Origin of the sequence: Sphaerisporangium sp. NPDC051011 (assembly GCF_040653595.1) — a bacterium.
In the GTDB taxonomy this organism is placed as follows: domain Bacteria; phylum Actinomycetota; class Actinomycetes; order Streptosporangiales; family Streptosporangiaceae; genus Sphaerisporangium.
The window spans coordinates 114,519-171,115 of sequence record NZ_JBFAGG010000015.1; the positions used below are offsets into that span (position 1 = coordinate 114,519).

Here is a 56,597-nt window from a genome sequence, read left to right on the forward strand (position 1 = left end):
CGGCGGGCGGCCGTCCGCGGCCCGCCGGCCGAGGTGTCAGGACGTCCCGGGGGCGGGGGCCGTCGCCGGGCCGTCGCGGCCTGGTTCGTGGGCGAGTTCGTGGGTGAGGTGGTCGAGTTCGGCGCCGCCGGCCATCAGGGACGTCAGCTCCTCTCTGGTGATGTCCGCCTTGGCGAACCGGCCGAGGCTCGTGCCGCGGTTGAGGACCAGGAAGCGGTCACCGACGGGGTAGGCGTGGTGGGGGTTGTGGGTGATGAACACCACGCCGAGGCCGCGGTCCCGCGCGCGGGCGATGTGGCGCAGCACCACGCCGGCCTGCTTGACGCCGAGCGCCGAGGTCGGCTCGTCCAGGATCAGCGCCCTCGCCCCGAAGTGGACCGCCCGGGCGATGGCGACGGACTGGCGCTCGCCGCCGGACAGCGTGCCCACCGGCTGGTCCACGTCGCGGATGTCGATGCCCATGCCACGCAGTTCCTCGCGGGCGACCCGCTTGGCCCGCGCCACGTCGAAGCGGCGCAGCGGGCCGGTGACCGGCTCCGAACCGAGGAAGAAGTTCCGCCACACCGACATCAGCGGGATCATCGCCAGGTCCTGATACACGGTGGCGATGCCGCGGTCCAGCGCCTCGCGCGGCCCGCCCAGTCGCACCGGCGAGCCGTCCACCAGGTACTCCCCGCTGTCGTGGGCGTGCACCCCGGCGAGGATCTTGATGAGGGTCGACTTGCCGGCGCCGTTGTCGCCGAGCACGCAGGTCACCTCGCCCGCGCGCAGCACCATCGACACGCCGCGCAGGGCGATCACGTTGCCGAACACCTTGCCGACCTCGCGCGCCTCCAGAAGGGGCGGGGCGGGGGGCTCCGGGGAGGGAACGGTCATCGTCGCGCCTCCTCGGCGTAGCGGCGCACCAGGCTGTTGGCGAGCGTGGCCAGCAGGAGCATGGCGCCCAGGAAGAACTTGAACCAGTCGGCGTCCCAACCGGCGAACACGATGCCCTTGTCGGCCATCCCGAAGATCAGCGCGCCGATCGAGGCGCCGACCGCCGAGCCGTACCCGCCGGTCAGCAGGCATCCGCCGATCACCGCGGCGATGATGTAGATGAACTCCTGGCCGATGCCCGTGCCGGCCTGCACCGAGCCGAAGCGCAGGGCTGTGATCGAGCCGACCAGCCAGGCGGCGGTGGCCGTGGTCATGAACAGGCCGATCTTCACGCGGGCGGCCGGGACGCCGACGGCCCTCGCCGCCCGCTCGTCGCCGCCGATCGCGAAGATCCAGTTCCCGGCCCTGGTGCGCATGAGCACCCAGGTGGCCAGGGCCGTGACCGCCAGCCACCAGAAGATCGCGACGCGGAAGTCGACCCCGCCGGCCGTGACCGACCCGGCCAGCACCGCGCGGGCCCCCTCGTACCCCTCGGCCCGGCGCAGCCCGCTCACCTGCACGGTGCCGGTGATCGCCTTGGTGAGGCCGAGGTTGAGCCCTTGCAGCATCAGGAACGTGCCGAGCGTGACGATGAAGCTCGGCAGCCTGGTGCGCACGACCAGCAGCCCGTTGAGGAAGCCGATCGCCAGCGCCGGGACCAGGCCGGCGAGCATCGCGAGCCACACGTTCCAGCCGAACCGGGTGGCCAGCGTCACCATGACCAGTCCGGTCGTGCCGGTCAGCACGCCCGCCGACAGGTCGAACTCGCCGCCGATCATCAGCAGGGCGATGGCGACCGCCATGATGCCGAGGGTGGAGGCCGGGTCGAGCCAGTTGGCGACGCCGTCGGCCGAGCGGAAGACCGCCGACTGGGAGGAGAAGAACGCGAACACGGCCAGGGCCCCGACCACCGAGCCGAGCTCGGGGCGGACCAGCAGGCGCCGGAGCACGCCGGCGCCCGCGAGCCGCTCGTCGGCGGGGACGCTGGTCACCGGGTGCCCTCCAGGGCCAGCTCGGCCACCTGGGCGGCGTTGTCCTTGGTGACGAAGCCCGGCCCGGTGTTCACCGGCAGGCCGCCGCCGACGATGTTGAGGTTGTTCTTGTACAGGTAGAGGAAGGTGATCGGCAGCCAGCCCTGCAGGTACTGCTGCTGGTCGACCGCGAAGAGGATCTGCCCGATCTGGATGGAGTCGACGACGTCCGCCGACAGGTCGAAGGTGGCGAGCTTCGCTTTCGACCTGCCGTCGGCGATGGCCTCGCGGGCGGCGACGGCGATCGCGGGGTTCAGCGTCAGCACGCCGTTGACGGAGGTGTCGGCCTGCAACCTGGCCTTGATCTTGGAGGTGGCGTCGGCGAGGTTGCTCACGTCCACCTGCAGGCGCTCGACGGTGCCGCCCAGCGTGGCCGTGGCGCCGTTGCACCGCTGGTCAAGGCCGACGTTGCCGGCCTCGTGGATGACGCACAGCAGCTTGGTCACGCCCTCGGCCTTGAGCTTCTCGCCCGCGCCGCGCCCCGCGACCTCCTCGGACTGGCCGACGTGGGTGATCGCGCCGAACTCCTTGGAGCTGTCGCCGCCGGAGTTGATGGTGATGACGGGGATCTTGGCGGCGACGGCCTTGGTGACGGACTCACGCAGCGCGTCGGGGTTGGCCATCGAGACGACCAGGCCGTCGACCTTCTGGCTGACCGCCTGGTCGATGAGCTGGGCCTGCTTGGCGGGGTCGCCGTCGCCCTGGTAGGTGACCGCGGCGCCGTACCGCTTGCCCGCCCCCTCGGCGCCGTTCTTGACGACGTCCCAGAAGGGGTCGCCGGGCGCGCCGTGCGTGATGACGGCGTAGGTTCCGCCGTCCGTCCCCGCCTGCCCGCCGGTGGACGACGCGGAGGCGCTCGCCTGCCCGCCGCCGTTCTCGCCGGAGCATCCGCCCAGCACCAGCGCTCCCAGCACCGCCGCCGTGATCAGTCGTGTGACACGCGTCATGGGTTACCTCCCGCTCCGTCCTGGGGGGACGGTGATCGGCCGCATATCAGCGTTTGTAACCTCGTGTAACCTCGCTGTCAATTAGTTGTCGTGACATTCGGATGTATTGGGTATGTCACCTAATAATTTGTCAGGACATACTGACATATCGCCACTCCGGCACTCCGGCGGACCACGCCGGGCACGAAGAAAGCCCGGCGAACGATCTCGCCGGGCTGGGGGCATGCCGGGTCTACTTCAACGTGCGCACGATGTCGAGGATCTCGTCGAGCTTCGTGCCTTGCTCCTCCAGAGTTCTCGTGTGCTCGTGGACGGTCGTGGCGAGGCCGTCCAGGATCTTCGAGTGCTGGGCGAGGGTCACCGTGTGCAGGTTCTGCTGCACACGGATTCCCTTCAGATCGTCGACCACGGCCATGTAGAGGCCGCTCGCGGCCTCGGCCCTGCCCGACGCCTGACCGGCCACGTAGGACGCGGCCACGGCCTGATCACGCACGGAGCCGAGCATGGACTCGACCTCGGCAATGCGCAGTTCAAGCTCAGTCGATGACATCTTCATTCCCTCCACACCCGAAGACTAGCGCCACCACATGACGGAGCGCACACGATTGGCGACTGTACGTGAAAACATCTCACTGTGCGGGGTGTGGCATGACTCGCCGGCATCGCGGTCGGTCCGCCCGCACGGCGGCGTTTTTGTCCGGACATCTTGATGTCCGCTACCCTGGTCCCTCAGCGATCTGGAACGGAGCCGGGAGAAGGCATGGGCACTCGACTCGACATCGATCTCGATCGCTCAATTCCCGTTCCGCTGTACTTCCAGGTGGCCGAGCAGATCGCCGAGGCGATCCGGCGCGGCGACCTCGCGCCCGGCGCCCGGCTCGACAACGAGATCCTGCTGGCCGACCGGCTCGGGCTCTCGCGTCCGACGATCCGCCAGGCGATCCAGTACCTGGTGGACAAGGGGCTGCTCGTCCGCAAGCGCGGCGTCGGCACCCAGGTGGTGCACGGCCAGGTCAAGCGCTCGGTCGAGCTCACCAGCCTGTACGACGACCTGCGCCGCGCCGGCCAGGAGCCGACCACCCGCGTGCTGTCGCTGCGGCCGGTGGGCGCGGACGAGGAGATCGCGGGCGTCCTCGGCGTCCCGGCCGGCACCGAGGTGCTGCGCCTGGAGCGGGTGCGCTACGCGGCCGGCGAGCCCCTGGCCCTGCTGCACAACTGGCTGCCGGCCGTGGCGGGCCTGACGTCCGAGGCCCTGGCCGAGCGGGGGCTGTACGAGCTGCTGCGGGCGGCGGGGGTGCGGATGCGGGTGGCCGACCAGCGCATCGGCGCGCGGGCCGCCACCCCGGCCGAGGCGCGGCTGCTGGACGAGCGCCGGGGCGCGCCGCTGCTCACGATGGTGCGCACGACCTACGACGACCAGGGCAGGGCCGTGGAGCACGGCTCGCACGTCTACCGGGCCTCGCACTACTCGCTGGAGGTCACGCTCATCGAGCGCTGATCGGCGTCCCCCGCCGCGGGTTCCGCCAGCCGGGCCGCGCGGCGCTTGAGGAACAGCGTGGTACCGATGCCGAACAGGAGGGCGACGACGAGCGCCACCCAGGAGAAGCCCTTCAGCCAGCGGTCGGCCGCCATGCCGAGGTAGTAGATGACGCCCGTCGTGCCGGCGGCCCAGGTGATGCCGCCCAGCACGTTGGCGACCAGGAAGCGCCAGTACGGCATGTGCAGCGCGCCCGCCAGCGGGCCGGCCAGGATGCGCAGCAGGGCGATGAAGCGGCCGATGAAGACGGCCCACATGCCCCACCGGTCGAACGCCTGCCGGGCCTTGGCGACGTGGGCGGGGCCGAAGTGCTTGGGGAAGCGCCGGGACAGACGGTCGAACAGCGGCTGCCCGCCCTTGCGGCCGATGGCGTAGCCGATGGAGTCGCCGATGATCGCGCCCGCGCTCGCGCACACCGCCACCCACACCGGGCTCACGGCGTGGTGGGCGGCCATCAGGGCGGCGCTGACCAGGACGACCTCCCCGGGCAGCGGGATGCCCAGGCTCTCCAGGCCGATGACGCCGCCCACGATCACGTAGACCCAGAGCGCGGGGATCGCCTGGAGCCACTCCTCGACATGCATGACTCACACCCTATGTCGTGGGATGAAACGGGTTTTACATACTGAAGGAGATCTGACCCACGCGTGACGTAAGAATCGCCGGTCTCCGGGGCATAGGCAGGGCGTGGCGTGGAGGTTGCTCATGGACGGCTGGCGTCGGGCCCGGCTCACCGCGGTGATCTACGACTTCGGCATCGCGCACGAACGGCTCGGCAGGCTCGGCGGCAGGCTGCTGTGGGGCGCGGACATGCGGCGTTTCTACCGTGACCTGGACCGCCCCCGCAAACCGGCGGACGGGGACCGCGTGCTGGACGTCCCGTGCGGCGGGGGCACCGCCTTCAGGAAGCTCGAACCCGGGGTGCGCGGGTACGTGGCCCTGGACCTGTCGCCGCTCATGCTGCGCCGGGCCCGCGACCGGGCACGCCGTGGCGGCCTGCACGGCATCCGGTTCCTCCAGGGCGACGTGGCCGGCCTGCCGTTGCGCGACGGCGAGTTCGACCGGTGCCTGAGCTATTTCGGCCTGCACTGCTTCCCCGACCCGGCGGCGGCCCTCGCCGAGATGGCCCGCGTCCTGCGCCCGCGGGGCCGGTTGCACGGGACGGCCGTCGTGCGCGGGGGCGGGCCGCGGCAGGACGCGCTGATCCGGCTGTTCCAGCGGATCGGGACCTTCGCCGCCGTGGGCACGGCCCGGGACCTGCCCCGCTGGCTGGAGGCGGCGGGCTTCGACCGCGTCGAGGTCGACCGCGACGGCGCGGTCGCCTACTTCTCCGCCCGCCGGGCCCCGTGACCCACCGCCCGGGCGCCCGCTCTAGCCCCCGGCGCGGACGGCCTCGTGGGCGGCGTCGCGCAGCAGCGCGTGGATCCGGGCGTTCTCCTCGCGGTCGGTGCGGGCCTCCACCAGGCGCAGGCCCTCGCCCCGGATCGCCTTGGGCAGGTCGCCGATCGAGGACACCAGGGTGTGCGGCGTGCCCGTGGCGGCGGCGACGTAGGCCAGGTCGACGCCGTGGGGGGTGCCGAAGACGCGTTCGAAGGACTCCGGCAGGCCGGCCTGGGGCAGCAGGGAGAAGATGCCGCCGCCGTCGTTGTTGACGACGACCAGGCACAGGTCGGGGCGGGGCTCGCGGGGGCCGAGGATGAGGCCGTTCTGGTCGTGCAGCAGCGTCAGGTCGCCCAGCAGGGCGTAGGACGGGCCGTTGTGGGCGAGCGCCGCGCCGACCGCGGTGGACACCAGCCCGTCGATGCCGGACGCGCCGCGGTTGGCGAGCAGGCGCAGGCCGCGCCGGGGCCGCATGGCCTGGTCCAGGTCGCGGATCGGCATGGAGGAGCCGCAGAACAGCAGGGAGTTGTTGGGCAGCAGCTCGACGAGGTCCCGGGCCAGGCGGGGCTCGCTGATGCCGGTGTCGTCCAGCACTCCGTCCACCGCGCGCCGCGCGGCCGCGTCGGCGGCGCGCCAGGACTGCAGCCAGCCGTCGTCGCCGGCGGCCGCGGCGATCTCGACGGCCTCGGCGACCTGGGTGGCCGAGCGGGTCGGGTCGGGCCAGCGCGACAGGTCGCGGGCGACCACGACGTGCTCGGGCGCCCGCTTGAGCCAGGACAGCAGCGGGCGCGACAGGCTCGGCCGCCCGAGCGTCACCACGACGTCGGGGATGTGGGCGTCGGCGAACTCCGGGACGCCGAGCAGGAAGTGGTAGGCCGAGATGGCGTTGTCGCCGTAGCGGGCGCCGCCGCTGGGCTCCGACAGCACCGGCCAGCCCGCCATGCCCGCGGCGGCGACGTACCGCCGCACGTTCACCGCGCCGTCCCCGACGACCAGCACGCCCCGCCGGGTGGGGGTGACGTGCAGCCCGGCCGAGGGCGGCGCCACCCGGGCCCGCACCCAGGGCCCGCCCGCGTCGCCGTCCAGCGGCTCGCACCAGGAGGTGTCGCCGTCGGGGATCAGCGGCTCGCGGTAGGCGAGGTTGAGGTGGACGGGGCCGGGGTCGCCCGGGCCGAGGGCGCGCTGGTAGGCGCGGCAGGCCAGCGAGCGCCAGTAGGCGACCTGCCCGGGGCGCTCCTCGGGGACGCCGACCTCGGCGAACCAGCGCACCGACGCCCCGTACAGCTTGAGCTGGTCGATGGTCTGGCTGGCGCCGGTGCCGCGCAGTTCGGGCGGCCGGTCGGCGGTCAGCAGCAGCAGCGGCACCCCCGACTCGCTCGCCTCGATGACCGCCGGGTGGAAGTTGGCGGCGGCGCTGCCGGAGGTGCAGACCAGCGCCACGGGCCGCTCGGACCTGCGGGCCAGGCCGAGGGCGAGGAAGGAGGCCGACCGTTCGTCGATGCGGACGTGCAGCCGGACGCGGGAGTCGGCGTGCGCCGCGATGGCCAGCGGCGCGGAGCGCGAGCCGGGGGCGAGCACGATGTCGGTCAGCCCGCAGCGCACCAGCTCGTCGACCAGGACGTCGCTGAGCGCCGTCGCCGGGTTCACCGGCCCTCCTCTGGCGCGCTCGGCCGGACCGGAGGGATCGCCGCGGCGGGGACGCGCGGGGCCGTCATCGAGCGACGGCGGCGGGGACGGCGCGGTTGCGGTCGACAACGCCCACGATCAGTCTCGCTCCTCACTGCGCCCGGCGCCGGCGCAGCGCGCGGGGAGGCCTCTCATCGGGACTAACCTTACGACCGTGAGTGAGCGACCGGTGCACGCGGTGGTTGCCGGCCCCGGCCCGCTGGTGGTGCGGAAGGTCCGCGAGGCGCTGCTCGGCGGCGGCCCGGCCGTGCTGCCGCTGGATCCGTCCCTGCCCGCCCCGGCGCTGCGGGCCGCGCTGGAGGCGCTGCGCCCGACCCATCTGGTGACCCCCGGTGAGGTCCGGCCCCTTCCGGGCGGGGTCCCCGCGGCGGACGGGGTCGCGGTGGTCATCGCGACCAGCGGGTCCACCGGGGCGCCCAAGGGGGTGGAGCTGACGGCCTCGGCGCTGACGGCCTCGGCGTCGGCCTCGCTGGCGCGGCTCGGCGCCCGGCCCGGCGAGCGCTGGCTGTGCTGCCTTCCCCCCTCCCACGTCTCGGGCCTGCAGGTGCTGGTCCGGGCGCTGCTCGGCGGTTCCGAGCCGCTGGTCCACGAGCGGTTCGTCCCCGAGGCGGTGGCGGCGAGCGGCGCCGACCACGTGTCGCTGGTGCCCACCCAGCTCCGGCGCCTGCTGGAGGCGGGGGCGGACGTGTCGGGGTTCCGCACGATCCTGCTCGGCGGCGCCGCGGCCCCTCCCGGGCTGGTGGAGGCCGCCCGCGAGTCCGGCGCGCGCGTGGTCGGCACGTACGGCATGAGCGAGACGTGCGGGGGGTGCGTGTACGACGGCGTCCCGCTGGAGGGCGTACGGGCCGATGTGGGGCCGGACAGGCGGATCCGGCTCGCCGGGCCGGTGCTGTTCTCGGGGTATCGGCTGCGGCCCGACCTGACGGCGGCGGCGCTGGACGGCGGCTGGTATCTCACCTCCGACCTCGGGGCGCTCCAGGACGGGCGGCTGCGGGTGCTGGGCCGGGTGGACGACGTGATCAACACCGGGGGCCGGAAGGTCGTGGCCGGGACGGTCGCCGGGCTGCTGGCCGGGCATCCGGCGGTCCGGGAGGCCGTCGTGGTGGGCCGTCCTCACCCGGAGTGGGGTCAGGAGGTCGTCGCGGTGGTGGTCGCGGCCGACCCCGCCGCTCCCCCGGCCCTCGCCGAGCTCCGGTCGCTGGTGAAGACGCGCCTGCCGGGGTACGCGGCGCCGCGGGCGCTGGCGGTGGTGGACCGGCTGCCGCTGCTCCCGAACGGCAAACACGATCTCGTCGCCATACGTACGCAGATTTCCGGGTTTGTTGGCATAAGCGATCCTTCTTGACCACAATGTCCCGTCAAGGGAACCGGAAGTGATGTCCAGCGCGTCATACGGACAGGCTGGATCAGGAAGGACGCCTCGATGAACCCAACCCGCAAGATGTGGATCTCGGCCGGAGTGGCCGGTGTGGTCCTCGCCGGGGGCATCTCCGTCGCGGCCGCCGCCGCGTCCGGACGGGTGGACAGGTCCGAGAAGACCGGCCAGGAGTCGTCGCAGGCGACCCCGGGCCCCGGTGAGGCTCCGGGCCAGATCCCCGGCCCCGAGGTGCCCCAGAACGCCGAGCCGACCCGCTCGCCGGAGAAGTTCGTCGTCACCGACCCCGATCTCAACTCGGACCCGGGCAAGGTGGCGGAGTACTGGACCGAGAAGCGGCTGGAGAGCGCCGAACCCATGCCGATGCCCGTGCTGACGCCCGAGAAGACCCCCACGAAGACGCCCGGCAGCTGACGCCGCGCGATCACGCCGGGGAGGCGGGCCACCTCGAGGGGGCCCGCCTCCTTTCATGCCGGGGGCCGGGACGCCCCCGGGCAGGGCGGTGCCGGACACCCGATCGAGGGCAGGGGGCACCGCGACCAGGCAAGACGAGCCGGGAGATCAGGAGTCGCCCGGTCACGATGTGGCGGGTCGCGGGAACAAAAGACGGCGTCGGGCGTTATTGATACTGGTGCGCCGAACGCGAACGCCGCGCCATCCCATCGACTGAATCAGACGACTCCGTGACGGAGGAGGTGTGCTCATGCCCCGAACTGCCGCGGCGGCCTCGACCGAGCGCGAGGCGCCCTCGACGACCCTCGACCGCGTTCTCGACAGAGGCCGAGCTCAGGGGCACCTTTCCCTCGCGGAGCTGCGCGAGGCGTTCTCGTCGGCGCGGATCAGCCCGGCCAAGGGCCGTTCGATCGTGCGCGAGCTCACCGAGGCGGGCGTGAACCTCGCCGCGGAGGACGAGCCCGCCCCCAAGGCCGGCGACCCGCCGCGCGATACTCGTAAGAGCACCACTGTGAAGACTACCGCGAAGAGCGCAATGACCAGCACCACCATCACGCCCGCCGGCGGCTCCGGCGCCTCCGAGACCACCGCCGAGCCGCGCCCCCGGCGATCCGCGCGCAAGACGGCCGCGCCCGCACCCGCCACCGCGCCGGTCGCCCCCGACGACGGGCCCGGCCCCCAGGACAACTGGGAGGAGCCCGACGAGCACGAGCTCCAGAACGAGACGCTCGACCTGGACGACCAGTCCTCGGTCATGGGCGACTCTGTGCACACCTACCTCAAGTCCATCGGCCGCCGCACGCTGCTGACCGCGGCCGAGGAGGTCGAGCTGGCCAAGCGCATCGAGGCAGGCCTGTACGCCGAGCACAAGCTGGAGACCGGGTCGCCGGGCGAGGACGAGCGCACGGAGCTGGAGTGGGTCGTCGAGGACGGCAGGCGCGCCAAGGACCACATGCTCGAGGCCAACCTGCGCCTGGTCGTCTCGGTGGCCAAGAAGTACACCGACCGGGGCATGGCGCTGCTGGACGTCGTCCAGGAGGGCAACCTCGGCCTGATCCGCGCGGTCGAGAAGTTCGACTACTCCAAGGGGTACAAGTTCTCGACGTACGCGATGTGGTGGATCCGCCAGGCGATCCAGCGCGGCTTCGCCGACTCCGCCCGGACGATCCGCCTGCCCGTCCACGTCCTGGAGCTGCTGTCCAAGCTGTCGCGCGTCGAGCGTGACATGCACCAGCGCCTGGGGCGCGAGCCGACCCCCGAGGAGCTGGCGGTCGAGCTGGACAAGACCCCCGACCAGATCGAGGAGCTCCTGCGCACCAGCCGCCAGCCGATCAGCCTCAACGCGACCATCGGCGAGGACGGCGAGACCACCATCGGCGACCTGATCGAGGACGTCGACGCCCCCGAGGCCTCGGAGGTCGTCGACCGGCAGCTCCTCGGCGCCGAGCTGCGCGGCGTGCTGGACAACCTGACGCCGCGCGAGGCCAAGATCATGGCGCTGCGGTTCGGCCTGATCGACGGCAAGCCGCACACGCTGGACGAGATCGGCAAGCACCTGGGGCTGACCCGGGAGCGCATCCGCCAGCTCGAGAAGGAGTCGCTCAGCAAGCTGCGCCACCCGAGCAACACCCGGCCGCTGCTGGACTGGGCGAGCTGACGACGCAGCCCGGCCGGTGAGCCGGCGGCCACGGCCTCCGTCCCGCACGGGATGGAGGCCGTTCGCGTCTCGGGGCGCCCCGCGCGGCTAGTGCGCGGAGGCGCCGCCGGCGGCGGTGGAGACGAACGGGCGCGGCACGCGGACGATGCCGGTGAGCCGGTTCTCTTCGCGCAGGGTGCGCAGCCGGTCGACCTCGGCCACCCAGCGGGCGCCCTCGGGGGTGGCGACCCCCTTGCGGCGCCGGATGCGGTCGTCGTACGCCCGCACGCCCAGGGTCGCCCGCTTGGCGGCCTCGGCGGTGCGCAGCGCGTCGGTCAGCGCCCGGTCGAAGGCCAGGCCCGCGGCGCGCAGCTCGCCCGCGCCCGCTTCCTCGGCCCGCGCCCGGCGCAGCGCGCGCTCGGCGTCACGCGCCTTCTCCAGCACCTGGGCGAAGCCCTTCCCGACCTCCTGGTCGGCGTGGTGCCTGACCTCCGCCTCCCGGCTCACCCTCGGACGGAAAAACGCCATCGCCTGCCCTTTCTCGGCACTTCGCCGGTGATCCGGCGTTCGTCGCTCGCCCTAGCGTACGCCGCCTACGGAGGGGCCGGGCCGCCGGTACGGCGTGGCGCCCTTTACAAAGTAAGCCACTGTGTGGATCATGCCCTGTATGCCGGCGAAACGACCTCCCGTCCCCCTGTCCCGCGAGCGCATCATCGAGGCGGCGCTGCACATCGCCGACGGCCAGGGCCTGCGGCGGCTCACCATGCGCAGGCTCGGCGACGCGCTCCAGGTGGAGGCGATGGCCATCTACCACCACCTGCCCCGCGGCAAGGAGGCGCTGATGGACGCGCTGGCCGAGCACGTCACGACCGTCGCCGTCGATCCCTCAGGTGCGGCGGGCTGGCAGGACGTGGCCCGCGCGTGGGCCCGGGCGAGCCGCGCCGCGCTGCTGGAGCACCCCGGGGTGCTGGCCCTGGCCCTGACCAAACCCCCGCGCGGCACGGCGCTGATGGCGATCCGCGAGCAGGCCGAGCAGCTGGCCGCCTCCGGGCTGGGGGACGCCGCGGCGGCCGTGCGCGCGCTGCGGGCGTACGTGATGGGCAGCGTCGCGGTGGAGATCCAGCGGTCCGGCTGGGCCGCGCCGGCGGGAGACGACGGCGACGGGGACGGCGCGGAGTTCGCGAACGGCGGGAGCGGCGGCCCCGGCGGCGCTAGACTCGGCGGCGCGACGGCGGCCCGTCCCGAGTCCGGGGAGGAGGCCGTGGAGGCCTTCGAGCGGGGGCTGGACGCCCTGCTCAGGGGGCTTGCCGAGGCGTAACCATACGTTTATCCGTTCGGCGGCGAGTCGTATTGAGACCGTTATCTTCTGTCGGGCACGCTTGTGTCGCAGGTCACACGGCACGAGACCGGCCCGGCGGCCCCCTGGACCCCCCTAATCGAAGGATCTAAACCGTCCTAATGGGCTATGTCGCCCGCGTGTGACCCGCAGCACACTTACTCTGTAAGTGTGCGTCAGCACACACGTCGATCACACAGCGTTCGGCCCCGTCCGACGGGGGCGGGGGAATCGGAGCGGGCAGACGCGCCGTCGCCGAGGATCCCGGCCGGACACCAGACCGAGAGAGAAATCCGGAGGCACGCCGATGTGCCCGCATGAGCCGTCCTGTCCGAGCACCACCGCACCGGACCGCGAAGCCGCCCGCACGATCGCGGCGCACCCCGAGCAGGGGTGGAGCCTGCTGTGCAACGGCATCGTGCTTTTCGAGGACACCGGGGAGCTCCTGCCCGACGGCGCGGTCATCGCCCCGCACCGCCCCACCGACCTCGCCATCAGCGCGGCCTGACCGGCCCGCGGTTCACCCGAACCGGGAGCCGAGCCACTCCGCGACCACCTCGCCCACCAGGGCGGGTTTTTTCTTGAGTTCATGTCCTTCTCCGGCGAGCACGACCCGCCGGGCGGCGTCCGCCTCGTCGGGCACGCCGAACGGGTCGCGGTCACCGCTCACCACGAGCACGTCCACGCCCGCCTCGCGTAGTTCACCGGCCCGCGAGCGCTCCGGCCTGCCGGGCGGGTGCAGCGGGAAGGCCAGCGCCACCACCGCGTCGGCCGAGACGGCACGGGCGGTACGGCAGGCGACCCGCGCGCCGTTGCTCCGCCCGCCCTGCACCAGGGCCAGGCCAGGGAACCGGCGCCGCAGCGAGGCCACCAGCGCGGTCCAGGACTCGTCCTGCTTGACCGCCGAGCCCGGGGCCCGGGCGCCCGCGACGCGGAACGGCTGGAGGACCCGCGCGACGGTCCCGCCGATCTCACCGACCGCGTCGCGCACCGCCAGCAGGTCCGGCGCCTCCACTCCCCCGGACGAGCCGTGGGTGAGCACGAACAGGAACCGCGGGTCGCGCGCCTCGTCGACCTCCACGATCGCCGGCCCGTTCGGCGTCACGATGCGCATGGCCCACACCGTACCTGGGAAGGACCCCGCTACTTCTCGCGGGGGATGCCATGACCCGCGCCGCCGTGACAGATTAGGGCGGTGCCGGATAATCCACGTGACGAGCTGCGCGCCACCGTCGAGGCGCGGCGGGACCTCGGGCCCGAGTACGAGAACGTCCTGATCGAGTCGTTCCTGGAGAAGCTCGACCATTCGATCGAGACCAGGGTGCGCGCCGAGATCGCCGCCCAGCGCGGGCCCCAGGGGTACGTCCCGCCGCCCGGCGACGCCTATCCCCCGCCGGGCAAGGGCCCCAAGCAGGTCGACGCGATGATCCCGATCGCGCTCGGCTCGCTCGGCATCGGCGTGCCGCTCACGGCGATCGCCGCCCACCAGGCGGGGCCCGGCGGGCTGTTCCTGGCCTGGGCGGGCATCGTGATCGTCAACGTCGCCGCCGCGCTCGGCCGGCGCCGCCGCTGAGGCCGGTCAGCCCTCGTCCCCGGCCCCCGGCCCCTCCCCCGCGCGCGGGACGGCGGCGTGGGGGCCCTCGTCACGGGCGAGCCGCAGGCGGACCTGCGCGGCCACGGCCTCGTCGGGGTGGCTGAGGCCGTACTCCCACACCGCGTCGGCGTCCTCGTCCCGGCCGCGCAGCGGGAGCGTGCGCGCCAGCAGCTCGATCGCCAGCGCCGTGCCGTCGGCGTCCCCGCCGCCCTCGACCGCGCCCTCAACGGAGGCCGCGAACTCGCCGCAGGCCATGTCCAGGTGGGCCATGCCGAGCAGGACGCGCAGCCGCCCGGCGTCGGCGGCCCCGGGCACCTCCAGCGCCCCCAGGATCACGTCGGCGGCCTCCCCCGGCTCCCCGTCGCCGAGGAGCCGCTCGGCCAGCGCCTGGGCCGCCCGGGAGCCCACCAGGGGGTCGCGGGTGGCGAGCGCCGCCCGCAGCGCGGCCTCGGCCTCCGCGTCGTCCCCCCGCCGCGCGGCGATGCGCGCCAGCGCCATGTGCGCGGCGGGAAGGTAGGCGGGCGTGCCGATGCCGATCACGGCCTGCCAGGCGGCCCGGGCCTGGTCGCCCAGGTCCTCGCGCTCGAACCCGCGCGCCAGGTGGCAGGCCGCCTGCGCGGCGAACTCCGGGTGCCCGGTGGCCAGGGCCGCGCGGGCCGCCGCCCGGGCGCCCGCGACGTCGCCGCGCTGCTCCAGCACCAGAGCGAGGCCGACGGCCGCCTGGGCGCGGTCGGCCTCTCCGTCGTCGGCCACCAGCTCGGCGAAGATCTCGGCCGCGGCCTCCAGCTCGCCGCTCTCGGCGAGCCTTCGCGCGTCGTCGATCCGCCGTCCGGACTCCACCTCGTGCGCCGCCATCGGGACCTCTTCTCCGCGTCGGGGGGAACTGCCGGCCTCGCGACGCGAGCGCGCCGTCGCGCGCGACATATTATGCCGATCGGGACAGGCGGCGGAGGACGGTCGTCAGTCCTCGTATGCCTCCAGCGGGGGGCAGGAGCACACAAGGTTGCGGTCACCGTAGGCCTGGTCGATGCGGCGCACCGGCGACCAGTACTTGCCCTCCCGCAGCGCGGGCACCGGATAGGCCGCCTCGGTACGGGTGTAGGGGTGCTTCCAGTCGTCGGCCACCAGGCAGTCGGCCGTGTGCGGGGCGTTGCGGAGCGGGTTGTCGGCCCGGTCGTAGGCGCCGGAGGCCACCTTGGCGATCTCGCCCCTGATCGCGATCATGGCGTCGCAGAACCGGTCGAGCTCGGCGAGGTCCTCGCTCTCGGTCGGCTCGATCATCAGGGTGCCCGCCACCGGGAACGACATCGTGGGGGCGTGGAAGCCGTAGTCGACCAGCCGCTTGGCGACGTCATCGACGGTGACGCCGGTCTCCTTGGTGATCTGGCGCAGGTCGACGATGCACTCGTGGGCGACCAGGCCCTCGCGGCCGGTGTAGAGCACCGGGTAGTGCGGGGCCAGGCGCCTGGCGAGGTAGTTGGCCGACAGGATCGCCTGCTCGGTGGCCGCCTTGAGCCCCTCGCCGCCCATCATGCGCACATAGGCCCAGGAGATCGGCAGGATGCCCGCCGAGCCGTACGGCGCGGCCGAGACCGGGCCGACCGGCGCGTCGTCCTCCAGCGGGTGGCCGGGCAGGTAGGGCGCCAGGTGGGCGCGGACCGCCACCGGGCCGACACCCGGGCCGCCGCCGCCGTGCGGGATGCAGAAGGTCTTGTGCAGGTTGAGGTGGGAGACGTCCGCGCCGAAGGCCCCGGGCTTGGCCAGGCCCACCAGCGCGTTGAGGTTGGCGCCGTCGACGTAGACCTGGCCGCCGGCCTCGTGCACCCGCTCGCAGATCGCGGTGATCGTCTCCTCGTACACGCCGTGCGTCGAGGGGTAGGTGACCATGATCGCGGCGAGCCGGTCGCGGTGCTTGGCGATCTTGGCGTCGAGGTCGGCGACGTCCACGTTGCCCTGGTCGTCGCAAGCCACCACGACGACCCGCATGCCCGCCATGACCGCGCTCGCGGCGTTGGTGCCGTGGGCGGAGGACGGGATGAGGCAGACGTCGCGCTCGTGCTCGCCGCCCGCGCGGTGGTAGGCGCGGATGGCGAGCAGTCCGGCGAACTCGCCCTGGGAGCCGGCGTTGGGCTGCAGGGAGACCGCGGCGTAGCCGGTGACCTCGGCCAGCCAGCGCTCCAGGTCGGCGATCAGGGAGAGGTAGCCCTCGACCTGGTCGGCCGGCGCGTACGGGTGGATGCCCGCCAGCTCGGGCCAGGTGATCGGCTCCATCTCGGTCGTGGCGTTCAGCTTCATCGTGCAGGAGCCGAGCGGGATCATCGACCGGTCCAGCGCGATGTCCTTGTCCTGCAGCCTGCGCAGGTAGCGCAGCATCGCGGTCTCGGAGCGGTGGGAGTGGAAGACCGGGTGGGTCAGGTAGCCGGTGGTACGCAGCAGCTCTGCCGGCAGCGCGTCGGAGGCGGCGGTGTCCAGGTCGTCCAGCACGACCCCGTCCAGGCCGAACGCCTCCCAGACGGCGGCCAGGTGCTCGCCGGTGGTCTTCTCATCGCAGGTGACGCCCACGTGGTCGGCGTCCACCAGGCGCAGGTTGACGCCCCGGTCGCGGGCCGCGGCGGCGACGCCGGCCGCCCGGCCGGGAACGCGGGCCAGGACGGTGTCGAAGAACGCGTCGTGGACGACCTCGACGCCGCCGCCGCGCAGCCCGGCCGCCAGGATCGCGGCGTGCCGGTGGACGCGCTGGGCGATGCGCCGCAGGCCCTCTGGGCCGTGGTAGACGGCGTACATGCCGGCGATGACGGCCAGCAGGACCTGGGCGGTGCAGATGTTGCTGGTGGCCTTCTCCCGGCGGATGTGCTGCTCGCGGGTCTGCAGGGCCAGCCGGTAGGCGGGGCGCCCGTCGGCGTCCTGCGACACGCCCACCAGGCGGCCGGGCATCTGCCGCTGCAGGCCCTCGCGGACGGACATGTAGGCGGCGTGCGGGCCGCCGAAGCCGAGCGGGACGCCGAAGCGCTGGGAGGAGCCGACCGCGATGTCGGCGCCGAGGAAGCCGGGGGCCTCGGTGAGCGTGAGCGCGAGCAGGTCGGCGGCGACGACGACCAGCGCGCCGCGGGCGTGGGCCTCGTCGGCGAGGGCGCGGAAGTCCTTCAGGCGGCCACTCGCCCCGGGGTACTGGACGAGGACGGCGAACAGCTCGCCCTCGGGCAGGCCCTCGGAGAGGTCGGCCTCGGCCGGCTCGATGCCGAGCGGCTCGGCGCGGGTGGCGAGCACGGCCTTGGTCTGCGGGAGGGTGTCGGCGTCCACGACGAACACCGGGCTCTTGGCGCGGCCGGCGCGGCGGGCCAGCGTCATCGCCTCGGCGGCGGCGGTGGCCTCGTCCAGCAGTGAGGCGCCGGCGACGTCCAGGCCGGTGAGGTCGCTGATCATGGTCTGGAAGTTGAGCAGCGCCTCCAGGCGGCCCTGCGAGATCTCCGGCTGGTAGGGCGTGTAGGCGGTGTACCAGCCGGGGTTCTCCAGCAGGTTGCGCCGGATGACCGCGGGGGTGATCGTGTCGTGGTAGCCGAGCCCGATCATCGAGGTGAGCACCCGGTTGCGGGAGGCCAGCGCGCGCAGTTCGGCGATGGCCTCGGTCTCGCTCGCCGCGCCGGGCAGGTCCAGCGGGCCCTCGGCGCGGATCACCTCGGGGACGGCGACGGCCACCAGGTCGGCGACGGAGGCGTAGCCGACGGCCTCCAGCATGCGCGCCTGCTCGGCGTCGGCCGGGCCGATGTGCCGGGTGGCGAAGGGCGGTGCGGACAGGTCGCGAAGCGGTGACCGATCGGTCATGGATGCCCTCCAGTGGGGTAGAGACCGGCGCGTGGCACGCGCGTTTGCCGTCTCCCCCTCTGTCAGCGCGGTGCGATCACCGCGACCTGAGAGCTTCACCCCCGCAGGGGCTTGCACCGTCGGTGAGGCACGCCTGGCGGGCATGCCTGCTTTCCAGAGTCGCCTCACCCGCGCGGTACGTGAGCCTGAGAGATTCCGGGGAGGTTGCTCCTTCGGCGCCCGGGTCGCTCACCGGTGCCGCGGCCGCGGCACCGGCCCGCTCCCCGGGACTCTCCCGCGCGGGGTCGTAAGCCTTCGGCTCAACTGTACCGTCCCGCCCCTGGTAGGGGGTTACCCCAGTCCCCGCACTCCGTTACTCGGCCCGCCGGCCTGCGGGTTCGCCGTGCGCGGCCCCACACCGCGTACAACTGCGACCCCCTGCCCCGGCCCCCGGTAGGGGTGCGGGCCCGTTCAGCCCGTCTTGCGGGCCTTCCTGCGGCGAGCCAGCTCGTCACCCGGGTGATCCTCCGCGGAATCCGAGGCGGCCGGCTCGACCCGTTCCCCCGGCAGCTCCGCCAGGGACCCCTCGACCTCGCGCCAGACGCCGCCGAGGGCGATGCCGAACACACCCTGGCCGCCCTCGAGCAGGTCGATCACCTCGTCGGCCGAGGTGCACTCGTAGACGCTCACTCCGTCGCTCATCAGCGTGATCTGGGCCAGGTCGTTGACCCCGCGGTCGCGCAGGTGCTGCACCGCGGTGCGGATCTGCTGGAGCGACACCCCGGTGTCGAGCAGGCGCTTGACCACCTTGAGCACGAGGATGTCGCGGAAGCTGTAGAGCCGCTGGGAGCCCGAGCCATGGGCCGCCCGCACCGACGGCTCGACGAGCTGGGTGCGGGCCCAGTAGTCGAGCTGCCGGTAGGTGATGCCGGCCGCCGAGCAGGCCGTCGGGCCGCGGTATCCCACGTCGGCGGGCAGCGACGCCGGCCGCTCGTCGAACAGCAGGCCCTGCTCTCCCGCGCGCTCCCGCGCCGACCGGCGCTGGGCCGGATCGTGCTGGCCGGCCGTCTTTCCCTCGCCGCTGCTGACCGCCACTGCGGACCTCCGGCTTTCTCTCATCCCACGGTCTGATCTGGGGGTTCGTGAATTACAACCGTGGTTTCCCTTGCACCGTAGGACCGGTGCGATGCTCAGTCAACGATCCCGCCCGGCGCGTCGTGAAGCGTAAATGCCCGATATGGCTAACCCGCACGGCCGAAGTCCTCCGGGGTGATCGTGTCCAGGAACTCGCGGAACTTCTCGACCTCGTCCTCCTGGTCGTCGGGAATGATGACACCGGCCTCGCGCACGACGTCCTCGCTGGCGTAGATGCTCGCGCCCGTGCGAAGCGCCAGCGCGATGGAGTCGGAGGGACGCGCGCTCACCTCCACCCCGTTGGAGAACACCAGGTCGGCGAAGAAGATCCCGTCGCGCAGCGCGACGATGTTGACCGCCTGCAACCGCACGCCGAAAGCTTCGATCACGTCCTTGAACAAGTCGTGGGTGAGCGGCCGGGGAGGCGGCTCCTCTGCCTGAGCCAGGGCGATGGCCGTGGCCTCGGTCATGCCTATCCAGATCGGCAGATATCGCTCACCCTTCGCCTCCTTGAGCAGGACGATGGGCTGGTTGGTGGGCATCTCCACGCGAACCCCCACGACCTCCATCTGCAACACACGCGGCTCCGTCCCATTGGGTCACCGGCCCGTTCCAGGCCTGCTCCCTTGCGGCTCTCAGCTCGCGGCGTGACCATCGCCGCAAAATTCAACGTAACATCCCCGCACCCCGAAATGTCCGGGCGGCTCCGTCAGCGGCTCAGAATGCCCCGCAGACCGCCCCTCACCAGGGCGGTACGCACTTCCTGGAGCAGCGCGGAGATCTCGCGCGCGGTCTCCCCCGCCTGGCCGGCCGCGCCCGGGGCGCGCCGGCGCATCAGCGGCGCGACGGCCTGCTCGACGAGCCCGGCCTCGCGCTCGGCGGCGGCCTTGAGCACGCGCAGGTGGCGGGGGTGCAGGCCGAACCTGGCCAGCGCGCCGGTGGCCCTGGCCACGGTGAGGGCCTCGGCGTCGTACCAGCGGGCGACGGGGGTCAGCAGGCCGTAGTCCTCCAGCTCGGCGAGGGTCTCCTCGTCGAGCTCGGCGGCCTCCAGCAGCTCGGCGCGGCTGAGCCGGACCTCGGCGGGCGGGGCCTCGCCCCCGACGGCACGAGGCCGGGCCGCGGTCGCGCCGTCCGGGCCCGCCGTCTCCAGGTGGTCCTTGATCACTCGGAGGGGAAGGTAGCGGTCACGCTGGGCGGTGAGGATGTACCGCAGGCGCTCGACGTCGGCGTGGGTGAACTTGCGGTAGCCCGACGGGGAGCGCTGGGGCTCGATCAGCCCCTCGCCCTCGAGAAAGCGGATCTTGGAGACGGTGACGTCGGGGAAGTCCGCCCGAAGGATCTCGAGGACCTCCCCGATGCTCATGAACGCCCGGGCGGCCTGCGCGCTCATCACCGTTCCTCCTCACCCACGCGTGAGGAACACCAGCCGGAACTTGCCAATCTGGACTTCGTCGCCGCCGGACAGGGGGAGCTCCTCGATGCGCTCCCTGTTGACGTAGGTGCCGTTGAGGCTGCCGACGTCCCTGGCGGTGTAGTAGTCGCCCCGCCGGTAGAACTCGGCGTGCCGGCGCGAGACCGTCACATCGTCCAGGAAGATGTCGCTCTCGGGGTGGCGGCCGGCCGTGGTGAGCTCGCTGTCGAGCAGGAAGCGGCTCCCGGCGTTCGGCCCGCGCATCACCACCAGCAGCGCCGTGCCCGGTGGCAGCTGGTCGACGGCCGCGCGGTCGGGAAGGAGCGTCTGCCCCGTCGCCTCCGAGTCCATCGCCTCGATCCCGCTCAGGGAGATCGTCGAGGTCGTGTCCCCCACCGGCGTGCTCTCGGGTCGGCTCAGCGGCGACCCGCACCGTGAGCAGAAACGGGCGTCTTCAGGGTTGGCATTGCCGCACTGCGTGCAGTAGACGCTCGGCATCGATCGGCTCGGCCTCCTACCGCGAAGTCGCGGCGACGGTGCTCAGGGCGGCGTGCCTCGGTTCTTCGCTTCTCATGTTCCTCAGGCTGCGAATGCCGCAACATACGCTGATGAGTCGCAAAGGTCAAGATGAGGGCGTGCTCGCGGGTTCGGACATGCTTGGTGAGGCTCGCTCGGGCTCTCGCTGCGGGGGCCGGCGAGTGCTCGTGTACGACTTGCTCGCCTTTCCCCTTCCTGCCCGGCTCGCTGCGCCGGTCCAAAACTACCGCCCGCGCGGCCCCGCGGTCCATGCGCCGCGCCGGACGAATGTGACCGGAACCGGTGGGTAACGGTGGTTCAGGGGCAGATCGAACCCGTATCGCGCGGGCGGGCGGCCGCGGGGGGCGGGCGGTCAGGTGCCGACGGCCTGCTCGACCACGCGGGCCCAGCGCTCCAGCAGGGCCTGGGCGACGTCCAGGTCGTCGCCCTCGGCCCACAGGTGGGTGACGGCCTCGGAGGGGTCGGGCAGGATGAGCGCCCAGCCGCCGTCCTCCTCCACCACCCGGACGCCGTCGGTGGTGTCCAGGCGGTAGCCGTCGGCGGCCTCCACCACCGACCGCATGACGGCCCCCTTGGCCGCCCACGGCGTCGGCACGGTGCGTTTGAGCATCTTGGCCTGCGGGATGCGCGCGTCGATCTGGCTGAGCGACAGGCGGGTGCGGGCGACCAGGCCGAGCAGGCGCAGGAAGGCGGCCAGGCCGTCCACCGTGGGCGCGAACTCCGGGACGATGAAGCCGCCGCGCCCGTCCGCGGCGAAGATCAGCTCGGGGTCGGCCGCGGCCGAGGTGAGCGCGTCCAGGGCGGTGGAGGTCCACTGCACCTGGGCCCCGTGGAAGCGGCAGACCTGCTCGGCGACGCGGGTGGTGGTCACCGGCAGGGCCACGCGGCCGCCGCGGCGCTCGGCGGCCACCAGGTCCAGGACGACGAGCTGGGCGCGTTCCTCGCTGATGAGCTGGCCCATCTCGTCGACCAGGGAGATGCGCTCGCCCACCGGGTCGAACCGCACGCCGAACGCGGCCCGGGAGGACCCCACGAGCTCGGCCAGGCGCTGCAGGTCCCTGCGGCGCTCGGCGAGGGTCTCGGTCGGCGAGGAGTCGTCCAGGCGGTTGTTGACGGTCAGGACGTCGACGCCGACCCGGCCGAGCAGGCTCGGCAGCACCAGCGCCGAGGTGCCGCCCGCGCAGTCGATGACGACCTTCATCTCGGCGTCCCGCACGCCGGACATGTCGACCCAGCGCAGCAGCTCGCGGGTGTAGTCCTCCACGGCCCTGGCGGGGAAGCTGAGCTCGGCGATCTCGCCGGGGAACGCGCGCCTGAACTCCTGGCGCGAGAAGACCCGCTCCAGCTTGCGCTGGGCGTTCTGGGACAGGTCGGCGCCGTTCTCGTCCATGAAGACGATGTCGACGCTCTGGGGGTCGCCTGGGGTGGTCCGTAGGGCGATGCCGCCCGAGGCGGTCTCGTTGGAGGTGTGGAAGCGCGCCACGGGCATCGGGGCGGCCTCCAGGTCCAGCACGTTGATGGCGCTGGCGTTGAGCGCGCTGATCACGGCGCGCTTGAGGGCCCGGGCCGCGCGGGAGGAGTCACGCGAGGTGATGACCGAGGCGCCCTTCTTCAGGGTGGTGGCGTAGGCGCTGGCCAGGCGGACGCACAGCTCGGGGGTGATCTCGACGTTGACCAGGCCGGAGACGCCGCGCGGGCCGAACAGGCTGCGCTGGCCGCGCGACTCCCAGATCACGCTGGTGTTGACGACCGCGCCCGCCTCGATCGTCTTGAACGGGTAGATCTTCACCCCGGAGGAGACGTAGGCCTCGGCCTCGATGACGCACTCGTCGCCGACGACGGCGTTCTCCTCGATGCGGGCGCCGGTCATGATGTCGGTGTTCTTGCCGATGACGCATCCGCGCAGGTGGGCGCTCGGCCCGATGTAGACGTTGTCGTGGACGACGGCGCGGTGCAGGAAGGCGCCCTCCTTCACCACGACGTTGTCGCCGAGGACGGTGTACTCGCGCAGCTCGGCGCCGGCCTCGACCTTGGCGTAGCCGCCGATGTACAGGGGGCCCTTGAGGATGGCGTCGGGGTCGACCGAGGCGCCCTCGGCCACCCACACGCCCGGGGACAGCTCGAAGCCGTCGGCGTCCAGCCGCACCCGGCCCGACAGGGCGTCGGCCTGGGCCTTGAGGTAGCTCTCGTGGGTGCCGACGTCCTCCCAGTAGCCGGAGGCGACGTAGCCGTACAGCGGGGCGCCGCGGGCGAGCAGCTTGGGGAAGACGTCGCCCGACCAGTCGACGGCCGTGCCGGGGGCGACCTCGTCCAGGACCTCGGGCTCCATGATGTACACGCCGGTGTTGACCGTGTCGGAGAAGACCTGGCCCCAGGTGGGCTTCTCCAGGAAGCGCTGCACCCGGCCGTGCTCGTCCACGATGATGATGCCGAACTCCAGCGGATTCGGGACGCGCTTGAGCCCGATGGTGACCAGGGCGCCGTTCTCCTCGTGGAACCTGATCATGTCGGTCAGGTCGACGTCGGTCAGCGCGTCCCCGGAGATCACCAGGAAGCGCTCGTCGCGCAGCTTGCCGGCGGCGTTCTTCACGCTGCCGGCGGTGCCGAGCGGGATCTCCTCGGTGGCGTAGTGCAGGCTCATGCCGAGTTCGTCGCCGTCGCCGAAGTAGTTGCGCACGAGCGCGGCGAGGAACTGCACGGTGACGACGGTCTCGGTGAAACCGTGCCGTTTGAGCAGGCGGAGCACGTGCTCCATGATCGGCCGGTTCACCACGGGAAGCAGGGGTTTGGGCTGGTTGGCGGTCATCGGCCGGAGCCGAGTCCCCTCCCCGCCCGCCATCACGACGGCCTTCACAAATCACCCTCCGGAAGTTTCGTCACGGTGGGCACGCGGCCGCGCTTACGCGGGTGATCGCCGTGAGGTGCCGCCGAGGCGGCCCGACGATACGATCATGCCCGGCTCGCCTCTTCGATGAGCCGGCGTCCCTGAACCACGTAAAGCGCCCCCGCCCACCAATAAAGACCTGTTCCCCAGATGGCGAAGGCCCATCCCAGGATCCGGGCGACGTCGGCGTACCAGCCGTCGTGGGACGCCAGGAAGAGCAGCGGGAAGGCGTACAGCAGGCTGGCCGTCGCCGTCTTGCCGAGGAAGTGGACCGGCAGGGCCGGGCCGAAGCCGTACCTGCGCAGCACGGGGACGCCGAGCAGGAGCACCAGGTCCCTGCCGACGAGCAGCGCGGTCAGCCACCACGGGATGACCTCCCGCAGGGTCAGGCCGATCAGCGTCGCCAGGATGTAGAGCCGGTCGGCCAGCGGGTCGAGCAGCCTGCCGAGCCGGCTGGTCTGGTTCCAGGCGCGGGCCAGCTTGCCGTCGAGCCAGTCGGAGAACCCGGCCGCCATGAGCAGCGCCAGGGCCCACCCGTCGGCCCTGGGCCCGAGCACGAGCCACAGGAACACCGGCACGCCGAGCAGTCGCAGCATGCTCAGGACGTTCGGAACCGTCCAGATCCGGTCCTCGGCCGATCTCACCGGCTTGCTCCCCTCATGCCCCCGCGTCGATCTGCTGCCGACCCTACCGGGGCGCGGCGCGCGGCGGCGGGGCGGGCGGCCCGCCGCCCCTCCTTCTGAAGACCGACGCCGAGCCGATCATGAGATCCACCGCATTGGGGAAGCGAGCACGCCCCGCCGTTCTCTAAGGTCGTGGGCATGGCCAATGACACAGCCCTCTTCTTCGGGCAGTTCGTACGATCGCCGGGCAAAACCGGCGCGGTGGCGCCCAGCTCCCTCCGCCTGGCGCGGGTGGTCGCCTCGCCCGTGCCCGAGCGCGGGGAGCCAGTGATCGTCGAACTCGGGCCCGGGACCGGCGTGTTCACCGGCGAGATCCAGCGCCGCCTCGGCGGCCGCGGCCGCCACCTGGCCGTCGAGATCAACCCGGTGCTGGCCGCCCGGCTCTCCGAGCGCCACCCCGGAGCCACGGTCGTCGCCGCCGACGCCTGCGACCTGCCCCGCCTGCTGGAGCGACACGGCCTGACGCGGGCCGACGTCGTGGTCAGCGGGCTGCCGTGGGCGGCGTTCCCGGCCCGGCTGCAGGACCGGCTGCTGGAGGCCATCACGGCGGTGCTCGGCCACGACGGGGCGTTCACGACCTTCGCCTACACCCACGCCCGCACGCTGCCCCCGGCCCTGCGGTTCCGCCGCCGGCTGACGGAGGCCTTCGAGGAGGTCGTGCCGAGCCGCACGGTGTGGGGCAACCTGCCCCCGGCGTTCGTCTACCACGCCCGCCGCCCACGCGCCTGACCCGCCGCGCCGAAGGCGCGGCCATAGACACTGGAGGTCACGGTGGACTTCACGCTCCCGGAGAGCGCCGAGGACGTCCGTCGCGGCGTCGCCGCCATCTGCGCGCGCTACGACATGGACTACTGGCAGCGGTGCGAGGCGGAGAAACGCTGGCCGGAGGAGGTCTGGGCCGAGCTCGCCAAGGGCGGGTGGCTGGGCCTGGCCGTGCCCGAGGAGTACGGCGGCGGCGGCCAGGGCCTGCTGGAGCTGGCCGTGGCGACCGAGACGCTGTCGGCCTCGGGCTCGGCCGGAGGTTCGGCTTTCACGTACGTGCTGACGCCGGGGTTCGGCGCGCTGACCCTGGCGCGGCACGGCTCCCCCGAGCAGAAGGCGGCGCTGCTGCCCAAGCTGGCCACCGGTGAGCTGGAGACGTGCTTCGCGCTCACCGAGCCGGACGCCGGGTCCAACTCGCTGGCGATCTCCACCTTCGCCCGCCGCGACGGCGGCGAGTACGTGATCAACGGGCAGAAGATCTGGATCACCGGGGTCCAGCGGGCCACCTGGATGCTGCTGGTCGCCCGCACGATCCCGGCGGCCGAGGCCAGGCCCCGCACCAACGGGCTCACCGTGTTCCTGGTGGACGTGCCGAAGGCCGTGGCCGAGGGGCGGCTGTCCTACCAGCCGATCCCGAAGATGGGCGCCAACACCACGCCCTCGAACATGGTGTTCTTCGACGACCTGCGGGTCCCCGCCTCCGACGTGCTCGGCCAGGTGGACCAGGGCGCGGTGGTGCTGTGGGACGTCCTCAACCCCGAGCGCATCCTGCTCGGCGCGAGCGCCCTGGGCGGGGCGGAGGTGGCGCTGCGCGTGGCCGTGGCCTACGCCAAGGAGCGGGAGGTCTTCGGACGCCCGATCGGCGCCAACCAGGCCATCGCGTTCCCGCTCGCGCAGGTGAAGGCCAAGATCGAGCTGGCGCGGCTGATGCTGTACAAGGCGGCCTGGCTGTTCGACCGGCACCTGCCCTGCGGGACCGAGGCCAACATCGCCAAGCTCACCGCCTCCCAGGCCGCCTGGGAGGCCGCCGACCACGCCTTCCAGACCCACGGGGGCATGGCGTACTCCCTGGAGTACCCGGTCGCCCGCCTGCTGGCGGACGCGCGGATCGGCAAGGTGGCGCCGGTCACCGAGGAACTTCTGCTGAACTATCTGGCGACCCAGGTGCTGGGACTGCCCCGCAGCTTCTGACGCGCGGCCCGGCGAGGCCGCGCCTCCCCGCGGGTCAGGGGATCGCGGCCTCCACCAGGGCGTCCACCAGACGGTTGTCGTTGCCCCGCTCGGGGTGCCACTGGACGCCCACGCAGAACCGGTGGCCCTGGAGCTCCACGCCCTCGACGATCTGGTCGTCGGCCCAGGCGATGGCCATCAGGCCGGCGCCGAGCCGCCGCAGGCCCTGGTGGTGGGGCGTGGACACCTCGATGTGGTCACCGATGGCCTTGCCCGCCTTGCTGGACACGCTCACCTGGATGGCGTGCGGCGTGCTCGCGGCGTGCCGGTCGTGGTGGACGGCCTCGGGCAGCCACCGGAACAGCGAGCCGCCCAGGGTGACGTTCAGGACGTGCATGCCGCGCGCGACGCCGAGCACCGGCACGTCGGCGTCGATGGCCGCCTTGGCGAGCGCCGTCTCGAACCTGTCGCGCCGCGGCTGGGGCTCCTCGAGCCGCTCGTCCCGCTCCTCACCGTAGACCGCCGGGTCGACCTCCACGCCGCCGGCGAGGATGAGCCCCGACAGGCCGCGGACGTAGCCGTCCACGGCGCCCAGGCTGAGCGGCGGGACCAGCACCGGGGCGCCTCCCGCCTTGTCCACCGCCTTGGCGTACGCGGGCGGCGAGAGGACGGCCTCACGCACCCAGCTGCCCCAGCGGGCGGCGTCGAAATATGTGGTGATACCGATAAGCGGTCGGGACATGCGGTCTCCAGGGGCTCGCGCACGGTCGTGCCGCCCTGTGGCGGCACCCAGCCCAGTAAGCGGTGGCAGACCAATCATGGCGCACAACATTTCCGGGTATGTCACGTATCCGGGTATCAGTCACGTCTCACTGACCCCATGAGTCACATCCGTCCCAGCGCCCCGCTCGCCCGCCGGGCGCGGTCCGCACGGGCTCCCGCGCCCCCTCCGCCGCGCCGGACGCCAGGCGGGCGGGGAAATGAGAGACGGATTCACCATTTCGCCCGCACCGGCGGCGGGCCCATGATTTCGACGATCGAATACGAATAAATCTCTCATTCAGGCCGTTTTCCTGCTGTCCTGATCGGCTATTACGGAGAATCAACCATCAATTACGAACAGTTCGCTTTACCGCCACCTTGTGGTGAAACGGTTGTGAGGGGCATGAGGGAATGGAAGACTCCAATTCGAGCGATCGGTCGCGCCGGGGCCGCCGGACGCTCACCGACCCGGAACCGTCAGGAGGTGGCACGACAAGACCGGACATCGTTTCCGGTCTATTAGGGTGGCGTCGACAAATGTCGTTGAATCCGCGTCTCGTCAAGGAAAGTTTCTCGGACCTCCAGCCCGTCATGGGCAAGGCCGTCGCGTACTTCTACGGGAGGCTGTTCGCTGAGAGCCCACTCCTCCGCGGGCTGTTCCCGCCCGCCATGGACGTCCAGCGGGACCGCCTCTTCGGGGCGCTCACCCGCGTCGTCTGGAGCCTGGACAGCCCGGACAGCCTGCGCAGCTACCTGGGACAACTCGGCCGGGACCATCGCAAGTACGGCGTGTTACCCGAGCACTACACCGCCGTGGGCAACGCGCTCCTGGCCACGATCAAACGCTTCGTCGGCGACGGCTGGACCCCCGAGGTCGAGGCGGCGTGGGCCGCCGCCTACACGGCCGCGGCCAACATGATGATCGAGGCCGCCGAGGCCGACGCCGGGGTCTCCCCGGCCTGGTGGACCGCGGAGGTCGTCGACCACGAGACCCGCGCCCCCGGCCTCGCCGTCATCACGCTGCTCCCGGCCGCGCCCCTGCCCTTCGCCGCCGGCCAGTACGTCAACGTGCAGACCCCCCGCTGGCCCCGGGTCTGGCGCACCTACTCCATCGCCAACGCGCCCCGCCCGGACAACACCATCCGCCTGCACGTGCGCGCCGTCCCCGGCGGATGGGTCAGCACGACGCTGGTCTCCCGGACGCGCGTCGGCGACTCGGTCCTGCTCGGCCCGCCCGTCGGCGCCATGACGCCGCCGGAGGGCGAGCACCCGCGCGACCTGCTGCTGGTGGCCGGCGGCACCGGCCTCGCCCCGCTGAAGGCCATCGCCCAGCACGTCATCGCCTCCGGGGACCGCCCCAACATCCACCTGCTGTTCGGCGCCCGCACGGCCGCCGAACTGTACGACCTCGGCGACCTGATCCGGATGGAGGCGCACTACCCATGGCTACGGGTCGTCCCCGTCGTGTCCGCCGAGCCCGCCTACGACGGGATGCGCGGCACGCTGCCCGACGCGGTGCGCCGGTTCCACTCCTGGACCGAGCACGAGGTGTACGTCTGCGGGCCGCCCGCCATGGTGAGCGAGATCGTGCGGCTGCTGGAGGACGACGGCGTGCCGCCTGGCCGGATCCACCGGGATCCGGTCCGCGAACCATGAGGGCACGCGCCTGCCCGGAAACCGGCCTTCCGCGCAGGGTAACCAGATATCGCAGGACGATCCGGGCGATCTGATCACCAAATCGCGGGGAGTCCGGCGGACGCCCCGCCGACGTGACACGATGATGCCGATCCGCGCGCAGCGGCCGACACGTCGGCCGGGCGGCGCCACGCCGTGACGGGGGGAACGGCGACGCGGCCCGGCCCCGCGAAAGAAAGGGCGACCATGCTGGGCACCCCGCCCGCCGCCGGCCCCCGGCGGCACTCTCCCCCCTTCGCCCGGGCCCGTCAGACCACGCCGGCGGTGCGCTGACTCCCATGGCCAAGCCGGTCACGCTCGTGACATTCGTGCTGCCCAGCGCGCTCGGCCACTGGGGCAGCGGAGCGACCGAGGTGCGGGTCTTCGCCGTGGCGGACTCCGCCGAGAGCCGTCCCACGCTCGGCGCCGCCCTGCACACCCTCCGACGCACCCATCCGATGCTGGAAAAACGCCTCTGCGACGAGTACGGCGGGATCCGCCGTCACATCAGCATGTTCGTCTGCGGCGAGAACGCCCGGCGGCTCGGGGGGCTGGACTGCGCCTTACCCCCCGGAGCCGAGGTGTACGTGCTGCCGGCCCTGTGAGCCGCCGCTGACCGGCGCTGTGACAGGCGCTGTGACCGGCTCCGTGACCGGCGCGGCGGCCGGTACCGTGATCGGCGCCCTGGCCGACGGGGGGGCCAGGCGTCGATCAGGGGGCGACGCGGCCCGCGGCGTTGAAGGCGGCGTGGGTGAGCGGCATCAGCCCGGCCCAGATCGCCTCCATCTTCTCGGCGACCATCTCGATCTCGCGCTGCGGGAACGACGGCACCGTGGCCCGCTCGTCCTTGGTGCGCAGCGACAGGAAGTGCATCAGCGAGCGGGCGTTGCACGTGGCGTACATCGAGGAGAACAGCCCGACGGGCAGCACCGCGCGGGCGACCTCGCGGGCGACTCCGGCCTTCAGCATCTCCTGGTAGGCCTCGTAGGACCGCCGGTAGGAGTCCTCCATGGTCTCGGTCACCAGCTTGTACTGCTCGTCGTCCCCTTCGACGAAGACGTACCGCCCCGGCTTCCCCTCCTGCACGAGCTTGCGCTCCCGCCCGGGCACATAGAAAACCGGACGAAGCTCGCGATACCTCCCACTCTCCTCATTGTATGACCAGCCAACCCTGTGGCGGTGGAATTCGCGGAAGACGAGGATGGGGGCGCTGATGAAGAAGGTCATCGAGTTGTGCTCGAAGGGGCTGCCGTGACGGTCGCGCATGAGGTAGTTGATCAGTCCCTTGGAACGCTCCGGGTCCTGGTCGACGGCCTCCAGTGACTGCTCGCCCGCGGTGGAGACCCGGGCGGCCCACACCACGTCGGAGTCGGCGGCGCTGTGCCTGACCAGCTCCACCGTCACATCGCTCAGGAATTCCACGCTCGGTTCCCCCTCCGTCTGCGGCCGCCGCCATCGTACTGGAGTACGAGTCCGGAACCCCGCCGGCGGCGGACGCGGTGGGCGGGCACGCCCGGGCCGTCTCCGTCCCGGGCGTGCCCGCCGCGTGTCAGCCCGATCCTTGGCTCAACCCCGGCACAGCCGCAGCACGTTGGCGATGATCCGGGCCCCGGCCCCGCCCTCGACGGTGAGGATGGACTCGGGGTGGAACTGGACGGCGAAGCGGCGGTTCTCGACGTCCTCGATGGCCATGACCGCGCCGTCGGGGGTCTCGGCCGTGACGGTGAACCCCTTCACGTCGGGCCGCTTGGCGTGCAGGGAGTGGTAGCGGGCGGCGGTGAACTCCTGCGGCAGGCCGTCCAGCAGCGCGCTCTCGCCCACCCGGGCGACCTGGCCGCGCTTGCCGTGCTCGGGGTGGGACAGCAGCGAGAGGCCGCCGCCCGCCTGCTCGACCATCGCCTGGAGGCCGAGGCAGACGCCGAACACGGGCAGCCCGCGCGCGTACAGGGCGTCCAGCAGGGCCGAGCAGCCGAAGTCGGACGGCCAGCCGGGGCCGGGCGAGAGGACCACCATGCCGGGGTCGACGTCCTCCAGCATGGTCAGGGGGAAGCCGTGGCGCAGGGTGACGACGTCGGCGCCGTACTGGCGGAAGTAGTCGGCGAGGGTGTTGACGAAGGAGTCCTCGTGGTCGACGAGCAGGACCTTCACGCCTTCGCCCGGCCGCTCGGGCGCGGGGGACGGGGCGGCGTGGTCCTGGTCCTGGTCCTGGGGGCGGCCGACGGCGGCCAGGGCGCCGAGCAGGGCGCTGGCCTTGAGCTCGGTCTCGCGTTCCTCGGCCGCGGGGTCGGAGTCGAACAGCAGGGTGGCGCCGGCCCGGACGATGGCCACGCCGTCGCGGATCTGGGCGGTGCGCAGGGTGAGCCCGGTGTTCATGGCCCCGTCGAAGCCGAGGTAGCCGACTGCGCCGCCGTACCAGCGGCGGGCGGTCGCCTCGTGGTCCTCGATGAACTGCATGGCCCAGGTCTTGGGGGCGCCGGTGACGGTGACGGCCCACATGTGGGTGAGGAAGGCGTCCAGGGCGTCGAAGCCGGGGCGCAGGCGTCCCTCGATGTGGTCGACGGTGTGGATGAGGCGGGAGTAGAGCTCGATCTGGCGGCGGCCGATCACCTGGACCGAGCCGGGGACGCAGATCCGCGACTTGTCGTTGCGGTCGACGTCGGTGCACATGGTGAGCTCGGACTCCTCCTTGACGGAGCTGAGCAGGGTGCGGATGGCCTCGGCGTCCTCCACGGGGTCGGCGCCGCGGGCGATCGTGCCGGAGATCGGGCAGGTCTCGACCCGGTCGCCCTGGACGCGGACGTACATCTCGGGCGAGGCGCCGACGAGGTGCTCGCCCTCGCCGAGGTTGAACAGGAACTCGTAGGGGGCGGGGTTGCTCTGGCGCAGGTGGCGGTAGAAGCCCGCCGGGTCGGCGCAGGGGGCGTGGAAGACCTGGCCGGGGACGACCTCGAACAGGTCGCCGCGGCGGAACCTCTGCTTGGCGGCCTCGACCACGCCCGCGTAGTCGCCGCGCACCGGGTCGGCGGGGATCTCGGCGGGCGGGGCGGGCAGCGGGACCGTCTCACCCGCGCGTTCGAGGCCGCGCGTGGAGACGCCGTCGACGGTGAACTCGTAGAGGTACTCGCGGCTGGTCTCGCGCTTGCGGTCGATGACCATGACGCGGTCGGGCAGGTGCAGGACCAGGTCGCGCTGGCCGGCCGCGCGTTCGAGTCGCCGGCGGATCGGCTCGAACTGGAACGCCAGGTCGTAGCCGAAGGCGCCGTACAGGCCGAGGTGCTCGTCCTCGCCGGCGAACGCGGCGATGACCTCGCGGATCGCGGTGAACACGGTGGGACGGCGGCTGCGCATCTCTTCGGGGAGGATGTCCCCGGTCTCGGCGATGTGGACCTCGACGTGGTCGGGGGCCGGTTCGGTGGTGGGCTTGCCCACGGCCAGCAGGCAGCTTGTGACCGCGGGCATGACGACCCGGCCGCGGGCGTTGAGCGCGCGGGCGGAGATGGCGCGGCCGCGGGCGACGATCTCCAGCACCGGGTCGACGTAGGCGAGGTGCCATCGGCTGTAGCGGCCGGGGTACTCCATTCCGGAGGAGAGCACGCCGCCGCGACGCTCGCCGAGCGAGGAGACGACGTCCTCCAGCACCGACTCGGGTACGTCGGCGGTCGTCACCTCGACCTTGATGCCACCAGCGGTGGTATATGCGCTCGTTTCCACCCTTGCCCCGCCCTTCTTGATCTTCGATTTGCCCCGGGCGGGCACGAAAAACGGCCGCCTCCCGGGGCGGCCGTCCGTAGGTATGCGAAAGTCGCGCCGCCTATGCGGGGCGCCACCACTGAGCAGAAGGGGTCTTTCGCATGCTGGCATGCTAGCGGCCCCCGGTGCGCGGCGCCACTTGTCCGCCCCGGCACACCGGCGACGGCGGCACCCCGGGCGGTGAGTGACGTAGGTCACAGCGCCACCCGCAGGATAGCACTAGCATGTTACCGGAGAGTAACGCGCCGCTTACATCGAACGGGGTATGACTCCAAACGAGGAGCGCCCATGACTCGGTTTCCGTACAGGGTCGTCGTGCACAGGGACATGCGGGTCCCCATGCCGGACGGCGTCGTGCTACTGGCCGACCGGTACATCCCGATCGGCGTGAGCGCTCCGCCCACCATCCTCGTCCGCTCCCCCTACGGCAGGCGCGGGCTGTTCGGCCTGGTCTACGGCAGGTCGTTCGCCCGGCAGGGCTTCCAGGTGATCCTGCAGAGCTGCAGGGGCGGGTTCGGGTCCGGCGGCGAGCTCACCCCGCTGGACGAGCAGGACGACGGGCTGGCGACCGTCGAGTGGATGCGCGCCCAGTCCTGGTACGGGGGGACCTTCGCCATGCACGGCCCGAGCTACCTCGGGTACGCCCAGTGGGCGATAGCGCCGTTCGCCGGCCCGGACCTCAAGGCCATGGCCACCCAGGTGACCGCCTCCCAGTTCCGTGACGCCGCCTACGTGGGCGGCTCTTTCGCGCTGGAGGCCGTGCTGAGCTGGAGCACACTGACCGCCATGCTCTCGGGGCCGCTCAGCGGCGCCGCGCCGGTCTTCGCCCCGCGCCGCACCCAGCGGGCCGTGATGTCCGGCCGTCCCGTCGGCGAGTTCGACCAGGTGGCCGCCGGGCGCACGCTGCCGTTCTACCAGGAGGTGCTCAACCACCACGCCGACCCGGCCGTCCCGTTCTGGAAGAAGAGGGACTTCTCGGCCACCGTCGGCGAGGTCGAGGCAGCGGTCACCATGACCGGCGGCTGGTACGACGTCTTCCTGCCGTGGCAGCTCAAGGACTACGCGGCCCTGCGCACGGCCGGGAGGCGTCCCCATCTCACGATCGGGCCCTGGCACCACGCGGACATGCGGCACGGGCGGCTCGCCAACCTGGACGCGCTGAGCTGGTTCCGCGCCCATCTGCTCGGCGACGCCTCGGGCCTGCGGGCGAGCCCCGTGCGGCTGTACGTCACCGGCGCGGGGATGTGGCGCGACTACGACGACTGGCCCGTGCCCGGGATGACGGTGCGGCGCTGGCACCTGCAGCCCGGCTTCGGGCTCGGCCCCGGCGGCCCGGAGGACTCTCCCCCGGACCGCTACCGCTACCACCCCGCCCACCCCACCCCGGTCCTCGGCGGCCCGACGCTGCTCGGCAACTCCGCGCCCCGCGACAACCGGCGCCTGGAGACCCGGGCGGACGTCCTCGTCTACACCGGCGAGGCCCTGCGCGAGGACCTGGACCTGATCGGCCCGGTCACCGCCGAGGTGTTCCTGCGTTCCAGCACCCCCTACACCGACCTGGTCGTCCGCGTCTGCGACGTGCGCCCCGACGGGGCGTCGTTCAACGTGTGCGAGGGCGTGCGCCGGCTGTTCCCCGGGGCGCCGCCCGCCGACGCGGACGACGTGCGCCGCGTCGAGGTCGAGCTGTGGCCGATCGCCCACCGCTTCCTGCGGGGGCACCGGGTGCGGGTCCAGATCGCGAGTGGGGCCTACCCCCGGCTGGCGCGCAACCTCGGCACCGGCGAGCCGCTGGCCACCGGCCGCACGGCGGTCGCGGCCGACCAGGAGGTCTTCCACGATCCCGAGCACCCCTCGTCGATCATGCTTCCCCACGCCCGCGCCTGACGCCGCGCCCCCCGGCACGCGTGCCGTACTCCGGTCACGGCCGTTCACGCGCGTGTCAGACCGCTTGTCAAGAGCCGCGGGGACGATGAACGGCGACCGGGCCGAACCCGTCGCCGAAAGGGCGTCCCCCAGCCACGCCTCCCCCGCGTGACGCCCCTGAGCTGGGAGGATCGGCCGGGCGGGCCCGTTCACCGCGCCAACAGGTCCGTTCACCGATTGGTGAGGGTTCCGCCTCACGCGCGAAATTACGCTTCCGCTCAACCGGACCACCGGCCCCACCAGGGCCGGTGCCGCCTCCCTTTCGCGAGGAGAGTGAGTTGACCACGCCCCCCAGCGATCAGCGCCCGGTCAGGAGCGATCGCAGCCCGTGGAACTGGCTGCTGCTCGTGCCGATCGTCATCCCTCTGATCACCGCCCTCTACAACGCGGACGAGCCCCGCCTGTTCGGGTTCCCGCTGTTCTACTGGCTGCAGCTCGCGTTCATCGTCCTGGGCGTCGCCTCCACCACCATCGTGTACCGGATGGGCAAGAGGAGGGGCGGCCGATGAGCGAGCACATCACCGAGATCCTGGTCTTCGCCGTCCTGTTCCTGCTGGTCAGCGGCATGGGGTTCGTCGCGGCCCGCTGGCGCCGCCCCGACGACCTCGCCAGCCTGGACGAGTGGGGCCTCGGCGGCCGGAAGTTCGGCTCCTGGATCACCTGGTTCCTCGTCGGCGGCGACCTCTACACCGCGTACACCTTCGTGGCGGTCCCCGCCCTGCTGTACGGCGCCGGCGCGACCGGGTTCTTCGCCCTGCCGTACACGATCATCACCTACCCGATGGTGTTCCTGGTGATGATCCGGCTGTGGTCGGTGTCCCACGTGCACGGCCTGGTGACGCCCGCCGACTTCGTCCGCGCCCGGTTCGGCTCGCCCACGCTGGCCCTGCTGATCGCGATCACCGGCCTGGTCGCCACGATGCCGTACATCGCCCTGCAGCTCGTCGGCATCGAGGCGGTGCTGAAGTCGATGGGCGTCAGCGGCGAGCTGCCGCTCGTCATCGCGTTCGCGATCCTCGCCGCCTACACCTACCAGTCGGGCCTGCGCGCCCCCGCGCTGATCGCCTTCGTCAAGGACACGCTGATCTACATCGTGATCCTGGTGGCGGTCATCTACATCCCGGCGCGGCTCGGCGGCATGGGCTCGATCTTCGACGCGGCCCGGGCCAAGTTCGAGGCCACCCCCGCGCCGGGTGACGGGTATCTGCTCAACGCGAACAACCAGCTCCAGTACGTCACACTGGCGTTCGGCTCGGCGATGGCGCTGTTCCTGTACCCGCACAGCGTCACCGGCGTGCTGGCGGCGCGCAGCCGGGGCGTGATCAAGCGGAACATGTCCGCGCTGCCCGCCTACAGCCTGCTCCTCGGCCTCATCGCGCTGCTCGGCTACATGGCGATCGCCGCCGGGGTCAAGCCGATCGTCTCCGGCGGCAAGGCCGACCCCAACACGGTGGTCCCGCAGCTCTTCGACGCGATGTTCCCCGACTGGTTCACCGGGGTCGCCTACGCCGCCATCGGCATCGGCGCGCTGGTGCCCGCGGCGATCATGTCGATCGCGGCGGCCAACCTGTTCACGCGCAACATCTACAGGGAGTACATCAGGCGGGACGCCACCGACGCCCAGGAGGCGGCGGTCAGCAAGATCGCCTCGCTGGTCGTGAAGATCGGCGCGGTGCTGGTCATCCTGCTGATCGACCCGCAGTTCTCCATCGACCTCCAGCTCATCGGCGGCGTGATCATCCTGCAGACGCTGCCCTCGGTCGCGCTCGGCCTGTTCACCCGCTGGTTCCACCGAGCGGGGCTGGTCGCCGGGTGGACGGCGGGCATGGCCGCCGGCCTGCTGATGCTCTACAACATCGCCAACCCGGCCACGAACCACGCCCACTTCGGCGGGTCTGCGTTCCCGCTGGAGAAGCTGGGCCTGGACACCAAGATGACGATCTACGCCGGTTTCCTGGCCCTGGCCGTCAACCTGGTGGTGGCCGTCGCCGGCACGCTGGTCGCCCGCGCCGCCAAGCTCGCCGAGGGCGCCGACGCCACCCGCCCCTCCGACTACTTCGCCGACGAGGGCGACCCCCGCGTCCACGACGTCCAGCTCACCGGCTCCCACTGACCCCGCCCCCGTCCGTTCCCCTGCACCTCCCCGGACGCCTGTAGGCCGCCGCACCGGCACACCCCGGCGCGGCGGGAGCGCCCGGCGGTCCCCGGCGGACCGCCGGGCGTTCGCCTTTTCCGCTCGCCGCGCCCCTCTGCGGTGAGCAGGGCTTTCCTCTCGCCCCGCCGCCGCGACGCCCGACGAGTGTGATCAATGCGGAAATATGAGCGAGAAGCTTCCGGTAGGGTGCCGGTCGCGGGGCGTGAGGGAGGTGGCGGGTGAGCGAGCCTGGGGCGCCCGAGGTGCCGGGGTACGAGGTGCTGGGAATCCTCGGCCAGGGCGGGTTCGGCGTGGTGTACCGCGCGCGGCAGCTCGCCGTACGCCGCGAGGTCGCTCTCAAGATCGACAACCGCGTGCTGGTCTCCGAGCGCGACCGGCGGCGGTTCATGCGCGAGGTCAGCTCGGCCGGGGCGCTGTCGGGGCACCCGCACGTGGCGGACGTGTACGACGCCGGGGTGCTCGGCGACGGGCGTCCGTACATGGTGCTGGAGCTGTGCCCGGGCGGTTCGCTGTCGGACCGGCTGCGCGAGCAGGGCCCGCTGAGCCCCGCCGAGGTGCGCGACATCGGCGTGCGCATCGCCGACGCACTCGCGGCGGCCCACGCGGCGGGCGTGCTGCACCGTGACGTGAAACCGGCCAACATCCTGGTGAACGGGTACGGGATGGTGGCGCTGTCGGACTTCGGGCTGGCCGCCACCGCGCACACCGAGGGCGAGATGTCGGTGACCCGCGAGTCGCTGACCCCGGCGTTCGGCCCTCCGGAGGCGTTCGAGCTCGCCGAGCCGAGCCCGGCGGGCGACGTCTACTCGCTGTCGGCGACGCTGTACGCGCTGCTCAACGGGCGTCCGCCGCGTTTCCCCGAGAGCGGAGTGGTCAACGTCGCGATGATCATGGCGTTGCACCGGCGTCCGATCCCGGAGATCCCCGGGGTGGCGCCGGAGCTGACCGCCGTGCTCCGCGCGGGCATGGCCGCCGACCCGCGCGAGCGCACCCCGTCCGCCGCCGACCTGCGCGACGCCCTCGCCGCGATCCCCGCGGGCCTGCTCTCCGGCCAGGGGATCTCCGGGCCGTCCGCCGTGGGAGGCCCCGGGCGGCAGGGGTATCCGAGCGCCCAGCCGGGGCACTCGGGGCCGCTGTCGCATCCGGCCCCCCTCGGGCATTCGGCGCCGCTCCCCCACGCGGGCTCCCCCGGGCTCTCGGGGCCGTACGAGCGCCCGCCGCAGTACGCCCGGCCCGCCCCGTCCGTGCCCGTCGCCCATTCCCGGCATTCGGCTCCGACCGGGCCGTCGCGGCAGCACGTGGACGTGCCGGAGCGGCCTGAGCGCCTCTCCCCGCGGGAGGCCGTGACCGGTCCGGGCGGGCGGGCGATGTCGAGCACCATCGCCCCGCACACGCCGAAGCAGAACGCGCACACCGGCGTGTACGTCGCCGTGGCCGGGGTGTTCGCCCTGCTGCTGACGATCGGGACGGCCCTCGCCCTGCACGAGGGCGCGATCCCCGACGTCACCGCGTCCACGCCGGCGAGCGCGCCGGCGACGGCGGCGGGCGGAACGTCCGGGGGCACGGCCGTCACGGACCCGGACGCCGGGACCGTGAAGACCGTCACGGCGAACTGCCCCGCGACGTCGGTGGCCGGGGCCCAGGCCGCCTGCAGCCAGGAGGCGGAGTGCTGGGGCGGCATCGTCTCCATCGCGGGGTCGGTGACGGTCAAGCGCCGCGGCTGCGAGGAGGCCCACTCGTGGGAGACGTTCGCCGTGGCCCCGATGCCGGTGGACGGCGTCACCTATGACCTGCAGGACCTCGAGGCGCACCCCGTGGTGAAGAAGCTGTGCTCGATGCCGGTGCTGCTCCAGTCGAGGTCGGAGGCCGCCAGGAAGATCTCCCCGTCCAAGTGGATGGTCTCGGCGCTGCCCCCGAGCCCGGACGCGTTCAAGTCGGGCGTGCGCGTCTACCGCTGCGTCGGCGGCGTGATGGGCAGCGAGCGCCCCGGGACCTACTTCCGGCCCCTGAGCTGAGGGCCGCGTCGCCGCCCATGGCGACGCGCGGTGAATATGGGAATTGCCTGGAACTCCTGGGAACTCTTGGTACGCTCCGGGCGTGAGTGAAAGGCTGGACGCCCTGGAGGAGCGGATCAACGCGCTCCGGGCGGAGGTCCGGCGAGCCGTGCGGGGCCGTGACGGCGCCCTCGCCAGGGTGCTGCGGGCCGAACTGCGCACGGCCGAGCGAGCCTGGGACCGGGCGCTGGCCCCCCAGGACCCCGCCGAGGGGTCCCTGGAGGACTCCCCGGAGCCCGCCGGTAAGGGGGCCAGGGGTGGTGACGGGCCTGGTTCGGATGGGCCCGGCTCGCTGGTGCCGGTGCGGGAGCAGGTGCACGAGGCGCTGACGCTGCTCGGAGTGCCGGCCTCGGCCCGGGTGATCGTCGCGGTGCACGGCGCCCTGCGCGCGGGGTCCCTCAGGGGCACCCAGCTCGCGAGCCTGCGCCGGGACGAGGAGCGCTCCTTCCGGTCCTCGCCGTTCGCCCGTCCGTACTACCTGTGCGCCGCGCTCACCGACCGCCTGTCGGCCTCGCGCGGCCTGCTGACGATCAGCACGTGGCCGCTGGAGCGCCGGGCGATCGGCCCGCTCAGCCCCCGCGTCGACTTCCTCACCACCGCGATCCGCGTGGGCGAGCACATCCTGCGGCTGGAGGAGACGGGCGAGCCGGCGCCGGACTCCGCGCGGAGGCTGCTGGCGCGGCTCGCGCACAACGTCCCCGGCGTCCCCGTGCCGTCCGCCGCCGAAGACGCCCCGCCCGACCCGGCCGTGGTGGTCAGGGCGGCCCGCGCCGAGCTGGACGTCCACGCCGGCGCGGACGCGGACGCCCGCGCGCGGATCGCCGAGCGCGCCCGCGCCCGCCTCGGCGACGCCGAGCGCCTGTTCGGCGGCAGGCTCCTGAGCCTGGCCCGCGAGGAGGCGTCGTGAGGCCCCTCGCGGCGGTGCGGTCCGGTGTTCACTCGCATGGCGAAGAGCGGCAGAGAGAGGTGTGAGGTGGAGCGGTTCGACCGGTTGCGCGGCGCCGTGCCCGCGCGGCCGCACGACGCGCGGGCGATCGCCGCGCTGGCGGCCAACCCAGGGTGCGCGCGGCGCGCGGTGATGGACGCCGCGGGGATCGACAAGGACGCGACCGCGACCCATCTGGGGTTCCCCGCCCCGTTCGGCCGGTCGCCGTTCGCGATCACCCGGGGCAACGCGTTCGAGGCCCTGGTGAAGGACTCCGGCTGCGCCGAGCTGCTGCGGCTGCTGCGCGAGCTGCTGGGCCTGCCGATCCCCCTCGCCGCCTACACCGACCTCGGCGACATCGGCGGCAACCCGTCGGCGCACCTGCGCCACGCCCACACGCTCAAGCTCATCGACCGGGCCGCCCGTGACGACGACGAGGCGGGCACGCTGTACGACCACCCGCTGCTGCGGCTGGAGATCGCCGGGCACACCTCCTACCTGGAGCCGGACGTCGTCGCGTTCCGGCTCGCGGGCCGGTTCCACATCGTGGAGATCAAGTCGTTCGCGATCGTGGACGGCCAGGCCGAGCCGGACAAGGTGGCCGCGGCGGCGCGCCAGGCCGCGGTGTACGTGCTGGCGCTGCGGAACATGCTGGCGGAGCTCGGGCATGACCCGGCCCGCGTGTCGCACGAGGTCGTGCTGGTGTGCCCGGAGAACTTCGCGAACCGCCCGGCGGGCACGCTGCTGGACGTGCGCAGGGAGCTGGCGGTGCTGCGCAGGCAGCTCTCGCGCATGGCCAAGGTCGGCGCCATCGCCGACACGCTGCCCGAGGACCTGACCTTCGACCTGGCGCCGGACGCCGACGGCGTGCCGACGCGCCCGGTGAGCGAGCTGCGCGAGGCGGTGCGCGCGGTCGGCGCGCGGTACGCGCCCGAGTGCCTGTCCACGTGCGACCTGTGCTTCTTCTGCCGGGACGAGGCCGCGGCCGAGGGGTCGACCGAGCTGCTGGGACGCCAGGTCCGCGACGCGCTCGGCGGGGTGGCGACGGTGTCGGAGGCGCTCGGCCTCGCCGACGGCACCCTGACACCCGGTGAGGGCCAGGAGGAGATCGCCCGCCTGCTGCGCCTGGCCGACGGCATCTACGGCGTCTACGCGGAGGCGGGATGAGCACGCTGGCCGCCCTCGCCCGCCTGCGCGCCGTGCGCACCGGGTCGGCCCAGCGGCTCGCCACCGTGCGCCACTGCCACCTGTCGGAGCGGCCCATGGTGTTCATCCCGCTGCGGCTGGCCGGCGAGGCCGCCGCGCCGCTGGCCGCCATGGCGGGCACCGACCCGGGCCATCCCCACCTGCTGGTGGTGCCGCAGCCGCGCGACCGGGATCTGCGGTTCGCGTTCGCGGCCGAGCTGGCGCAGATCGTCCTGCCGTACGTCGAGGGCTTCCTGAAGGAGACCGAGACGGTGGAGCGGCGCGGCGCCGAGCCGTACGAGCGGTGCGCCGACGCGCCGCAACTGCTGGTCCCGAACCGCGCCGCGCTGGCGTTCACGCTGCTGCTCGGCCGCTCGACGCGGTTCCGCCGCGCGGAGGGCCCGCACGCCGTCCACCCGTCGGTGCCGGTCCTCGGCCGGTGGCTCACGTTCTTCGCCCAGCGGGCGCGCCACCCCGGCTCGGCGCTGCTGCCGGCGGTCACCGAGGCGCTGTCGCTGCACTGGGCCACGGGCCAGAGCGCGCTGGAGGACGCCAACCTCGCGTCGCTGGTCGGCTGGATCGACCCGCCGCCGGGCACGACCGGGGCGGAGGCGGCCAGGGAGGCCGAGGACCCGCTGGTCTGGCCGCCCGCGGGCCCGGCCACCGACCCCGGTTTCGACGCCGAGGTGCTGGCGCCGGCGATCCGGGCGTACGAGGAGGCGCCGGGCGAGCGCGCGGCCGCGCGGGTCGCCGAGGCGGTGCGCACGCAGCTCGACCCGACGTGGCGGCTGATGTGGCGCGCCGTGGACCTGCTGCGCGGGCTGCCCGAGGGCAGGGGCGCGTCGGCGCGGTGGGAGCTCGACCGCGGGTCGTTCACCGCTTTCGCCGAGCAGGTCGCCGAGGGCGGGCCGCCGCAGCCCAAGCACGACGGCGCGGTGGCGGCGGCGTCCCGGCTGGCCCGCATGGAGCGCGCGCAGGCGTCCTACGACGCCCAGCGCGCCTACGACGACCCGCTGGTGATGGCCGCCTACCGGCTGACCGGCGAGGCGTTCACCGGCACGGTCGTCGCGTCCGACCCCGCCAACGCCGAGGGCGAGGGCCGGGGGCGCAAGCTGCGGCCGCTGGTCACCGTGCGGACGGGCGACCCGGTGCGGCTGGCGGCCGGCGCGAAGCTGGGCACCCCGGAGCGGCGCGGCCAGCAGGCCGAGGTCGTGGAGGTCGACGGCGAGCTGGTCACCCTGAAGATCGTCAAGGGCATGGGCCGCGGCAAGGTCGCGACCCCGGGCGCGGTCCCGGAGTCCGGCGACCAGGTCTGCTACGCCGCGCTCAGCGACGAGTACCAGCCGCCCGCGAGCCTGCCCGCCTCCGAGGAGACCCCCTGGACGCACGGCGGCCCGCCGCCGGAGTACGTCCCGAGCCCTGAGGACGATCAGGAGGAATGGTCGTGAACCAGAGCGATCGCCTCCTGGTGACACGCGTGACACGAGCGGCGGCCCTGCGCGGCGGCCGGGAGGAGTGGCCGTGATCGGCGGGATGCTCTCCCCCGCGGCGGAGGCGGCGGCCGTGGTCGACGCCGTGCTGGACGACCTGCCCCGGAACCGGGGCGTGGTCGTCGACTCGCCGCCGGGCGCGGGGAAGTCGACGCTGGTGGTGCGCGCGGCCGGGCATCTGGCCGCGACCGGCGAGCCGCTGATGATCGTCGCGCAGACCAACGAGCAGGTGGACGACCTGATCGTCCGCCTGGCCGAGGAGCACCCGGACCTGCCGCTCGGCCGGCTGTCGGCGTCCGACTACGTCATGCCCGAGCGGGTGCTGGGCAAGGCGTCCGTGGGCACCAAGCTGCCCGACCTCGGCGACCCCGCCGTGGTGGTGGCCACCGCGGACAAGTGGGCGTGGGCGGGCGACCGCACCTGGCCGTGGGCGATCGTGGACGAGGCGTACCAGATGCGCTCGGACAAGCTGCTGCGCGTCGCGGGCATGTTCGAGCGGGCGCTGTTCGTGGGCGACCCGGGCCAGCTCGACCCGTTCTCGGTCGTGGACGGCGACCGCTGGGCCGGTCTGTCGTGGGATCCGCTGCAGAGCGCGGTGGCCGTGCTGCTGCGCCACAACCCCGACCTGCCCGTGCACCGGCTGCCGGTGTCCTGGCGGCTGCCCGCCTCGGCCGCGCCGGTGGTCTCGGAGGCGTTCTACCCGTTCACGGGCTTCCGCGCGGGCACCGAGCCCGGCGAGCGGCGCTTGGAGTTCCAGGCCGGCGGCATGCGCACCGCCTACGACCGCGCGCTGGAGGAGGCCGCCTCCTACGGCTGGGCGCTGTACGAGCTGCCGAGCCGACACACCCTGCGCACGGACGCCGAGGCGGTCCAGGCCGTCGCCCTGCTGGCCACGAGGCTCGTGCAGCGCGCGCCGGTGGCGATCTCCGAGCGCGGCGAGCGGCCGGTGACGGCCGAGCGCATCGCGATCGGGGCGGCGCACCGCGACCAGGTGGCCGCGATCCTGGCCGCCGGGCCCCCGCCGGGGGTGACCGTCGACACCGCCAACCGGCTGCAGGGCCGCGAGTACGACGTCACGATCGTCCTGCACCCGCTGTCGGGGCGCAGGGACGCGACGGCCTTCCACCTGGAGTCCGGTCGGCTGTGCGTGCTGACCTCGCGGCATCGGCACGCGTGCGTGGTCGTCGCCCGCGCCGGGATCCCCGAACTGCTCGACGCGCATCCCTCGGCCGAGCCGGTCCGCTTGAACGTCCCGGTGAAGTTCCCCGACGGGTGGGAGGCCAACCAGGCCGTTCTGGCCCATCTGTCCGCGCACCGTGTCGAGGCGGCGCCGCTTCGCTGACCGCGGCGCGGGCGTGCGATCCACCTCACGGGACTCCCGGGTGGCCCTCCCTCCGGATGACGACGCCCCTGGCCGGGCCCGCCTTCACGCGGCCGTCCCTGCGCTCCTGAACCGGCCGGGGGGCCGGCGAGGCCGCCGGGAACGTTCCCGGCGGCTCCGGACGCGGGGCGGGCGTGAGGTCGGGCTCGGGGCTGGTGGCCGAGGCCATCAGCGCCAGAAGGATCAGCGTCACCACGGCGATGAGTATCAGGGCGAGTCCCGCGAGCATCAGGACGGCCAGAACTGTCAAGGCCGCGCCGATGACCTCCATCATCGCCCCCTTCTCTTGTGTTGTGGCGTGGGACTCGTGCCCGCGCCGGGCACGCTCACACTTCGTCCCCCGCTGGTGAACGTACTGATTCCGCCGGGCCGGCGCGCCGTTCGCGGTGTTTGCGTTACGGAAGCGACGCCGGGCGTCTCACGTGCCGGGCATGCGGTCCAGACGGCGCAGGATCACGCCCTCGCGCAGGGCCCACGGGCAGATCTCCAGCTCGCCGAGCCCGAACAGGTCCATGGTGGCGTCGGCGACGATCGCGCCGGCCAGGAGTTGCGGCGCGCGGCCGGCGGAGACGCCGGGGAGCCCGGCGCGCTGGACGTTGGTCATCCCGGCGAGCCGCTCGGTCCAGCCGGCCAGGCTCTTGTGGCTCAGCGTCCGCTTGACGTAGGTGCCCTCGCCGGAGGGCGCGGCGCCGGCGATGCGGGCGAGCTGCTTGAACGTCTTGGACGTCGCAACCGCGTGGTCGGCCCTGCCGTACTTGACGACGTCGCCGACCACCCTGCCGATCTGGGCGCGCACCTGCCGGCGCATGGCGCGGATCTCCCCGGCGGGCGGCGGGTCGGCGGTGAACCAGCGGCGCGTCAGCCGTCCCGCGCCGAGTGGCAGCGAGACGGCGACGTCCGGCGCCTCCTCGACACCGGAGGCGATCTCCAGGGACCCGCCGCCGATGTCCACCACCAGCAGCCTGCCGGAGGACCAGCCGAACCAGCGCCGCACCGCCAGGAACGTCAGCCGGGCCTCGTCCTGCCCGGACAGGACCTGCAGGTCGACGCCGGTGGTGTCGCGCAGGCGGCCGAGCACGTCCTCGCCGTTGGACGCCTCGCGCACCGCCGAGGTGGCGAAGGCCATGATGTCCTCCACGCCCTTGTCCTCGGCGATGCGCAGCGACTCCTCGATGAACCGGCGCAGCTCGCGCTCCCCCTGCGAGGACAGCGTTTCGCCGTCGTGGAGGTGCTCGGCCAGCCGCATCTCGGCCTTGTGCGAGTACGCGGGCAGCGGCTGCGCGCCCCTGTGGGCGTCCACCACCAGAAGATGCACCGTGTTCGAACCGATGTCGAGGACGCCTAGTCGCATGATCCGACGCTACTACCTGGGGGGAATCATGAAGAAAATCACCCTTGCGATCACAGCGCGGCCAGCGACTCCAACGCGGGCAGAGCGGCGGCGAGCGCGGCGCGCTGGCCGGGCGGCAACGCGGCGACCCGGGCGGTGAAGAACGCCGAGCGGTCGTCGCGGAGCTGGGCCAACCGCGCGCGTCCCTCCTCGGTGAGGGTGAGGAGGGACGCGCGGCGGTCGGCGCGGTCGGGCGCGCGGGTCAGCAGGTTCAGGGTCTCCAGGCTGCCGACCAGCCTGCTCTGTGTGGGGGCGCTGACGCCCTCGTGGGCGGCGAGGTCGACCAGGCGGACCGGGCCCAGAGCGTCCACGGCCGACAGCGTGGAGACCTGGCTCACCGTGAGCGCCTGCGGGACCTGCTGGCGGGCCCGCCGCGACAGGCGGGCCAGGGCCTTCCGCAGACGGTCGGCGAGTTCGGCGTCGGTGACGGTGACGCCGGGGGATTCTTCGATCATGAGGCCTTCCACTGCGCGCGGTCATGACTCGCCCACGGCGACCACCTTCCGGGGCGTGGGCTCATCCTCGTGCACATAACGGCCTCCGCGCAGCAGCGAGGCGAGGGCGGCGAGCAGCGAGATGGCGATCGCGAGCGTGAACACGATGACCAGGCCGTGGTGGAACGGGCCGGAGATGAGGTTCGGGAAGTAGGACCCGCCGGTGAGCGTCCCGGCGTCGGCGGGGGCGAGCGAGGCGAGCGTGCCGGTGGGGGCGAGCAGGCTCTCGATCGGGTTGTAGCCGAGGAACGCCGCGAACAGCGTGCCGACCGGCGGCAGGTTCCCGATCTGGGCGGCGATCGCGGACGGCACGCCATGCTCGGCGAGGCCGGCGGTGAGCGTGCGGGGCAGGGTGTCGGCCAGGCCCGCGATCATCAGCGAGAAGAACACGCCGATGGACAGGACCATGCCGGCGTTGGTGAACGTCGCGCCCATGCCGGAGGCCACGCCGCGCTGCCCCGCGGGGACGGCGTTCATGATCGCGGTGGAGTTGGGCGCGGCGAACAGGCCCGACCCCACACCGTTCACGAAGATCAGCACGCCGAACAGCCAGTACGGGAAGTCGGTGGGGATGAGCAGAAGCCCGGTGAAGGCCAGCGCGGACAGCACCAGCCCGCCGGAGGACAGCGCCCGCGCACCGTGCCGGTCCGACAGGTGGCCCGACAGCGGACCGGCCACCAGGAAGCCGACCGTCAGCGGCAGCAGGTAGATGCCCGCCCACAGCGGGGTTTCCTCGAAGCGGTAGCCGTGCAGCGGCAGCCAGATGCCCTGCAGCCAGATGATCAGCATGAACTGCATGCCGCCGCGGGCGATGGCGGTGAGCAGCCCCGCCGAGTTGCCGGCCACGAAGGCACGGATGCGGAACAACTCCAGGTGGAACATCGGCTGGGCGACCCGGGTCTCGATCACGCAGAACGCGCCGAGCACGGCGGTGCCGCCGACGACACCGGCGAGCACCCACGGGTTCGTCCAGCCCATGGGGTGACCGCCGTACGGCTGGATGCCGTAGGTGACCCCGGCCAGCAGCGCCGTGAGGCCGACGGCGAAGGTCGCGTTGCCCAGCCAGTCGACGCGGGCGCCGGAGGTGCGGCGGACGGTCTCGCGCAGGGACCTGTAGGCCCAGACCGTCCCGGCGATGCCGATGGGCGCGGAGGCGAAGAAGACCAGCCGCCAGTTGATCTCGCTGAGCAGCCCGCCCGCGACCAGGCCGAAGAAGCTGCCCGCGATGGCGGCGACCTGGTTGACGCCGATGGCCATGCCGCGCCGGTCGGGCGGGAAGGCGTCGGTGAGGATGGCGGCGGAGTTGGCCATGAGCAGCGCGCCGCCGATCCCCTGGAAGACCCGCCAGCCGATCAGCCACATCGCGCCGGCGTCGGCCTGGAACGGGTCGAGGGCGAGCACGAGGGTGCCGACGGTGAAGACGGCGAACCCCGCGTTGTACATGCGTACACGGCCGAACATGTCCCCGAGGCGGCCGAGCGTCACGACCAGGACGGCCGAGACGAGCATGTACCCCATCAGGATCCACAGCAGGTAGCTGACGTTGCCGGGTTTGAGTGGATCCAGGTGGATGCCACGGAAGATGGCCGGCAGCGAGATGATCACGATCGAGGAGTTGACGGTGGCGAGCAGCATTCCCAGCGTGGTGTTGCTCAGCGCCACCCAGTGATAGTGCTTCGTCCGCACGGGCGACCTTTCAGCGGGTTAGTTGCTTACGCTAACTAACCATATCTTCGCCCGAGACTTCCGAGAAGTCCCTGCTTATGGCCGAGCCTCCGGCTCGGCGGGTTCGGGGCGCCTTTCAGGCGGACGTTGCGGATCGGCGGGTTCGGGGTGGGTCAGGGGCTGAAGGCGGCTATGGCCGCCGCGACCACCAGGAACACGAGGCCCAGGGACGCGAACAGGACGCCGATGAGCTTGCCGCCGGCCCAGAAGCCCTCCAGGCGGATGCGGTCCGGCCTGGCCGGGTCGTAGAGCACGGTCACCCGGCCGCCGACGCGGGCTGGGGGCGGGTTGCTCCCGAAGTGGGTCTCGGCCTCGACGTACTGCCCGTTCAGCGTCATGAACCGGATGGTCGGATAGTAGACGGATCCTTCGCTGTCGCGGCTCTCGCGCAGCCGCACGACCTCCCCGGGGACGCGCTGCGCGATGCGGCGGAAGTCGCGGGCCGACATCAGCGCGCCGAGGCCGATACCGCCGAAGACCAGGGCGATCACGCCGAATATGAGCACCATCAGGGCTGTGGTGGACACGTCGGGGGCTCCTCGTTCTGGCGGGTCTCCGTGGGTCCCGCCGGGTTCTCGCAGGGGGTACGCCCGACGCTAGAAGGGATCGCTTGCAGGGCGCTTGCCAGGCGCCTGCCGGGAACAGCGATGACGTGTCCGCCTATATCCAGCTTTGGCGGGAAAGGCGACGGCCGTGACCACGAAGATGGTCACGGCCGCGGCGAAGCGGGGGCGGGAGACGGCGTCTCAGCGCGTCTCAGCGGCGTCTCATTCGAAGGCCGCGACGGGCATCGCGTCCTTGGCGACGTCGCCCGTGCCGTCCTTCGGCGCCGAACCCGGGGCGGCGGGGCCGGAGCGCAGCGGGATCTGCTTGATGAAGGCCGCGAACACCGGCACCAGGATCGAGATGAAGATGGCCCAGAAGAACACGCTGGAGATGGAGTCGGCCAACGACGAGAGGAAGCCCTCGCGGACCTGCGCGGGGAGCGCGGCCAGCGCGGTGGGGTCCAGGCGAGCGCTGTTGCCCCCCTGCGCCATCTGCGCCGACTGCGGCCCGAGCCTGTCGGTCAGGTTGGACGTCAGGTGGTGGTTGAAGATGGCCCCGAAGAGCGAGACGCCGAACGAGCCGCCGATGGAGCGGAAGAAGGTGGCGGCGCTGCTGGCCACGCCGAGGTCCTTCTGCTCGACGCTGTTCTGCGCGATCAGCATCGTGGTCTGCATCAGGCCGCCCATGCCGAGGCCGAGCACGGCGATGAACAGGCCGGTCTGCCAGGTCGTGGTGTTGACGTCCTGCAGCGACAGCAGCCACATGCCGACGACCATGACCACGCCGCCGGCCAAGGGCCACACCTTGTACTTGCCCGTCCGGGTGATGGCCTGCCCGGCGACCAGTGAGACCGCCATCATGCCGGCCATCATCGGCAGGAGCAGCAGACCGGAGTTGGTGGCCGAGGCGCCCTGGACGGTCTGCTGGAAGAGCGGCAGGAAGTTGATCGCGCCGAACATGGCGAATCCGAGCAGGAAGCCCACCAGCGAGACCAGCGTGAAGTTCCGGTCGCGGAAGACGTGCAGGGGCATGATCGGCTCGGCGACCCGGCGCTGGACCGGGATGAAGATCGCCAGGCTCACCACGGCCACGGCGACGAGCCCGAGGATCTGCCAGGAGCCCCAGGCGTACTCCGTGCCACCCCAGGTGGTGATGAGGACCAGAGCCGTGATGCCCACGCCGAGCAGCGCGGCGCCGAGCCAGTCGATGCGATGCTCGGTGCGGTACTTCGGCAGGTGGAGACGCAGGAGCAGCCAGACGAACGCGACGGCGCCGATGGGCAGGTTCACGTAGAAGGCCCAGCGCCAGTTCAGGTTGTCGGTGATGAAGCCGCCGACGAGCGGCCCGGCGACCATCGCCAGCGCCATGATCGCGGCCATGATGCCCTGGTAGCGGCCACGCTCGCGGGGCGGGACCAGGTCGCCGATGATGGCCATGGCGTTGACCATGAGGCCGCCGGCGCCGAGGCCCTGGATCGCGCGGAAGGCGATGAGCTCGCCCATGCCGCCCGAGGTGCCGCCGAAGATGTCCGAGCCGGCCATGCCGCACAGGGCGGAGCCGACCATGAATATGGCGATGGACGCCAGGAATATGGTCTTGCGTCCGTACAGGTCACCGATCTTTCCCCAGATCGGCGTCGAGACGCTGGTCCCAAGGACGTACGCCGTCACCACCCAGGAGAGATGGGCCAGGCCGCCGAGCTCGCCCACGATGCGCGGCATCGCGGTACCGACGATCATGTTGTCGAGCATGGCCAGCATGATGGCGAGCATCAAGCCGGGCAGGACGACCATGACCTCCCGCCGACGGCCGGGAACTATCTCGGCCTCGGTCTCCGACATTCCTTTGAGCCCCCTTGGTAGTTGGTTGCTTACTTGCCGACCGGCTAGTGACTATACTGCCAAAGGTAGATAACTTACTTGTCGGCCGTCAAGTTAATTCAAAGGGAAGGAGTGCTCCAAAACAGACATGAGGGAGCATACCGACACGCGGGCTCGCATTCAGGAGATCGCCCTGAAGCTCTTCACCGAGCAGGGCTACGAAGCGACGTCGCTGCGGCAGATCGCCGAGGAGCTCGGCGTCACCAAGGCGGCCCTTTACTACCACTTCAAGACCAAGGACGACATCGTGGCCAGCCTCGGCAAGGACCGGCAGGCCGAGATGGAGCGTCTGATCAAGTGGGCCCAGGACCAGCCGCGCACCCTCGAGACGCGGCGCGAGTTCGTCCAGCGGTACGCCGAATCCCTCTACAGCGGCAACCACCACGCGTTCATGAGGTTCATGGAGCGCAACCAGACCGCGCTGCGCGATCATCCCAAGGTCGGGAGGATGCGCGACCTCATGAAGAACGTGCACGGCGTCCTCTGCGAGGAGCACGACTCGGCGGCGCTCCGCCTCAGGAGCTCGATGGCGATCCTCACGTTGCACGCCGCCTGGTTCGTCCTGCCGGACGAGGGGCTCAGCGATGAGGACCGCAAGAAGGCGGCCATCGAGGTCGCCCTGGAGCTCATCGAGCCCCTCCCCCGCGCGGCCTGACCGTCCCCCGGCACCCGCCGCAGCACGCGGCGGCTCCGGCTCGACGGGCCGGGGAACTCGTGCTCGTCCAGCAGCGCGGCGACGGTGGCGGCGTCCCGTACGGCGCGGTCGGTCTCGGCGGGCGTCAGCGGCCGCTCACCCTCGGTGATCCACAGGTAGCCGAGCCGCCGCCCCCGGTGCAGGAGCGACACGCACCGCCGCGCGGCGTCCCCGGCGTCCCCTAAAATCTGAGCCATGTATCGGGGGAGCGTTCACGGCCTGTACCGCTGGCCGGTGAAGTCGTTGCGCGGCGAGCGCGTGTCCTCGGCGCTGCTGGACCACCGCGGCATGGCGGGCGACCGCGCGTACGCGCTGATCGACGAGCGTCCCGACCGGGCCGGTAAGCGGCTGACCGTCCGCCAGAACGCCGCCATGCTGACGTGGGAGGCCGCCTACCCGGCGACGTGCGACGGCGCGCCCGAGCCTCCGGGCCCTCCCGTCCTGTACCGCGGCGGCGAGGCCTGGGCCTGGGACGACCCGGACCTGCCCGCCGCGCTGTCGGAGTCGTACGGCGTCCCGCTGTCCCTGCGCGCGGCCGACGGCCAGCAGGATCGCGGGCCGACGGTGCACGTCACCTTCGAGGCGTCGCGCCGCGCGCTGGAGGAGGAGATGGGCGCCGAGGTCGACGTCACGCGCTTCCGCCCGAACGTCCACCTCGACCTGGACGCCCCCGCGTTCGCCGAGAAGGCGTTCGACGGCGGGACGACGATCTCCGCGGGCGAGGTCACGCTCGGCATCGTGGGCGAGAACGCCGGGCTGTGCGTCCGCTGCGCGGTCCCGAGCTGGGATCCTCACGGGCGCGCGCGCTGGCCCGAGCTGCAGAGCCATCTGATCGCCGAGCACGGCAACACGTTCGGCCTGATCATGCGGGTGCTCGTGCCGGGGGTCACGCGCGTCGGCGAGGCCGCGTCGGTCGCGAACGTCCCGGCGCCGTCCGCCCTGCCCGCCCCCTGACGACGCCAGGCCCAGGTCAGGACCAGGGGCAGAGTCAGGGCAGGAAGGGCGGCCGGCCGCCGGCTCCGAAGCGGGACTCGTGGTCCCACAGGTGGGCGCACCCGGGGCACTGCACGTGCAGGACGCTGCCGGTGTTGCTCAGCAGGTAGCGCCAGTGGTCGCGGCAGTTGCGGCCCGAGCCGCAGTCGTCGCAGCCGCGGTCGTCACGGCAGCGGGGGCAGGGGATCCAGGCACGACGGGCGATGTCGGCGTGCGGGTCAATCGGTAGCACGGCCCGCCTCTCGCCGGGGCAGGACACCGGCCGCCACGAGCATGTCGTAGGTCTCGCGCTGCCGCGCGTCCAGGCCGGAGTAGAGCAGGTCGAAGGCCTCCTCCTCGGCCCGCATGACCGCGAGGGGATCCCAGCCGGGGCCGAGCGCGGAGATCACCTCGGCGCGGCGGCGGGACTCGTGCGGGGTGAGGTCCATCTCGAAGACCGCATGCTCGGGGACTGCGTGCTCGGGCGGGGTGTGACCGCTGCCGTGGCTCATGACGCGACTTTCCGTGGGTTTTTCCGGTGGGCGATGTCGGGGGACGACGTGTCCGGGGGCGGGCGGCAGGATGCCGGTTTACACGTCTTTTGTCCGATTTCACACCTTATGCATAGCCCCAACGGATTGCCAAGAAGGGTGACACGGCTCACTCGCCCGGCGAAGGCGGGTCGCGCCGGCGGGCGGCCCGCTCCACCCCGGCCCCGGCCCAGGGCCCGCCCGCGACTTGAGTAGCCGCGCCCGAAGACTCTCGTCTCGGCGCCACACCTCAAGGTCAAGATCGGTACCGGATATTTCAACGCCCCAACCCCCATGCGACCACCGCCCCAGGACGGGGATCGCGGCGTCCGGGAGGCGACACCGGAACGGACGGTGGATGACAATCCGGATCCGGGGCGCAGGAGGATACTTGGACGTCCTACAATTTAATAGGACGTCCAAGTATCTCAGGATGAGGAGCGCCGGTGCACGTACCTGCCAACCCCGTGCGAGTGGTCACCGCGGCGGCCCTGTTCGACGGGCACGACGCCGCGATCAACATCATGCGGCGCATCCTGCAGGCCCAGGGCGCCGAGGTGATCCACCTGGGCCACGACCGCTCGGTCGAGGAGGTCGTCACCGCGGCCGTCCAGGAGGACGCGCAGGCCGTGGCGATCAGCTCCTACCAGGGCGGCCACGTCGAGTACTTCACCTACCTGGTCGACCTGCTGCGCGAGCGCGGCGCCGGGCACGTCAAGGTGTACGGCGGGGGCGGCGGCGTGATCGTCCCGGAGGAGATCGCCCGGCTGGAGGGGCACGGCGTCGCCAAGATCTTCTCCCCCGAGGACGGCCACCGCCTGGGCCTCGCCGGGATGATCAACACGATGATCGAGGCATGCGACGTCGACCTCACCGAGGGCGCCGAGCCCCCCGCCGTGGAGGCCGGCGACGAGCGGGCGGTGGCCCGGGCGATCACCTTCGTGGAGTCGGGACGGGCCGGCGAGGCCTATCTCGGCGCGCTGCGGGCGGCGGCGGCGGAGCGCCGCACGCCGGTGCTCGGCATCACCGGCACGGGCGGATCGGGCAAATCCTCCCTCACCGACGAGCTGATCCGCCGACTGCGCGTCGACTACGAGGACAAGCCGCGCGTCGCGGTGATCGCGGTCGACCCGACCCGGCGCAGGGGCGGCGGCGCCCTGCTCGGCGACCGCATCCGCATGAACAGCCTCGGTGGCGGCCGGGTGTTCTTCCGCTCGCTCGCCACGCGCGGCTCCCGCGAACTGCCCGAGCACCTCGGGGACGTGATCGCCGTGTGCCGGGCCGCCGGGTACGACCTGGTGATCGTCGAGACCCCGGGCATCGGGCAGGGCGACGCCGCGATCGTCCCGTTCAGCGACGTCTCGCTGTACGTGATGACCCCGGAGTTCGGCGCGAGCTCCCAGCTCGAGAAGATCGACATGCTGGACTTCGCCGACGTCGTCGCGATCAACAAGTACGACCGGCGCGGCGCCGAGGACGCGCTACGCGACGTACGGCGCCAGATGGTGCGCAACCGCGAGGCTTTCGGGACCGCGGCCGACCAGATGCCCGTCTACGGCACGGTCGCCTCGCGCTTCAACGACGACGGGGTCACCGCCCTGTACCAGACGCTGCTCGGGCCGCTGCGGGACAAGGGCCTGCCGGACGGGCCGGGGCTGCTGACGGCGACCGAGGTGAAGACCTCCAGCATCGGCGCCGCGATCGTCCCGCCGGCCCGGGTGCGCTACCTCTCCGACATCGCCGAGACCGTCCACGCCTACCACCGGCGCACCGCGGAGTTGGCCGAGGCGGCCCGCCGGCGCCAGCGGCTGGCCGAGGTGCGCCGCCTGCTGGCCGAGGAGGGCGCCGCCACCGCCGACGTGGACGCGCTGCACGAGCGCGCCGACCGGGAGCTGCCCGCCGAAGCCCGCGCCCTGCTGGAGGACTGGCCGAAGACGGTGGAGGCGTACTCCGCCGACGAGCTGGTGGTCACCGTGCGGGGCAAGGAGCTGCACACGCCGCTGTGGCGCACGTCCCTGTCGGGCAGCCGCGTCCCGCGCGTGGCCCTCCCCCGGTTCGCCGACCACGGCGAGCTGCTGCGGTTCCTGCGCGCCGAGAACCTGCCCGGCCGCTTCCCGTTCACCGCCGGGGTGTTCCCCTTCAAGCGCGCCGACGAGGACCCGACCCGCATGTTCGCCGGTGAGGGCGACCCGTTCCGCACCAATCGGCGCTTCAAGATGCTGTCGGACGGCCAGCCCGCCGTGCGCCTGTCCACGGCGTTCGACTCGGTCACCCTGTACGGCCACGACCCGGACGAGCGGCCCGACGTGTACGGCAAGGTCGGCACCTCGGGCGTCTCGATCGCCACGCTGGACGACATGAAGGCGCTGTACGACGGCTTCGACCTGGCCTCGCCGAGCACCTCGGTGTCGATGACCATCAACGGCCCGGCCCCGACGATCCTCGCGTACTTCCTGCACACCGCGATCGACCAGGCGCTGGACCGCTTCCGCGAGGACGCCGGCCGCGAGCCCACCGCCGAGGAGGCGCGGGAGGTGCGGGCGCGGACGCTGTCCACCGTGCGCGGCACCGTGCAGGCCGACATCCTCAAGGAGGACCAGGGGCAGAACACCTGCATCTTCTCGACCGACTTCAGCCTGCGCATGATGGCCGACGTGCAGGAGTGGTTCATCGCCAACGAGGTGCGCAACTTCTACTCGGTGTCGATCTCCGGCTACCACATCGCCGAGGCGGGGGCCAACCCGATCACGCAGCTCGCGTTCACGCTGGCCAACGGCTTCACCTACGTCGAGGCGTACCTGGCGCGCGGCATGGCGATCGACGACTTCGCGCCCAACCTGTCGTTCTTCTTCTCCAACGGCATGGACCCGGAGTACAGCGTGCTCGGCCGGGTGGCGCGCCGGATCTGGGCGGTCGCCATGCGCGACCGGTACGGCGCGGGCGAGCGCTCGCAGAAGCTGAAGTACCACATCCAGACCTCCGGGCGGTCGCTGCACGCGCAGGAGATGAACTTCAACGACATCCGCACGACGCTGCAGGCGCTGATCGCGATCTACGACAACTGCAACAGCCTGCACACCAACGCCTTCGACGAGGCGGTGACCACGCCCAGCGCCGACTCGGTGCGCCGCGCGATGGCCATCCAGATGATCATCAACCGGGAGTGGGGCCTGGCGTACAACGAGAACCCGCTCCAGGGCTCGTTCATCATCGACGACCTCACCGACCTGGTGGAGGAGGCCGTGCTGGCCGAGTTCGAGCGGTTGTCGGACCGCGGCGGCGTGCTCGGGGCCATGGAGACCGGCTACCAGCGCGGGCGCATCCAGGACGAGTCGATGCTGTACGAGACGCGCAAGCACGACGGGTCGCTGCCGATCATCGGGGTCAACACCTTCCGCAACCCCTCCGGGACCACCGAGCACGGCACGCTCGAACTGGCCCGCGGGACCGAGGAGGAGAAGCACGGCCAGCTCACCCGCGTGCGGGAGTTCCAGGAGCGGCACGCCGCCGAGGCCCCCGGGGCGCTGCGGCGGCTCAGGGAGGCCGCGATGTCCCAGGAGAACGCGTTCGGCGCGCTGATGGAGGCGGCCCGGGTCTGCTCCCTCGGCCAGATCACCGAGGCGCTGTTCGAGGCCGGAGGCCAGTACCGCCGCAACGTCTGAACCCGCCTCGCACGCGAACGGACTCGGGCGCGCGGCCCGGGTCCGTGACGAGGGGGTGTCAGGTGCGACGCCTTCGGGCCTCACAGAAGCAGTAGGCGGCAAACTTCCCCCGCCTCCGAAGGCGATCTGCGCCGCGAGGATTCCGATGAGCGCGTACACGCGTTGCGAGGCTCCGGCGAAGGGCGGCCGGCGGCGCTCGCGTGGCGCGGCGCGATGAGGGGGATTCATGCGACATGAAGGCATCAAGCACGCTCGCGGTGGTATCCGTGCTCAAGGGCAGGCGGCGAAGACCCGGGAGCGGTCACGGCGCCACGCGCGGGGTTCCGGCGGCGCTGCTGGTGCCCGCCGCGGTGGCGCTGGCGCTCCTGACGCTGCCGCCGGCCGGGACGCTGGCCCGGGCCCCGTGGGCGTCCCTCGCCGGAGCGCACGTCTTGGAGTCGCTGCGGTTCCCGCTGGTGACCTCGGTGCTGGCGACGCTGGTCTGCCTGCCACTCGGGGTGCCGCTGGCCTGGGTGCTCGCCCGGGCGCGGACGCGGGGCGAGCGGGTCGTCCGGGCCCTGGTGACGGCGCCGGTGGTCCTGCCGCCCGCGGTTGCCGCCGTGGCCGTGCCGCTGGTGGTGTCGCCGGGCGGTACGTGGCCGGGCACGCGTCCGGGAGCGGCCGCGTTCGTGCTCGTCCAGGTGTTCGTGGCGCTGCCGTTCCTCGTCATCGCCGTCGAGCGCGCGCTGCGGGCCGCGGACCCGCGCCTTGAGGAGACCGCGGCCCTGCTCGGCGGGTCCGCGTGGACGGTGCTGCGCCGCGTGTCCCTCCCCTCGGCCGCGCCGGGCATCGCCGCCGGGACGGTGCTGTGCTGGGCGCGGGCGCTCGGGGAGTCCGGCGCGGTCCTCGCCCTGGCGGGGAGCCCGGTCTGGGGGACGCCGGTCGCGCCGCCGGAGCTCTCCCCTGCCGCCGCGGGCCCAGCCGGCGTCGCGACGAGCCTCGCGCTGGTCACGGTCTCGGTCGCCGTGCTGGCCGGCCTGCGCGACCAGTGGATGGGGACGCCCGGCGCGCCCGCGCGGACGGGGGCCGTGCCATGATCGACGCCCACCTGGTGACCTCCCATCCGCCCTTCCATCTCGACCTGAGACTGCGCG

52 protein-coding genes and 1 riboswitch (1 of these 53 only partly in view) are annotated in these 56,597 nt (G+C 72.6%); of the genes, 25 read left to right on the forward strand and 27 right to left on the reverse strand.

The genetic code is table 11. The features are described 5' to 3' along the window. Positions 1–36: 36 nt before the first annotated feature. The 4 genes from AB0H21_RS30510 to AB0H21_RS30525 all read right to left on the reverse strand — a co-directional run bounded on the left by AB0H21_RS30510 (position 37) and on the right by AB0H21_RS30525 (position 3,443). On the reverse strand, positions 37–876 hold the full coding sequence (locus tag AB0H21_RS30510) for an ATP-binding cassette domain-containing protein (protein ID WP_358523411.1): 840 nt from the start codon (positions 874–876) through the stop codon (positions 37–39). Next, complete coding sequence (locus tag AB0H21_RS30515) at positions 873–1,907, reverse strand: ABC transporter permease (RefSeq protein ID WP_358523413.1); 1,035 nt, start codon at positions 1,905–1,907, stop codon at positions 873–875. Before AB0H21_RS30515 ends, AB0H21_RS30510 begins: the two co-directional genes overlap by 4 nt. Further along, positions 1,904–2,893, reverse strand: a complete 990-nt coding sequence (locus tag AB0H21_RS30520; RefSeq protein WP_358523416.1) for a sugar ABC transporter substrate-binding protein — start codon at positions 2,891–2,893, stop codon at positions 1,904–1,906. Before AB0H21_RS30520 ends, AB0H21_RS30515 begins: the two co-directional genes overlap by 4 nt. 232 nt (positions 2,894–3,125) lie before the next feature. Then, positions 3,126–3,443 (reverse strand): hypothetical protein, encoded by a 318-nt coding sequence (locus AB0H21_RS30525; protein ID WP_358523419.1) that lies wholly within the window; start codon positions 3,441–3,443, stop codon positions 3,126–3,128. A 210-nt stretch (positions 3,444–3,653) separates the two neighbouring features. Between AB0H21_RS30525 and AB0H21_RS30530 the strand changes: the two genes are divergently transcribed. Continuing rightward, a complete protein-coding gene (locus AB0H21_RS30530) occupies positions 3,654–4,391 on the forward strand; it encodes a GntR family transcriptional regulator (protein ID WP_358523421.1) in 738 nt (245 codons plus the stop codon). Here the strand turns inward: AB0H21_RS30530 and AB0H21_RS30535 are convergent. Continuing rightward, entirely contained in the window at positions 4,358–5,014 is a 657-nt protein-coding gene (locus AB0H21_RS30535; RefSeq protein WP_358523424.1) for a DedA family protein, read from the reverse strand. The genes AB0H21_RS30530 and AB0H21_RS30535 overlap by 34 nt on opposite strands. 121 nt (positions 5,015–5,135) lie before the next feature. On the opposite strand from AB0H21_RS30535, the gene AB0H21_RS30540 reads away from it, so the two are divergent. Next, a complete protein-coding gene (locus AB0H21_RS30540; protein ID WP_358523427.1) occupies positions 5,136–5,780 on the forward strand; it encodes a methyltransferase domain-containing protein in 645 nt (214 codons plus the stop codon). A 21-nt stretch (positions 5,781–5,801) separates the two neighbouring features. On the opposite strand, the gene menD is transcribed toward AB0H21_RS30540, so the two are convergent. Next, positions 5,802–7,457: a 2-succinyl-5-enolpyruvyl-6-hydroxy-3-cyclohexene-1-carboxylic-acid synthase gene (gene menD, locus AB0H21_RS30545; protein ID WP_358523429.1), complete on the reverse strand. Its 1,656-nt coding sequence runs from the start codon at positions 7,455–7,457 to the stop codon at positions 5,802–5,804. Between the two features lie 193 nt (positions 7,458–7,650). On the opposite strand from menD, the gene AB0H21_RS30550 reads away from it, so the two are divergent. From AB0H21_RS30550 to AB0H21_RS30560, 3 genes are all read left to right on the forward strand, one after another. Continuing rightward, positions 7,651–8,841 (forward strand): AMP-binding protein, encoded by a 1,191-nt coding sequence (locus tag AB0H21_RS30550; protein WP_358523431.1) that lies wholly within the window; start codon positions 7,651–7,653, stop codon positions 8,839–8,841. 78 nt (positions 8,842–8,919) lie between these two features. Continuing rightward, positions 8,920–9,285, forward strand: coding sequence for a hypothetical protein (locus AB0H21_RS30555; protein WP_358523433.1), 366 nt, complete (start codon positions 8,920–8,922; stop codon positions 9,283–9,285). 289 nt (positions 9,286–9,574) lie between these two features. Continuing rightward, entirely contained in the window at positions 9,575–10,981 is a 1,407-nt protein-coding gene (locus AB0H21_RS30560) for an RNA polymerase sigma factor (protein ID WP_358523436.1), read from the forward strand. Between the two features lie 87 nt (positions 10,982–11,068). Here the strand turns inward: AB0H21_RS30560 and AB0H21_RS30565 are convergent, their stop codons facing one another. Next, the gene (locus AB0H21_RS30565; protein WP_358523438.1) at positions 11,069–11,488 is read right to left on the reverse strand and encodes a hypothetical protein; all 420 of its coding nucleotides are present in this window, start codon (positions 11,486–11,488) and stop codon (positions 11,069–11,071) included. Positions 11,489–11,627: 139 nt separating this feature from the next. Between AB0H21_RS30565 and AB0H21_RS30570 the strand changes: the two genes are divergently transcribed. Then, complete coding sequence (locus AB0H21_RS30570; RefSeq protein ID WP_358523440.1) at positions 11,628–12,278, forward strand: TetR/AcrR family transcriptional regulator C-terminal domain-containing protein; 651 nt, start codon at positions 11,628–11,630, stop codon at positions 12,276–12,278. Between the two features lie 325 nt (positions 12,279–12,603). After that, positions 12,604–12,804: a DUF5999 family protein gene (locus AB0H21_RS30575; RefSeq protein ID WP_358523442.1), complete on the forward strand. Its 201-nt coding sequence runs from the start codon at positions 12,604–12,606 to the stop codon at positions 12,802–12,804. A 12-nt stretch (positions 12,805–12,816) separates the two neighbouring features. Here the strand turns inward: AB0H21_RS30575 and AB0H21_RS30580 are convergent, their stop codons facing one another. Then, positions 12,817–13,410, reverse strand: coding sequence for an alpha/beta family hydrolase (locus tag AB0H21_RS30580; protein WP_358523444.1), 594 nt, complete (start codon positions 13,408–13,410; stop codon positions 12,817–12,819). Between the two features lie 81 nt (positions 13,411–13,491). On the opposite strand from AB0H21_RS30580, the gene AB0H21_RS30585 reads away from it, so the two are divergent. Continuing rightward, the gene (locus AB0H21_RS30585; protein ID WP_358523446.1) at positions 13,492–13,869 is read left to right on the forward strand and encodes a hypothetical protein; all 378 of its coding nucleotides are present in this window, start codon (positions 13,492–13,494) and stop codon (positions 13,867–13,869) included. A gap of 6 nt (positions 13,870–13,875) precedes the next feature. Here the strand turns inward: AB0H21_RS30585 and AB0H21_RS30590 are convergent, their stop codons facing one another. The 8 genes from AB0H21_RS30590 to AB0H21_RS30625 form a co-directional block, all read right to left on the reverse strand. Then, complete coding sequence (locus AB0H21_RS30590; RefSeq protein ID WP_358523449.1) at positions 13,876–14,745, reverse strand: hypothetical protein; 870 nt, start codon at positions 14,743–14,745, stop codon at positions 13,876–13,878. Positions 14,746–14,850: 105 nt separating this feature from the next. After that, positions 14,851–17,712, reverse strand: a complete 2,862-nt coding sequence (gene gcvP, locus AB0H21_RS30595) for an aminomethyl-transferring glycine dehydrogenase (RefSeq protein WP_358523452.1) — start codon at positions 17,710–17,712, stop codon at positions 14,851–14,853. 163 nt (positions 17,713–17,875) lie between these two features. Further along, positions 17,876–17,999: riboswitch (glycine riboswitch) on the reverse strand. Between the two features lie 163 nt (positions 18,000–18,162). Then, positions 18,163–18,786 (reverse strand): MerR family transcriptional regulator, encoded by a 624-nt coding sequence (locus AB0H21_RS30600; protein ID WP_358523455.1) that lies wholly within the window; start codon positions 18,784–18,786, stop codon positions 18,163–18,165. Positions 18,787–18,932: 146 nt separating this feature from the next. Then, the gene (locus tag AB0H21_RS30605; RefSeq protein ID WP_358523458.1) at positions 18,933–19,403 is read right to left on the reverse strand and encodes a bifunctional nuclease family protein; all 471 of its coding nucleotides are present in this window, start codon (positions 19,401–19,403) and stop codon (positions 18,933–18,935) included. 131 nt (positions 19,404–19,534) lie between these two features. Further along, on the reverse strand, positions 19,535–20,215 hold the full coding sequence (locus AB0H21_RS30610; protein WP_358523460.1) for a MerR family transcriptional regulator: 681 nt from the start codon (positions 20,213–20,215) through the stop codon (positions 19,535–19,537). 12 nt (positions 20,216–20,227) lie between these two features. Further along, positions 20,228–20,734, reverse strand: coding sequence for an FHA domain-containing protein (locus tag AB0H21_RS30615; protein ID WP_358523463.1), 507 nt, complete (start codon positions 20,732–20,734; stop codon positions 20,228–20,230). A gap of 391 nt (positions 20,735–21,125) precedes the next feature. After that, complete coding sequence (locus AB0H21_RS30620; protein ID WP_358523464.1) at positions 21,126–23,627, reverse strand: mannose-1-phosphate guanyltransferase; 2,502 nt, start codon at positions 23,625–23,627, stop codon at positions 21,126–21,128. A 95-nt stretch (positions 23,628–23,722) separates the two neighbouring features. Next, positions 23,723–24,301: a CDP-alcohol phosphatidyltransferase family protein gene (locus tag AB0H21_RS30625; protein ID WP_358523467.1), complete on the reverse strand. Its 579-nt coding sequence runs from the start codon at positions 24,299–24,301 to the stop codon at positions 23,723–23,725. Positions 24,302–24,478: 177 nt separating this feature from the next. Between AB0H21_RS30625 and AB0H21_RS30630 the strand changes: the two genes are divergently transcribed. Both AB0H21_RS30630 and AB0H21_RS30635 read left to right on the forward strand, forming a co-directional pair. After that, positions 24,479–25,069, forward strand: a complete 591-nt coding sequence (locus AB0H21_RS30630) for a methyltransferase domain-containing protein (protein ID WP_358523470.1) — start codon at positions 24,479–24,481, stop codon at positions 25,067–25,069. Between the two features lie 42 nt (positions 25,070–25,111). Continuing rightward, positions 25,112–26,293, forward strand: coding sequence for an acyl-CoA dehydrogenase family protein (locus tag AB0H21_RS30635; RefSeq protein WP_358523473.1), 1,182 nt, complete (start codon positions 25,112–25,114; stop codon positions 26,291–26,293). Between the two features lie 34 nt (positions 26,294–26,327). Here the strand turns inward: AB0H21_RS30635 and AB0H21_RS30640 are convergent, their stop codons facing one another. Further along, positions 26,328–27,014, reverse strand: a complete 687-nt coding sequence (locus AB0H21_RS30640; RefSeq protein WP_358523476.1) for a gamma-glutamyl-gamma-aminobutyrate hydrolase family protein — start codon at positions 27,012–27,014, stop codon at positions 26,328–26,330. 557 nt (positions 27,015–27,571) lie between these two features. Here AB0H21_RS30640 and AB0H21_RS30645 point away from each other — a divergent pair. Both AB0H21_RS30645 and AB0H21_RS30650 read left to right on the forward strand, forming a co-directional pair. After that, a complete protein-coding gene (locus AB0H21_RS30645) occupies positions 27,572–28,690 on the forward strand; it encodes a globin domain-containing protein (RefSeq protein ID WP_358523479.1) in 1,119 nt (372 codons plus the stop codon). Positions 28,691–29,007: 317 nt separating this feature from the next. Continuing rightward, positions 29,008–29,313: a hypothetical protein gene (locus AB0H21_RS30650; protein WP_358523482.1), complete on the forward strand. Its 306-nt coding sequence runs from the start codon at positions 29,008–29,010 to the stop codon at positions 29,311–29,313. A gap of 106 nt (positions 29,314–29,419) precedes the next feature. On the opposite strand, the gene thyX is transcribed toward AB0H21_RS30650, so the two are convergent. Then, entirely contained in the window at positions 29,420–30,130 is a 711-nt protein-coding gene (thyX, locus tag AB0H21_RS30655) for an FAD-dependent thymidylate synthase (RefSeq protein ID WP_358523485.1), read from the reverse strand. Positions 30,131–30,274: 144 nt separating this feature from the next. Next, positions 30,275–32,419, reverse strand: coding sequence for an anthranilate synthase component I (locus AB0H21_RS30660; RefSeq protein WP_358523488.1), 2,145 nt, complete (start codon positions 32,417–32,419; stop codon positions 30,275–30,277). Positions 32,420–32,746: 327 nt separating this feature from the next. Here AB0H21_RS30660 and AB0H21_RS30665 point away from each other — a divergent pair, with 327 nt between their 5' ends. The 8 genes from AB0H21_RS30665 to AB0H21_RS30700 all read left to right on the forward strand — a co-directional run bounded on the left by AB0H21_RS30665 (position 32,747) and on the right by AB0H21_RS30700 (position 43,532). Then, complete coding sequence (locus AB0H21_RS30665; RefSeq protein ID WP_358523491.1) at positions 32,747–34,342, forward strand: CocE/NonD family hydrolase; 1,596 nt, start codon at positions 32,747–32,749, stop codon at positions 34,340–34,342. A 317-nt stretch (positions 34,343–34,659) separates the two neighbouring features. Next, positions 34,660–34,890, forward strand: coding sequence for a DUF3311 domain-containing protein (locus AB0H21_RS30670; protein ID WP_358523494.1), 231 nt, complete (start codon positions 34,660–34,662; stop codon positions 34,888–34,890). Next, positions 34,887–36,494 carry a monocarboxylate uptake permease MctP gene (mctP, locus tag AB0H21_RS30675; RefSeq protein ID WP_358523496.1) on the forward strand — a complete coding sequence of 536 codons (1,608 nt, stop codon included), beginning with the start codon at positions 34,887–34,889 and terminating at the stop codon, positions 36,492–36,494. Before AB0H21_RS30670 ends, mctP begins: the two co-directional genes overlap by 4 nt. Positions 36,495–36,754: 260 nt before the next feature. Further along, the gene (locus AB0H21_RS30680; protein ID WP_358523499.1) at positions 36,755–38,551 is read left to right on the forward strand and encodes a protein kinase; all 1,797 of its coding nucleotides are present in this window, start codon (positions 36,755–36,757) and stop codon (positions 38,549–38,551) included. Between the two features lie 82 nt (positions 38,552–38,633). Further along, positions 38,634–39,497, forward strand: coding sequence for a hypothetical protein (locus tag AB0H21_RS30685; protein ID WP_358523502.1), 864 nt, complete (start codon positions 38,634–38,636; stop codon positions 39,495–39,497). A gap of 66 nt (positions 39,498–39,563) precedes the next feature. After that, complete coding sequence (locus tag AB0H21_RS30690; protein WP_358523505.1) at positions 39,564–40,682, forward strand: hypothetical protein; 1,119 nt, start codon at positions 39,564–39,566, stop codon at positions 40,680–40,682. Then, positions 40,679–42,148 (forward strand): hypothetical protein, encoded by a 1,470-nt coding sequence (locus AB0H21_RS30695; RefSeq protein WP_358523508.1) that lies wholly within the window; start codon positions 40,679–40,681, stop codon positions 42,146–42,148. Before AB0H21_RS30690 ends, AB0H21_RS30695 begins: the two co-directional genes overlap by 4 nt. Before the next feature lie 73 nt (positions 42,149–42,221). Beyond that, the gene (locus AB0H21_RS30700; protein WP_358523510.1) at positions 42,222–43,532 is read left to right on the forward strand and encodes a helicase; all 1,311 of its coding nucleotides are present in this window, start codon (positions 42,222–42,224) and stop codon (positions 43,530–43,532) included. Positions 43,533–43,557: 25 nt separating this feature from the next. Here AB0H21_RS30700 and AB0H21_RS30705 read toward each other — a convergent pair whose 3' ends face one another. The 6 genes from AB0H21_RS30705 to AB0H21_RS30730 all read right to left on the reverse strand — a co-directional run bounded on the left by AB0H21_RS30705 (position 43,558) and on the right by AB0H21_RS30730 (position 49,567). After that, positions 43,558–43,845: a hypothetical protein gene (locus AB0H21_RS30705; RefSeq protein ID WP_358523513.1), complete on the reverse strand. Its 288-nt coding sequence runs from the start codon at positions 43,843–43,845 to the stop codon at positions 43,558–43,560. A 144-nt stretch (positions 43,846–43,989) separates the two neighbouring features. After that, positions 43,990–44,922, reverse strand: a complete 933-nt coding sequence (locus tag AB0H21_RS30710; protein WP_358523514.1) for a Ppx/GppA phosphatase family protein — start codon at positions 44,920–44,922, stop codon at positions 43,990–43,992. A 50-nt stretch (positions 44,923–44,972) separates the two neighbouring features. After that, positions 44,973–45,416: a MarR family transcriptional regulator gene (locus AB0H21_RS30715; protein ID WP_358523517.1), complete on the reverse strand. Its 444-nt coding sequence runs from the start codon at positions 45,414–45,416 to the stop codon at positions 44,973–44,975. A 21-nt stretch (positions 45,417–45,437) separates the two neighbouring features. Further along, entirely contained in the window at positions 45,438–47,141 is a 1,704-nt protein-coding gene (locus AB0H21_RS30720) for an MFS transporter (protein ID WP_358523520.1), read from the reverse strand. A 152-nt stretch (positions 47,142–47,293) separates the two neighbouring features. Further along, positions 47,294–47,707 carry a DUF3592 domain-containing protein gene (locus tag AB0H21_RS30725; RefSeq protein ID WP_358523523.1) on the reverse strand — a complete coding sequence of 138 codons (414 nt, stop codon included), beginning with the start codon at positions 47,705–47,707 and terminating at the stop codon, positions 47,294–47,296. A 240-nt stretch (positions 47,708–47,947) separates the two neighbouring features. Beyond that, the gene (locus AB0H21_RS30730) at positions 47,948–49,567 is read right to left on the reverse strand and encodes an MDR family MFS transporter (RefSeq protein ID WP_358523525.1); all 1,620 of its coding nucleotides are present in this window, start codon (positions 49,565–49,567) and stop codon (positions 47,948–47,950) included. Between the two features lie 127 nt (positions 49,568–49,694). On the opposite strand from AB0H21_RS30730, the gene AB0H21_RS30735 reads away from it, so the two are divergent. Both AB0H21_RS30735 and AB0H21_RS30740 read left to right on the forward strand, forming a co-directional pair. After that, on the forward strand, positions 49,695–50,261 hold the full coding sequence (locus AB0H21_RS30735; RefSeq protein WP_358523528.1) for a helix-turn-helix domain-containing protein: 567 nt from the start codon (positions 49,695–49,697) through the stop codon (positions 50,259–50,261). A gap of 234 nt (positions 50,262–50,495) precedes the next feature. Continuing rightward, the gene (locus AB0H21_RS30740; protein ID WP_358523530.1) at positions 50,496–51,254 is read left to right on the forward strand and encodes an MOSC N-terminal beta barrel domain-containing protein; all 759 of its coding nucleotides are present in this window, start codon (positions 50,496–50,498) and stop codon (positions 51,252–51,254) included. Between the two features lie 34 nt (positions 51,255–51,288). Here the strand turns inward: AB0H21_RS30740 and AB0H21_RS30745 are convergent, their stop codons facing one another. Beyond that, a complete protein-coding gene (locus AB0H21_RS30745) occupies positions 51,289–51,525 on the reverse strand; it encodes a hypothetical protein (RefSeq protein ID WP_358523533.1) in 237 nt (78 codons plus the stop codon). Further along, positions 51,512–51,784, reverse strand: a complete 273-nt coding sequence (locus tag AB0H21_RS30750; RefSeq protein ID WP_358523535.1) for a DUF6400 family protein — start codon at positions 51,782–51,784, stop codon at positions 51,512–51,514. Before AB0H21_RS30750 ends, AB0H21_RS30745 begins: the two co-directional genes overlap by 14 nt. 464 nt (positions 51,785–52,248) lie before the next feature. Here AB0H21_RS30750 and icmF point away from each other — a divergent pair, with 464 nt between their 5' ends. From icmF to AB0H21_RS30765, 3 genes are all read left to right on the forward strand, one after another. Further along, positions 52,249–55,464 carry a fused isobutyryl-CoA mutase/GTPase IcmF gene (gene icmF, locus AB0H21_RS30755; RefSeq protein WP_358523538.1) on the forward strand — a complete coding sequence of 1,072 codons (3,216 nt, stop codon included), beginning with the start codon at positions 52,249–52,251 and terminating at the stop codon, positions 55,462–55,464. 233 nt (positions 55,465–55,697) lie between these two features. Then, the gene (locus AB0H21_RS30760) at positions 55,698–56,540 is read left to right on the forward strand and encodes an ABC transporter permease subunit (RefSeq protein ID WP_358523541.1); all 843 of its coding nucleotides are present in this window, start codon (positions 55,698–55,700) and stop codon (positions 56,538–56,540) included. Continuing rightward, on the forward strand, positions 56,537–56,597 hold the start of the coding sequence (locus AB0H21_RS30765; protein WP_358523543.1) for an ABC transporter ATP-binding protein. 1,010 nt of this gene lie beyond the right edge of the window; the window shows 61 of its 1,071 coding nt (coding positions 1–61); it begins with the start codon at positions 56,537–56,539; the stop codon falls past the right edge of the window. The genes AB0H21_RS30760 and AB0H21_RS30765 overlap by 4 nt, the downstream gene beginning before the upstream one ends.

Bases quoted from the DNA above. Each gene is read 5' to 3' on its own strand.
- AB0H21_RS30510 (WP_358523411.1), bottom strand. From the start codon at position 876: ATGACCGTTCCCTCCCCGGAGCCCCCCGCCCCGCCCCTTCTGGAGGCG.
- AB0H21_RS30520 (WP_358523416.1), bottom strand. From the start codon at position 2,893: ATGACGCGTGTCACACGACTGATCACGGCGGCGGTGCTGGGAGCGCTG.
- AB0H21_RS30525 (WP_358523419.1), bottom strand. From the start codon at position 3,443: ATGTCATCGACTGAGCTTGAACTGCGCATTGCCGAGGTCGAGTCCATG.
- AB0H21_RS30530 (WP_358523421.1), top strand. From the start codon at position 3,654: ATGGGCACTCGACTCGACATCGATCTCGATCGCTCAATTCCCGTTCCG.
- AB0H21_RS30535 (WP_358523424.1), bottom strand. From the start codon at position 5,014: ATGCATGTCGAGGAGTGGCTCCAGGCGATCCCCGCGCTCTGGGTCTAC.
- AB0H21_RS30540 (WP_358523427.1), top strand. From the start codon at position 5,136: ATGGACGGCTGGCGTCGGGCCCGGCTCACCGCGGTGATCTACGACTTC.
- AB0H21_RS30555 (WP_358523433.1), top strand. From the start codon at position 8,920: ATGAACCCAACCCGCAAGATGTGGATCTCGGCCGGAGTGGCCGGTGTG.
- AB0H21_RS30560 (WP_358523436.1), top strand. From the start codon at position 9,575: ATGCCCCGAACTGCCGCGGCGGCCTCGACCGAGCGCGAGGCGCCCTCG.
- AB0H21_RS30565 (WP_358523438.1), bottom strand. From the start codon at position 11,488: ATGGCGTTTTTCCGTCCGAGGGTGAGCCGGGAGGCGGAGGTCAGGCAC.
- AB0H21_RS30570 (WP_358523440.1), top strand. From the start codon at position 11,628: ATGCCGGCGAAACGACCTCCCGTCCCCCTGTCCCGCGAGCGCATCATC.
- AB0H21_RS30575 (WP_358523442.1), top strand. From the start codon at position 12,604: ATGTGCCCGCATGAGCCGTCCTGTCCGAGCACCACCGCACCGGACCGC.
- AB0H21_RS30580 (WP_358523444.1), bottom strand. From the start codon at position 13,410: ATGCGCATCGTGACGCCGAACGGGCCGGCGATCGTGGAGGTCGACGAG.
- AB0H21_RS30590 (WP_358523449.1), bottom strand. From the start codon at position 14,745: ATGGCGGCGCACGAGGTGGAGTCCGGACGGCGGATCGACGACGCGCGA.
- gcvP (WP_358523452.1), bottom strand. From the start codon at position 17,712: ATGACCGATCGGTCACCGCTTCGCGACCTGTCCGCACCGCCCTTCGCC.
- AB0H21_RS30610 (WP_358523460.1), bottom strand. From the start codon at position 20,215: ATGAGCGCGCAGGCCGCCCGGGCGTTCATGAGCATCGGGGAGGTCCTC.
- AB0H21_RS30615 (WP_358523463.1), bottom strand. From the start codon at position 20,734: ATGCCGAGCGTCTACTGCACGCAGTGCGGCAATGCCAACCCTGAAGAC.
- AB0H21_RS30630 (WP_358523470.1), top strand. From the start codon at position 24,479: ATGGCCAATGACACAGCCCTCTTCTTCGGGCAGTTCGTACGATCGCCG.
- AB0H21_RS30640 (WP_358523476.1), bottom strand. From the start codon at position 27,014: ATGTCCCGACCGCTTATCGGTATCACCACATATTTCGACGCCGCCCGC.
- AB0H21_RS30645 (WP_358523479.1), top strand. From the start codon at position 27,572: ATGTCGTTGAATCCGCGTCTCGTCAAGGAAAGTTTCTCGGACCTCCAG.
- AB0H21_RS30650 (WP_358523482.1), top strand. From the start codon at position 29,008: ATGGCCAAGCCGGTCACGCTCGTGACATTCGTGCTGCCCAGCGCGCTC.
- AB0H21_RS30665 (WP_358523491.1), top strand. From the start codon at position 32,747: ATGACTCGGTTTCCGTACAGGGTCGTCGTGCACAGGGACATGCGGGTC.
- mctP (WP_358523496.1), top strand. From the start codon at position 34,887: ATGAGCGAGCACATCACCGAGATCCTGGTCTTCGCCGTCCTGTTCCTG.
- AB0H21_RS30695 (WP_358523508.1), top strand. From the start codon at position 40,679: ATGAGCACGCTGGCCGCCCTCGCCCGCCTGCGCGCCGTGCGCACCGGG.
- AB0H21_RS30705 (WP_358523513.1), bottom strand. From the start codon at position 43,845: ATGATGGAGGTCATCGGCGCGGCCTTGACAGTTCTGGCCGTCCTGATG.
- AB0H21_RS30710 (WP_358523514.1), bottom strand. From the start codon at position 44,922: ATGCGACTAGGCGTCCTCGACATCGGTTCGAACACGGTGCATCTTCTG.
- AB0H21_RS30715 (WP_358523517.1), bottom strand. From the start codon at position 45,416: ATGATCGAAGAATCCCCCGGCGTCACCGTCACCGACGCCGAACTCGCC.
- AB0H21_RS30730 (WP_358523525.1), bottom strand. From the start codon at position 49,567: ATGTCGGAGACCGAGGCCGAGATAGTTCCCGGCCGTCGGCGGGAGGTC.
- AB0H21_RS30735 (WP_358523528.1), top strand. From the start codon at position 49,695: ATGAGGGAGCATACCGACACGCGGGCTCGCATTCAGGAGATCGCCCTG.
- AB0H21_RS30740 (WP_358523530.1), top strand. From the start codon at position 50,496: ATGTATCGGGGGAGCGTTCACGGCCTGTACCGCTGGCCGGTGAAGTCG.
- AB0H21_RS30750 (WP_358523535.1), bottom strand. From the start codon at position 51,784: ATGAGCCACGGCAGCGGTCACACCCCGCCCGAGCACGCAGTCCCCGAG.
- AB0H21_RS30760 (WP_358523541.1), top strand. From the start codon at position 55,698: ATGAAGGCATCAAGCACGCTCGCGGTGGTATCCGTGCTCAAGGGCAGG.